Raw genomic sequence first — 55716 nt, 5'->3', positions numbered from 1 at the left:
TCTGCAACGATACGCAGAAGCACGCGCTCAAGTGGAGCAAGAAGTGGCCGACGGGATTCGATCTGAACGTGCTGACCACCGGTAGCAGTAAGGAACTCGGCATCCACTCCGGCACGATCAACGCGACGTGCGAGCAATATGCGAAGTCGCGCAGTCAGCACCGGCGACCTTACTTGCGCTATCGGGGCAAAAAGTCTCTTGGCTGGGTGCCGCTGAAGGGCCGTGACCTGAAGCGCGAGGGTGACGCGTTCCGTTTCGCCGGCAACACGTTTCGCGTGTTCAACAGCCGCCCGCTTCCCGAAGGCAAGATCAAGGACGGGACCAACTTTGCGCAGGATGCACGCGGCAACTGGTTTCTCAACATCGTGATCGAGATGCCCGATATGCAGGCCCGCCCGTTCCGTTCCGGTGTTGGCATCGATCTCGGCCTGAAAGACTTCGCCACACTTTCGACCGGCGAGAAGCTGCCCAATGACCGATTCGGCCGACGCGCGGCGGAGAAACTGGCGAAAGCGCAACGGGCGCGCAAGCACAAGCGACATATCGCGAAGTTGCACGCCAAGGTGACGAATGCCCGCGCCGACTTCCAGCACAAGCTCGCCCTCGATCTGGTGCGGCGTTTCGATTACATCGCGGTTGGCAACGTGTCTGCCGTCAAACTTGCCAGAACCAAGATGGCGAAGAGCGTCTACGACGCGTCCTGGTCGTCCTTCCGAAACAAGCTCCGTTACAAAGCGATGGCGCACGGGGCCACGTTCGAGGAAGTGGACGAAAGCGGTTCTACCCAGTCCTGTTCGGCGTGCGGGTCGAAAGACAGCACGACGCGGCCGAAAGGTATCGCGGGACTGCGAATGAGAGAGTGGGCCTGCGATGGCTGTGGTGTCGTGCATGATCGAGATACCAACGCTGCGCTGAACATTCTCCGATGCGGACGTGCATCGCCAGGTGTGGGAATCACCTGCCTTTAGGCGGGTGAGGACGTCAATGCGGGTTCCTTGCAGGTTGGAGCGCCTTCTGCCGATCGATGCGCAACCGGTACTGGAAGGCATCGCCGCGGAAGTACAGGTGTTCGTAGTCGATCGGCGTGCCCGCCGCGTCGTGCGTCAGGCGCTCGATCCGCAGCACCGGGCTGCTTTCCTCGACACGCAGCGCATCGACGATTTCATCGTCGGCGAGGATCGCGTCGATCGACACGTCGGCGTGGCCGAGCGGCACGCCGCAGTCGTTCTCGAGGATCAGGAAGATGTCGCGGGTCGCGAGATCCGCGCCCGCGAGTCGCTTGCCGAGCGCCTCGGGCACCCACGTCTGCTCGAGCGACACGGGCTCGCGGTTGAGCAGCCGCACGCGGTGGATCTCGACGAGCGCCGCGCCTTCCGGCACGTTCAGCTTCGTTGCGAGATGGCGGTCGGCCTTCATGGTGCGAACGCTGCGCAGCTGGTTGACGATCTCGTAGCCCATCGACGACATCGCCTCGGCGAAGCCCTGCAGCGACGTCACGTTCTGGAACGCCTTCGGCTTCGACACGAAGGTGCCCTTGCCGTGCAACTTGAACAGCAGGCCTTCCTTCTGCAGGTCGCCGAGCGCCTGGCGCACGGTGATGCGGCTCACGTCGAACATCGCGCACAGTTCGTGCTCGGACGGCATCCGGCTGTGCGGCGCATGGGTGCCGTCGAGGATCCGTGCGCGCAGCGTGTCCTTGATCTGCACGTAGAGCGGGGCCGCCGACAGCGGCACGACGTTGGGTGGGGTCATCGGTCAACTTGTTATGACAAGATGGCTCGAGTGTAGTGAGCGCGCTCGCGCGTCCAAACCAACGATTTCTGATTTCGACTTTCCGATTCCGGAAAAGCGGGCGCGGCGGCGCGGCCGATGTGCGTCGGGATCTGCCCGTTGTCGGTCGCTCGAATTCGAATATCGGCCGACGATCGGACATTCGCGCTGGCCGGTGTCGTGCGTGTCGATTTTCCGGCACGCCGTTCGTCGTATTGATATCGACGGGGCTAGTAGGGCGGCCGCGGGCCGGTTCCTGATCGATGCCTGTACGACGGAGAGAAAGGAGTAACCAGATGCCTGATTCCCGCTATCGCTGGGTGATCGTCGCCGCGGGCGGCCTGATGGGCTGCATCGCGATCGGCGCGATGTTCTCGCTGCCCGTGTTCCTGCGGGCCATTGCACGCGACACCGGCTGGTCGATGACCGGCATTTCCGCCGCGATGACGCTCGGCTTCATCGCGATGGCGTTCGCGAGCATCGGTTGGGGCAGCCTGTCGGACCGGATCGGCACGCGCGCGGTGGTCGTGACGGGCGCCGTGCTGCTGTCGGCGAGCCTCGCGCTCGCGAGCCGTGCACCGTCGCTGCTCGCGTTCCAGCTGATTTTCGGGCTGGCCGTCGGCAGTGCGACGGCCGCGGTGTTCGCGCCGATGATGGCTTGCGTGACCGGCTGGTTCGATACGCACCGCAGCCTCGCGGTATCGCTGGTGTCGGCCGGCATGGGCATGGCGCCGATGACGATGTCGCCGCTCGCGGCCTGGCTCGTGTCGGGGCACGGCTGGCGCACGTCGATGCTGGCGATCGCCGCGCTGGCCGCCGTCGTGATGATTCCGGCGTCGCTGCTCGTGCGCCGTGCGCCCGCGCTCGATGTGCCGCACGCCGCGCCGACGCCGGCAGGCGCTCCCGCGACCGCGCCGCTGTCGGTCGGCGGCGCGCTGCGCTCGCCGCAGTTCATCGTGCTGCTGCTGACCAACTTCTTCTGCTGCGCGACGCACTCCGGCCCGATCTTCCATACGGTCAGCTACGCGGTGACCTGCGGGATCCCGCTGATCGCCGCGGTGTCGATCTACAGCGTCGAGGGGCTCGCCGGCATGGGCGGACGCATCGCGTTCGGGCTGCTGGGCGACCGCCTCGGCGCGAAGCGCATGCTGGTAGCGGGGCTGCTCGCGCAGGCGCTGGGCGCGCTCGGCTATTACTTCGTGCGCACGCTGGACGGGTTCTACGTGGTCGCGACGCTGTTCGGCTTCATCTATGCGGGCGTGATGCCGCTCTATGCGGTGCTCGCGCGCGAGAATTTCCCGCTGCGGATGATGGGCACCGTGATCGGCGGCTGCGCGATGGCCGGCAGCCTCGGGATGGCGGCGGGGCCGGTCGCCGGCGGCCTGATCGTCGATGCGCTGGGTGGCTACGGCTGGCTGTACCTCGGATCGTTCGCGATCGGCATCGGTGCGTTCCTCGTTGCGATGATGTTCCGGCCGTTTCCGAAGGAGCGCTCGCAGCCGGTCGTCGCATGACCCGGCTGCCCCGAAATGACGATTTCGGCGAGATGACGACTGCTGGTTCGCGCCGACGAAAATAAAAAAAACGGGGCCGGCGTCGCATGCACAAATCAGGCCAGACTCGCGCCAAATCCCCGCAGAGCATGCTGCGGCGCAGCACAGCGGCAAGTCGCGGCGATCGGCACGCATGCGCGTCGATTCGGCCCCTAAAAACTCAATATCGAGCATACGTTCGAATGGCCTGTCATACGCGCGTCACCCTGCTAGAATTCGGCTGCCGCATTGTTCCGATTGACTAATGAGACTGCTTGACGCACTGGTCGAACAACGAATCGCCGCCGCCGCGCGGGGCGAGTTCGACGATTTGCCGGGTACCGGCGCGCCGCAGGCGCTGGATGACGACCTGCTCGTACCCGAGGAGGTGCGGGTGGCCAACCGTATCCTGAAGAACGCGGGCTTCGTGCCGCCGGCCGTCGAGCAACTGCGCGCGCTGCGCAACCTGCAGGACGAACTGCAGGCGGTCAGCGACCGCGCCGCGCGCTGCCGGCTGCAGGCGAAGATCCTCGCGCTCGACATGGCGCTCGAATCGCTGCGCGGCGGCCCGATGGTGATGCCGCGCGACTATTGCCGGCGCATCGCGGAGCGTCTGTGCGAGCGCGGGCTCGACGACATGCCCGCCGAAGCGGGGCCGATGTGAGCGTCGACGCGCTGCACGACGCGGCAGCCGGATCCGCTGCCTCTACCGATTCTCCCGTTCCCGAAGCCGCGCCCGTGTCGGCGCGCGACCTGCATTTCATGCGTCTCGCGCAGGCCGCGGCCGACGAGGCGCGCGCGGCCGGTGAAGTGCCGGTCGGCGCGGTGCTGGTGTGCGGCGACGAGGTGATCGCACGCGGCTTCAACCATCCGATCTGCGGGCACGACCCGTCGGCCCATGCGGAAATGGCCGCGCTGCGCATGGCCGCGCAGCATCTGCAGAATTACCGGATGCCCGGCTGCGAGCTGTACGTGACGCTCGAGCCATGCTTGATGTGCGCGGGCGCGATCATGCACGCCCGCATCGCACGGGTCGTCTATGGCGCCGCCGATCCGAAGACGGGGGCGTGCGGCAGCGTGATCGACGCGTTCGCGAATCCGCAACTCAACCACCATACCGAGGTGACCGGCGGCGTGCTCGCCGACGAGTGCGGCGCCGCGCTGAAGTCGTTCTTCGCGGAACGCCGCCGCGCGCTGCGTGAAGCGCGGCTCGCCCGCGACGCCGAAGCCGGCGCGTCATAAGCGCCCTTGAACGCGCCCGCCGAAGCGCGGCGGCCTGCCACGGTTCCGTGAACCCGAGCCGGTTCGGACCCTCTAAGCAGGTTTGACGACCCTGAATCCTTTCGCCATGTCCTTCCAGCCCGCCGCGTCCTACACCATCCGCCTGCTGGCGCCGTCCGGTTATCCGCATGATCCCGACGCGATCAATCGCGCGCTCGAACGCCTGAGCGGCGCGCAGCAGCGCATCGAGAACATCGAGGCGACGCAGCGCCGCTTTCAGCGTTTCGGCGGGACCGACGGCGAGCGGGCAGGCGACCTGAATCGCCTGGCGGATCCGGAGCGCGCGCTGCCGGACATCGGGCTCGCAGTGCGCGGCGGCTACGGTGCCGCGCGCATCCTGCACGGGCTCGACTATCGCGGGCTCGAGCGCCGACTGCGCGACCAGCCGATCGCGCTGGTGGGCCACAGCGACTTCACCGCGATTCAGCTCGCGCTGTACGCGAAGGCGCGCATCAAGACCTTCGGCGGCCCGATGCTGTCGGCCGACTTCGGCGCGGAAACGCCGAGCGACTTCACGATGCAGCACTTCTGGCAGACGCTGTCGCAGCCGACCACGACGATCATCGCCGAAGCGCCACAGGTGCAGACCGTGAACGTGACGGGCACGCTGTGGGGCGGCAACCTCGCGATCCTGACGTCGCTCGTCGGTACGCCGTACATGCCCGATATCGAAGGCGGCATCCTGTTCATCGAGGACGTCAACGAACAGCCGTTCCGGATCGAACGGATGATCTACCAACTGCATCTGTCGGGGCTGCTCGCGCGCCAGCAGGCGCTCGTGCTCGGGCAATTCACGGGCGCGCGGACGTTCGACTACGACAACGGCTACGACATGCAGGCGATGATCGACCAGGTGCGCTCGGTGATCGGCATCCCGGTCGTCACGGGGCTGCAGTTCGGTCACGTGCCCGACCTGCTGACGTTGCCGTTCGGCGCGCAGGCGCAGCTCGTCGCGAATGCGCACGGTTTCCGGCTTACGCTGTCGGACTATCCGCATCTCGGCTGAGCCGAGCAGGCGCCATCGAAAGGCGGGGGTTCCCCGCCTTTTCTTCAAGTATATGTGCAACTAACGGTCATGAATTTTCCTCGCCGCCGAGGGGGCTTGTCTCGTGGCATGCACCATTTTTGTCAACAAAATCGCCGGAAGAGTATACACCGTGAGCCGCCTTCAATAGGCCTGACACGCTTGATGTGCCTGGATATCGTGCGCCGCGCACGGATCTGGCGCGACGGGGTGCACACGGATTGTGCGTATTTCAAGAAAAGAATTGTTGACAATCTTTATGTCCATCCTAGGATGAGGACCATCACACGATGCAGATCATGAACGAGCCCGATTCCCATCCGTCCGGTACGGCCGGCCCCGAAGCGATCGCCGAGCGGATCCGCACCGCGATCCTCGAGCATCGGCTCGCGCCCGGCGCGAAGCTGACGGAGGCGCAGCTCTGCGACGTGTTCAGCGTGAAGCGCGGGACGATCCGGCAGGCGCTCGCGCTGCTCGCGGCCGACAAGCTGGTCGATCTCGAGCCGAACCGCGGTGCGTTCGTCGCGAGTCCGACGCTGCAGGACGTGCACGAGGTGTTCGAGATGCGCCGGATCATCGAGCTGGCCGTCGTCGAGCGGCTCGCGACGGGGCCGGGCGCGAAGCGGCTGAAGGGCGTCGCCGCGCTGATCGACAAGGAGCGCAAGGCGTTCGAGCGGCACGATTTCGCGGCGTGGATCCGCCTGTCGGGCGAATTCCATACGGCGCTCGCGGCGCTGACGGGCAACGCGACGCTCTGCGAGTGCCTCGACGGGCTCGTCGCACGTTCGACGCTGATGTCGGCGCTGTACGAATCGCACGGGCGCAGCCCGTGCTCGTGCGATGACCACGACGAGATCCTGAGCGCGCTGGAAGCGGGGGATCCGAAGCGGGCGGTGACGCTGATGGCGCACCACCTGCAGCATGTCGAACTGAAGATGCTGGACCGGCCCGCGCAAGGGCAGGTCGATTTGCGCGAAGTGTTCGGCGGCGCCTGAGCGGCGACGCGAACCGGCCCGCGCGCCACACGACGAGAGCAATGCAGGCCGGCGGTTTGCGCCGCCGGCCGCCAGTCCGACTCCGGGCGACGATTCGGAGCGGTATCGATGACGGTGGAGCGGCCGGGCGGCCGCATCAAGGAGAAGTCATGGCTCAGTTCAGTGTGGCGCACGACAGCGCGTATCCGGCGGAAGATGGCGGCGAGGGCGGCGGTTCCGCGTTGCCGGACGGTTACAGTCAACGTTTGTATAACGAAGATTTGGCACCCCTAAAGAATCAGACATGGGGTTCGTACAACATCTTCGCGTTCTGGATGTCGGACGTGCACAGCGTCGGCGGCTACGTGTTCGCGGGCAGCCTGTTCGCGCTCGGGCTGACGAGCTGGCAGGTGCTGATCGCGCTGATCGTCGGCATCACGATCGTGAACCGGCTGTGCAACCTGATCGCACGCCCGAGCCAGCAGATCGGCGTGCCGTATCCGGTCGCGTGCCGCGCGACGTTCGGCGTGCTCGGCGCTAACGTGCCGGCCGTGATCCGCGGGTTGATCGCGATCGCGTGGTACGGCATCCAGACCTATCTCGCGTCCAGCGCACTCGTGATCGTCGTGCTGAAGTTTTTCCCGCAATGGCTGCCGTACGCGGACGTCCATCGCTACGGCTTCCTCGGGCTGTCCGCGGTCGGCTGGGCCGGCTTCATGCTGCTGTGGGTGCTGCAGGCGTTCGTGTTCTGGAACGGGATGGAGACGATCAAGAAGTTCATCGACTTCGCGGGCCCGGCCGTCTACGTCGTGATGTTCATCCTGGCCGGCTACATGGTGTGGCGCGCGGGCTGGCGCAACATCGGCCTGAACCTCGGCGGCGTGAAGTATCACGGCGCGGAAGTGATTCCGGTGATGATCACGGCCGTGTCGCTCGTCGTGTCGTACTTCTCCGGGCCGATGCTGAACTTCGGCGACTTCTCGCGCTACTGCCGCTCGTTCGGCGACGTGAAGCGCGGCAACTTCTGGGGGCTGCCGGTCAACTTCCTCGCGTTCTCGCTCGTCACGGTGATCACGACGGCCGCGACGCTGCCGGTGTTCGGCGAACTCATCACCGACCCCGTCGCGACGGTCGGCCGCATCGATCATCCGACCGCGGTGATCCTCGGCGCGCTGACCTTCACGATCGCGACGATCGGCATCAACATCGTCGCGAACTTCGTGTCGCCCGCGTTCGACTTCTCGAACGTCGCGCCGCGCCTGATCAGCTGGCGCGCGGGCGGGATGCTCGCCGCCGTCGCGTCGATCTTCATCACGCCCTGGAACCTGTTCAACAACCCGGCCGTGATCCACTACACGCTCGACGTGCTCGGCGCATTCATTGGCCCGCTCTACGGCGTGCTGATCGCCGACTTCTACCTCGTCAAGCGCGGCCGCCTCGTGCGCGACGACCTCTACACGATGTCGGAGAGCGGCACCTACTGGTACACGGGCGGCGTGAACCGCCGCGCGCTCGCCGCGCTGCTCCCGGCCGCGGTGATCGCGGTCGTCTGCGTGATGGCGCCGGGCTGGCAGGGCGCCGCGAACTTCTCGTGGTTCATCGGCGCGGGGCTCGGCTTCGTGTTCTACCGGCTGCTCGTGAGCACGAAGGCCTGAGGAGCGCGCGATGAAGATCAAGCTGATCAATCCGAATACGACGCAGCGGATGACGGATGCGATGGGTCGCTGCGCACGTGAAGTCGCGGCCGCGGGCACCGCGATCGTCGCGGTGAGCCCGCCGATGGGGCCGCCGTCGATCGAAGGCTATTACGACGAGGCGCTCGCGACGCCCGGGCTCCTCGCCGAGATCGCGCAGGGCGAGCGCGACGGCTGCGACGCATATGTGATCGCGTGTTTCGGCGATCCGGGGCTGTATGCGGCGCGCGAGGTCGCGCGCGGGCCGGTAATCGGGATCGCCGAGGCGGCGATGCACGCGGCGAGCGTGCTCGCGCCGGGCTTCTCCGTCGTCACCACGCTCGCGCGCACCTGTGGGATGGCATGGCATCTCGCCGAGCGCTACGGGATGAAGCGGTTCTGCCGCAACGTGCGCGCGACCGACGTCGCGGTGCTCGAGCTCGACCGGCCAGGTTCGGCCGCGCGGCGGATCATCGTCGACGAATGCCGGCGCGCGCTCGACGAGGACGGCGCCGACGCGATCGTGCTCGGCTGTGCGGGGATGGCCGAATTCGCACACGAGATCGAGCGGCAGATCGGCGCGCCGGTCGTGGAAGGCGTGACGGCGGCCGTCAAGTGGGCCGAGGCGCTTGTCGCGCTGCGCCTCGGGACCGCAAAGCGCGGCGACTATGCGCGGCCGCTGCCGAAGCGCTATGACGGCGAATTCGCGCGCTTCAGCCCGGCGGAGGACTCGTCGCCGGCCGCGCCGGCCGCCGCCACGGCGCGCAGCGGGATCGCCGAGCCGGAACGGGCGCCGGATTTGCCGCCCCCGCACATACACACCGTCTGACCTGCACTATCTGCGCCGCTGTATGGGCGCGTCCGCACCTTTTCGCTACACTGGGCCGTCATCGCATCGGCCCGCGCGGCCGGCCTCCGGCACACGCGCGGGTCGATGCGAACCCATTATTCCGGCAAGCTTTCGTCGCACTTCGAACCCATGTCACTCGATCCCAACTATCCTCGCAACCTGATCGGCTACGGCCGCCATCCCGTGCAGGCGAACTGGCCCGGGCGCGCCCGCGTCGCCGTGCAATTCGTGCTGAACTACGAGGAGGGCGGCGAGAACTGCGTGCTGCACGGCGATCCGGGCTCCGAGCAGTTCCTGTCCGAAATCGTCGGCGCGGCCGCGTATCCGGACCGCCACATGAGCATGGAGTCGATCTACGAATACGGTTCGCGTGCCGGCGTATGGCGCATCCTGCGCGAATTCGAGAAGCGCGGGCTGCCGCTGACGGTGTTCGGCGTCGGCATGGCGATCGAGCGCCATCCGGAACTTGCGCGCGCCTTCGTCGAGCTCGGTCATGAGATCGCGTGCCACGGCTGGCGCTGGATCCACTACCAGAGCATGACGCCCGAGCTCGAGGCCGAGCACATGCGCCTCGGGATGGAAGCGATCGAGCGCGTGACGGGCGAGCGTCCGCTCGGCTGGTATACCGGCCGCGACAGCCCGAACACGCACCGTCTCGTCGCGGAATACGGCGGCTTCCTGTACGACTCCGACAACTATGGCGACGACCTGCCGTTCTGGATGGACGTCGCCGTGTCGGGCGGCGCTACGTCGCCGCAGCTGATCGTCCCGTACACGCTCGATACCAACGACATGCGTTTCGCGACGCCGCAGGGCTTCAACACCGGCGAGCACTTCTTCGACTACCTGCGCGACGCATTCGACGTGCTGTACGCCGAGGGCGACGAAGCGCCGAAGATGCTGTCGATCGGCATGCACTGCCGGCTGCTGGGCCGGCCGGGGCGTTTTCGCGGGCTGCAGCGTTTCCTCGATCACATCGAGAAGCATGACCGCGTATGGGTGACGCGCCGTGTCGATATCGCGCGTCATTGGCGTGAACATCATCCGTATCAGCCCAATCATCGAAACGAAGGGAAAGCATGAAGGCGATGCGTTACACGTTGGATCAACTGAACACGATGGCGCCGAGCGCATTCGTCGCGGCGCTGTCAGGGATCTTCGAACATTCGCCGTGGGTGGCCGAGGTCGCCGCGGCCGAGCGGCCGTTCGCGAGCATCGACGCGCTGCACAAGACGATGTCGGTTGCGGTCGAGACGGGCGGCGAAGCGCGCCAGCTCGCCCTGATCAACGCTCACCCGGAACTGGCCGGCAAGGCCGCCGTGCGCGGCGAGCTGACGGCCGAGTCGACGCGCGAGCAGAGCGGCGCGGGTCTCGACCAGTGCACGCAGGAAGAGTTCGACAAGCTGCTGACGCTGAACCGCACGTATCGCGAGAAGTTCGGCTTTCCGTTCATCCTCGCGGTGCGCGGCTATGATCGGCACGGCATCATCGCGAACTTCGAGTCGCGCGTGAATCATTCGCGCGCCGAGGAACTGCGCGCGAGCCTCGACCAGATCTACCGGATCGCGCGCTTTCGCCTCGACGACCTGATCGACGCCTGACACCGCAACACGGCCTGCTGCATCGCAGTGGCCTGATCGCCTCACTGAAACAAGGAAACATCATGGCTGTTCCGCTTCTCGATCCCAACGCACCCGATTTCACGCGGCGCTACGTGAACCTTGCCGACCCGCGTCTCGGTGCGCAGGCGCTCGAGGCCAGCGACGACTTCTTCGCGCCGAAGGAGCGGATGCTGAATCCGGAGCCGGCGGTGTTCATCCCCGGCAAGTACGACGATCACGGCAAGTGGATGGACGGCTGGGAGACGCGCCGCAAGCGCACGACGGGCTATGACTGGTGCATCGTCAAGCTCGCGCGGCCGGGCGTGATCAAGGGTTTCGACATCGACACGAGCCACTTCACCGGCAACTTTCCGCCGGCCGCATCGATCGAGGCCGCGTTCGTGGCCGATGGCGCGCCGACGCATGCGACCGAATGGGTCGAGGTCGTGTCGTCGACGACGCTGCAGGGCAACAGCCATCACTACGTCGAAGCGCGCGACGCCCGTGCGTTCACGCACCTGCGCGTGAACATCTATCCGGACGGCGGCATCGCGCGCCTGCGCGTATACGGCCAGCCGCAGCTCGACTGGGCCGGCGCGAGCGCCACCGAGCAGTTCGATCTCGTGGCGATGGAAAACGGCGGCTACGTGGTCGCCGCGAACAACCAGCACTTCGGCGTCGCGTCGAACCTGCTGCTGCCGGGCCGCGGCGTGAACATGGGCGACGGCTGGGAAACCCGGCGCCGCCGCGAGCCGGGCAACGACTGGGCGATCATCGCGCTCGCGCAGCCGGGCGTGATCCGCAAGATCGAAGTCGATACCGCGTTCTTCAAGGGCAACTACCCGGACCGCTGCTCGATCCAGGCCGCGTACGTGTCGGGCGGCACCGACAGCTCGCTGATCACTCAGTCGATGTTCTGGCCGGTGCTGCTCGGCGAACAGAAGCTGCAGATGGACAAGCAGCACTACTTCGAACACGAAATCGCGTCGCTGGGCCCGGTGACCCACGTCCGCCTGAACATCATTCCGGACGGTGGCGTGTCGCGCGTGCGTCTGTGGGGGACGCTCGACAAATGAAGACGCTTGCCATCGAACCGCTGACCAAGGAAGCGTTCGCGCCGTTCGGCGACGTGATCGAAACGGACGGCGCGAAGCAGATTCCGATCAACCTCGGCACGACGATCCGCTTTCACGATCTCGCGACAGTCGACGTGGCGGACGAAGACGGGCGCACCCTCATCAACCTGTTCCGCGGTCAGCCGCGCACGCTGCCGTTCGAGGTGAAGATGCTGGAGCGCCATCCGCTCGGCAGCCAGGCGTTCGTGCCGCTGAACGATCGGCCGTATCTCGTCGTCGTCGCGCCGGCGGGCGATCTCGATGCGTCGAAGATCCGCGCGTTCGTGACGAGCGGGTGGCAGGGCGTCAACTATGCGAAGGGCGTGTGGCATCACCCGCTGATCGCGCTCGGCGGCGTCAGCGACTTCATCGTCGTCGATCGCGGCGGTGAAGGCCTGAACCTGAACGAGCAGGACCTGCGGGAGTCGCTGTGGCTCACCGAGGACGCGCTCGATGCGCTGACGGCCTGAGCCGGATTGCTGCCGTTGCCGTTCGAAGGAACAAAGACACCCGCGCGATTCGCGCGGGTTTTTTTATGCGTGCCGCGTGCTATCGTGCCCGCATCGCCACCGCCCGAAGTCCGGTTCCGGCCCCGTCCCCGATGCGTCAACCTGAAAACGACCTTGCCGTCCTGCTGCGCACGATGCAGCCCGAGCTGCATCGCGGCGCCTTCGCATTCGTCACGCTGCCGGCCGATGCCGACATATCGTTACCCGAAGCGATCGCGACGTTCCGCGAAGCGGAAGGCATGACGGTCGTGGTCGACGAGCAGACTGCGGCACGTCGCGGCTGGCCCGTGCTGTTTCGCGCCGCATGGATCACGCTGACCGTGCATTCGGATCTCGCGGCGGTCGGCCTGACGGCCGCGTTCGCGCGGGCTTTGGGCGCCGCCGGCATCAGCTGCAACGTGATGGCCGCTGCGTATCATGACCACATCTTCGTGCCGTTCGACGACGGCCCGCGCGCGCTCGATGCGCTGGTCGCGCTGCAGCGCGACGCGATACGCGGCTAGCGGGCGACGCATTTCACACACGCAAAAAAACGGGCCCGTTTCCGGGCCCGCGAACGGAGAGGATGCGCCGGCAACCGACCGCCGGCGCCCGGCGGCTTACCTGACCGCGCCGCCCTCGAACCAGGCGGCGAGCTTCACGCGCTCGTCGTCGGTCATGTGCGTGACGTTGCCGATCGGCATCGCCTTCAGGCGCACGGCCTGTTCGTAGATACGCTGCGCGTTCTTCGACACTTCGTCCGGCGTGTCGAACATCACGCCGGCGGGCGCGCTGCCCATCAGCGTCGGCTTGGCCGAGTGGCACTCGACGCAGCGCTGCTGCAGGATCGGCATGATGTCGTTGATCACGACCTTCGGTGCGTTCGCGGCCTGCGCTTCCGGTGCGACCGGCTTCGGCATCGTCCACACGAGCGCGCCCGACAGCAGGGCGACGCCGCCGATCGGCAGGTACCACAGCTGCTTGCCGCGGTGACGCATCACGAAGAACTGACGGATCAGCGCGCCGGCCAGCATGATCAGCACGAGCACGACCCAGTTGAACTTGTTCGTGTACGTCATCGCATAGTGGTTCGACAGCATCGCGAACACGACCGGCAGCGTGAAATACGTGTTGTGCACCGAGCGCTGTTTGCCGCGCTTGCCGTAGATCGGGTTCGGCTCTTCGCCCTTGAGCATCTTGTCGACCATCTTGCGCTGGCCCGGGATGATCACGAAGAACACGTTCGCCGACATGATCGTCGCGAGCATCGCGCCGACGATCAGGTACGCCGCACGGCCCGCGAAGATATGGCACGCGAGGTACGCGGCGGCGACGACGTAGATACCGACGCAAATGCCGAGTACGCGATCGTTGGTGCCGAGGATGCGGCACAGCGAGTCGTAGACGATCCAGCCGGCCGCGAGGAAGCCGAGCGCGGATGCGACGGCGACCACCGGGCCCATGTCGAGCACGCTCTTGTCGATCAGGTACGTGTTCGGTGCGAGCAGGTACAGCACGAAGAACAGCGAGAAGCCCGACAGCCAGGTCGTGTACGACGGCCACTTCGACCAGTGCAGGTCATCCGGCATTTCCGGCGGGGCGACCGTGTACTTCTGCATGTTGTAGAAACCGCCGCCGTGGACGTGCCACAGCTCGCCGAACACGCCGCGCTTGCGCTGGTTCGCGTCGGTCGGCGGTTTCAGGCTGTTGTCCAGCGCGACGAAATAGAACGACTCGCCGATCCACGCAATGGCGACGATGACGTGCAGCCATCGCAGCGCGAGGTTCAGCCAGTCGGTGATGAAGCCTTCCATGAAACTCCTCCAGACTCAGATCGTTATCGTTGATGCGGGCGCCGCTGCGTCGGGTGCCGATGCGCTGTCAGCTGCCGCGATAGGTGCTGTACGACCACGGCGACACGAGCAGCGGCACGTGGTAGTGCGATGCGGTGTCGGCGATGCCGAAGCGCAGCACGACGCGGTCGACGAAACGGGGTTCGGGCACCTTCACGCCGAGCGACGCGAAGTAGTCGCCGGCATGGAATACGAGTTCGTATTCGCCGGCGGCGAGCGCGGCGCCTTCGAGCAGTGGTTCGTCGCAGCGGCCGTCGCTATTGGTCAGCACGGTCTTGATCGCGCGGCGCGCGTCGCCGTCCAGCGCGTAGAGGTCGACCTTGATGGCAGCGCCGGGACGACCGTGCGCCGTATCGAGTACGTGGGTAGTGAGCTTTCCCATTCGTTGTGTCCTTGTGTGAATGCGAGGTTCGGCGGCGACTCGATCCATTGACTGTGCGGCGGATCGAGGCTCCACGTCACGTGGCTACATACCCGTCGGCGAAATTGAAGCGAGCGCCGTGCAGGCATTGTAAAAAGGTTCCCCGCGCAAATACGGGCGCGATATCGAAGATAATGCGCCGCGCATGAACCGCTGTCGACGGCCCGCCGGGAGCGGCCCGCGGCCCGCGATTCCGGGGCTTGGGGGCCCGCACGCGACCTACCATATCGAAACCGTGAAGCGCGGTATTCGGGTTCGCGCATTGTGCGCCGCGCGCGCTTGGGCGATGCTGCCGCCGTGCGCGTCGGGCCGTGAGTTCGCGCGCACCCCGAAGACGGCGTGCACGCCGGGTAACCGGGCCAGCGCGTTCGAACGGACGCAGGCACCGGGGCGTGCCGCGCATCAGCGTTCGAACGGCTTTGTGAACGTCTCCGGGAACGGCTCCCGGCGGCAGAACGACGCGGAGAACGCATGAACCTCGAGCAGCACGCCGGCGCACGCGCGCCACAGCCATCCTCATCCCGCCCGAAGACCCTGCTGGTCAAGCACGCCGACGTGCTCGTGACCATGGACGACACGCGCCGCGAACTGCGCGACGCGGGGCTCTATATCGAAGACAACCGGATCGTCGCGGTCGGCCCGAGCGCCGAGCTGCCCGATAGCGCCGACGAAGTGCTCAACCTGCGTGGCCACCTGGTGATCCCGGGGCTCGTGAACACGCACCATCACATGTACCAGAGCCTCACGCGCGCGGTGCCGGCCGCGCAGAACGCCGAGCTGTTCGGGTGGCTCACGAACCTGTACCGGATCTGGGCGCACCTGACACCCGAGATGATCGAGGTGTCGACGCTGACCGCGATGGCCGAGCTGCTGCAGTCGGGCTGCACGACGTCGAGCGACCATCTGTACATCTACCCGAACGGCAGCCGGCTCGACGACAGCATCGGCGCCGCGCAGCGGATCGGCATGCGGTTTCACGCGAGCCGCGGCGCGATGAGCGTCGGCCAGCGCGACGGCGGGCTGCCGCCCGACTCGGTCGTCGAGCGCGAGCCCGACATCCTGCGCGACGCGCAGCGCCTGATCGAGACCTATCACGACGAAGGCCGCTACGCGATGCTGCGCGTGGTCGTCGCACCGTGCTCGCCGTTCTCGGTGAGCCGCGGCCTGATGCGCGACGCCGCCGTGCTGGCCCGCGACTACGGCGTGTCGCTGCACACGCACCTGGCCGAGAACGTCAACGACATCGCGTACAGCCGCGAGAAGTTCGGGATGACGCCGGCCGAATACGCGGAAGATCTCGGCTGGGTCGGCCACGACGTGTGGCACGCGCACTGCGTGCAGCTCGACGATGCCGGCATCGGCCTGTTCGCGCGCACCGGCACCGGCGTCGCGCACTGTCCGTGTTCGAACATGCGGCTCGCGTCGGGCATCGCGCCGGTGAAGAAGATGCGTCTCGCGGGCGTGCCGGTCGGGATCGGGGTCGACGGTTCCGCGTCGAACGACGGCGCGCAGATGGTCGCGGAAGTGCGGCAGGCGCTGCTGCTGCAGCGGGTCGGCTTCGGGCCCGACGCGATGACCGCGCGAGAAGCGCTCGAGATCGCGACGCTGGGTGGCGCGAAGGTGCTGAACCGTGACGATATCGGCGCGTTGAAGCCCGGCATGGCCGCGGACTTCGCCGCGTTCGACCTGCGCCAGCCGCTGTTCGCGGGCGCGCTGCACGATCCGGTCGCGGCGCTCGTATTCTGCGCGCCGTCGCAGACGGCGTACACGGTGGTGAACGGGAAAGTGGTGGTGCGGGAAGGGCGGCTCGCGACGCTCGATCTGCCGCCCGTCATCGAGCGCCACAACGCCCTTGCGCACGCCCTCGTGGAGGCGTCGCGCTGACGCACGGGCGAGGTGGTCGCTGCGCGCGGCGGTAGTTGCGGCCGGCAGGCCGTACCGCAACGGCCTGGCCGGCGCACGCCGTGCGCGATCAAGCCTCGATCAGCGTGCGGGTCGCTTCGGCGACGAGGCTGCGCAGCCAGCGCACTTCGTCGGAATAGTGGCAGCGTTCGTGCCACAGCTGGTAGTACTGCATCGGCGGGAAGTCGAGCGGCGCCGGCACGACCGACAGCGGCAGGAACTTCGCGTAATGATCGGCGAACAGGCGCGTCGTCGTGAAGATCAGGTCGGACTTCACAAGCACGTACGGCGCGAGGTTGAAGTACGGCAGCGTGACGACCACGTGGCGCTTGAGCCGCTCGCGCGCGAGGTGCACGTCGATCGCGCCGCGCTGGCCGACCGAGTACGGCGTCGGCGCGAGATGCGGCGCGTTCAGGTACTGGTCGAGCGTGAGCCCGCCGCGCTTCGCGAACGGGTGCGTGTTGCTCATCAGGCAGACGATTTCGTCGACGAACAGGTTCGACAGGTGCAGCTGTTCGGGCGGCTCGGGCCAGTTGCCGACGACGATGTCGAGCTTGCCGTCTTCCAGCGCGAGCTCATAGTCGAACGCGGGGCCGAGAGAGTGGAACTCGAGCGTCGCATTCGGCGCGGCCTGGCGGAAGCGTTCGACGACGGTCGGCACGAACAGCACGTTCAGGTAGTCGGGGCAGCCGATCCGGTAGCAGCGGATCGACGTGGCCGGGTCGAAATTGTGCTGCTGGAACTTGATGCGCTCGATTTCACGCAATGCGTTCTGCACCGGTTCGAGCAGGCGCAGCCCGTATTCGGTCGGGACCATGCCGGACTTGCCGCGCACGAGGAGCGGGTCGCCGGTGATGTCGCGCAGGCGCCGCAGCGCGGCGCTGATCGCCGGTTGCGACTGGTTCAGTTTGACGGCCGCGCGCGTGACGCTGCGCTCCATCAACAAGGTGTGCAAGACGCGCAAGAGGTACGTGTCGATCGCCTCGCGTTGCTGACTCATGATATCTCCGTTTATATGTCTGGGCTGATCGAGGGGGCGGGGAGGTATATGGTTTTTAATATGAACGAAAACCAGCGTCAAGAGCTGGATACCCGCAGACGCCCGCCGGCCGGGCCTCGACACGGGGCCGAACGGGGCGTAATGCAGGCGGGCGCGGTGCGGCGCGGATGCGCATTGCACGCATCCGGTAGTCAGGGCACCGCGCGCGACGCGTCAGTCGTCGATGCGCATGCCGACTTTCAGCGTGACCTGCCAGTGGATGACCTGGTCGCCTTCGATGTGGCCGCGTGTTTCGGTCACCTGGAACCAGTGCAGGTTGCGCAGCGTCTTGCCGGCTTTCGAGATCGCGTTGCGGATGGCGTCGTCGCACGATTGCTGCGACGAGCCGGTCAGTTCGATCAGCTTGTAGACGTGGTCGCTCATGATGCGCTCCCTGGGTTGTCGGTACGTGGTCGGTATGGGCGGCCGGCGCGAGCGGCGGGCCCGAAGCGGCGCCGCGCGTGTCCGGCTTCTTGAGTGATAGGTATGATGGGCGGCAAGTGCAACCTCAATTGGAGACGGGGAACATCGTGGAAGTCGGATTTTGCGGACCGGGATTGATGGGCGCGCCGATGATTCGGCATTTGCTGGCGGCGGGCCGCCGGGTCAGCGTATGGAACCGCACGCGCGGCAAGGCCGAGGCGCTTGAACAAGACGGCGCGCAGGTGGTCGACACGCCGCGCGAACTGGCCGAGCGCGTCGACACGGTGTTCGTGTGCGTGCTCGACGGGCGTGCGGTCGGCGACGTCGCGTTCGGCGAGCACGGGCTCCTTGCCGGCGATGCGAACGCACGCCGCTTGAAGCGCATCGTCGATCATTCGAGCATTTCGCCCGCCGCGACGCGCGACTACGCGGCGCGCGCGGCCGCGCTTGGCGTCGGCTGGATCGACGCGCCGGTATCGGGCGGCGTGCCCGGCGCGCAGGCCGGTACGCTCGCGGTGATGGCGGGCGGCGGCGCGGCCGACCTCGACGCGGTGCGGCCGCTGATCGACGCCTACGCGTCGCGCATCACGCACATGGGCGACGCCGGCGCGGGCCAGACCGCGAAGCTGTGCAACCAGGCGATCGTCACCGCGACGGTGACCGCGATCGCGGAAGCCGTCGGCCTGGCGCAGGCGAGCGGCATCGACGCCGCGCGTCTGGCCGACGCGCTGGCGGGCGGGTGGGCCGACTCGGTGCTGCTGCAGACCTTCGTGCCGCGCATGACGTCAAGCGGCCATCCATCGATCGGTGCACTGAGCACATTCCAGAAAGACGTTGATGCGATCGCCGACGCCGCGCGCGACACGGGCGCGGTGATGCCCGTATCGGCCACGGTGCAGCAGGTGCTGCGGCTGGGCGCCGCGCAGGGGCTCGCCGGCGCCGATTTCGCCGCGTTCATCGACATCGTCCGGCCCGGCAACGGGCGCGGGACGGCATAGTGATCGCGCGGTGGCGGTGAAGGGGGAAGCCTGAATGGCCGATGGGCCGCCCGGAGGCGGCCCATCGTGTCGGTGTCGGTTCAGCCGAGGGAGCGCGGTGTCGTGTCGCCGGCGTTCTGGCGTCCGAGGCCGCCGCGCAGGCTCGCCTTCGTGCCCGCACCAAATTCGGGCAGGATGCGCGCGCGGGCGCGGCTCGCGAACACGAGGAAGCCGAAGCCGTTCGCCTCGTACCAATATCCGCCGTTCTCGAGGCCGTCGAGCGGCTGTTCGAGCGCGTTGGCGATCGATTCGATGCAGCGCTTGCGCAGTTCGGCGATGGCCGGATAGGGCGGCTGCGCGCCGCGCACGCTGCACAGGAGCACGTCGAGGCCGGGCAGCACATGCGCGTAGAGGACGGGTTCGTCCTGCGCACGGGCGCGGGCAATCTTGGTGTCGAGCTGCGCGAACGGTTTCGAATGGCGCAATACCGCGAGGAATGACTCCTGGCCATCCTGTTGCGCCCGCCGACGTTTTTTCGGGAAGGACATAAACACTCGCCTCAAAAACAATTGCAAGAAATGCGGCACTTTCATGCGACCCACTCCCGGCTATGTACGCCGCATGTCGATCCTTTATAGCACACGAAAATGCTGCACTCGTGCGGTACGACGATCAATGTCTCCCGTCGACCCGCTTGCCACGATGATCGACACAGCCAGCGTCTCGGCGCCCGTACTGTCGTTTAGTCTCCATCATAGACCTGCTTTTCCCGCGCGTGCATTCGTGCGTCACAAAAAAATGAGATGAGCCTCGCGCGGCGGCGCGCGGCGCACGCATGAAAAAGGCCCGCATTGTGCGGGCCCGGCAGACGCAGCGTGGCGCGGTGCTCAGCGTTGCTTGAGCGAATCGCGGATCTCGCGCAGCAGCACGATGTCTTCCGGCGTCGCGGCCGGCGCGGCTTCTTCCGGCTTGCGCAGCTTGTTGATGAATTTCACCATCAGGAAAATGATGAAAGCGAGGATCACGAAGTTGATCGCCACGGTGATGAACGAGCCGTAGCCGAATGCGGCGACGCCCGCGGCCTGCAGGTCCTTGAACGAATCGGGATTACCCTTGAACGTCGGGGGGATGGTGCCGAGCAGAACGAACTTGTTCGAGAAATCCAGACCGCCGGTCAGCACGCCGATGACCGGCATGATGAGGTCTTTCACGACCGAGTCGACGATCTTCGAGAATGCGCCGCCGATGATCACGCCGACGGCGAGATCCATCACATTGCCTTTGACGGCGAACTCCTTGAATTCCTTGATTATGCTCATGAGCGGCTTTCTCCTGGTTGAGGCGACGGGAAGGCGTGCCGCGACGCGCAGGGCTGCGAAACGTCGGATGGGATCGGAGGCACGCCGATGGCCGCATGATAGCGAACGCGCCCCATTGCCGGTAGCCCATCTTGAAATGATTGACAAATCTGGCTGCCGGCGGCCGGCGCGAGTGGCGATGAAAGGACGCGCGGCGTGAGAGGCGGGCGTCGCGCGATGCGTCGACGCCCGCGTGCGAATGCTCAGGTGTTGTCGTCGGTCCAGCCGTCGTCGTTGCTGCCGAGATCGACGCCACCGCCGCCGCCGTTGCCGTCGCTCCAGTTCGAATTGTCGCCGCGACCGAAGTCGAAGCCAGGATCGTTGTTCTCCTGGCGCCGGCGCTGGTCGTCGACGATCACGTCGCGTTCGACCACGCGCTCGCGGCCGCCCGACATCGCTTCGCCGAGCAGCACGCCGGTCAGCAGCCCGCCCATCCCGCCGCCGAAACCACCGCCTTGCTGGACCACGACGGGCGGCGGCTGTTGCGGATACGGTTGCGGGGGATACGGCTGTTGCGGGTATGGCTGTTGCTGATACGGCTGCCCTTGCGTGCCGGTCATGCGATCGGCTTCCTGCGCATACACGGAGCCGCTGCCGTTCGCCGGCGCCGCGGGCTGCGCGCGCGGATCGGGGCGGCCTTCGACGCGCGCCTTCACGCTCGCATGCCGCTGCTCGAGCTCGTCGATGCGATAGGGCGGCACCGGGTTCTTGCCGTTCGACAGCGCTTCGACCAGCGTGCGCGCATCGGTCTCGATGCCTTCGAGCTCGCCGGTGAGCGCGGCGGCGCCGGGCGCCGTCGACAGCTTCGCGTCGAGTTTCAGCGGACGAATGTCGTTCAGCACGTCGGTCGCGCGCTTCAATTGCGTGCGGCGTTCGTCGTCGGCGCGGCCGTCGTCGGCCGAGCGAGCGCGCCGCAGCGTCCAGCGCAGCACCAGCGCGATGATCGCGACGAGCAGCGCGATGCCGATCCACATGCCGGTCGACGGACCGTGTTTCGCGACCGGCGCGGCCGGCGCGAGCGACGACTGCAACGAGCCGGCCTGCGTGGCCGACGGTGTGTTGCCGCTCACGCGCGCGGCGTCCGCGCGGATCCGCGATTCGGTCTGCGCGAAGTGCGACGCATCCGTGAAACGCAGTTGCGGATCGAGCGACTTCGCCTGCTGCAGTTGCGCGAGCGCGTCCGACGCGCGGCCTTCGCGGTCCAGCACCTGTGCGTACAGGTAGCGCGCATGCGCGTTGTTCGGGTGGGCGTCGATGACTTGCGACAGCTGTGAGTCGGCGCGCTGCCAGTCGCGTTGTGCGATCGACTGCTCGACTTGCTGCAGCGACGGGACGGCAAATGCGGCGGACGACAGCAGCATCAGCGAGAAGCCGAGTGCGGCGAGAGATTTCTTCATGGTCGAACCGGGCGCGAACGCCCGTCTCCTGACGATCGATGCGCGCCGCGAGCCGGGCGGCCGCGGCGCGGTTGCCGTTACTGCGCGGGCGTGTCGAGCTGCTTCTTCAGCGCGGCGAGGCGGTCTTCCACCGACGGGCCCTTGTTCAACGCGGCCAGCTTGTCCTCGAGCGCCTTGCCGCTCGACGTGTCGGCCGAGTTCAGGCGCGCATCCGAGCGCGCGTTCTGCAGCGCGACCTTGTCCTCGAGCTTCTGGAAGTCCTCGGACAGATTCTTGCCACCGATGCCGCCGAGCGCGCTTGCCGCGACGTCCTTCGCCTGCGCGATTTCGTGCTTCGCCTGCAGGATGTTCGAGCGCGAGTTCAGATCGTTGCGGCGCTGGCGCATGTCGGCGATCTGCCCCTTCAGCTTGTCGACCGACGGTTCGAGCGTCGTCAGCTCGGCCGCGAGTGCATCGCGCTCGGCTTCCGCGTTCGACTGCGCGGCGAGGGCCTCGCGTGCAAGTGCTTCGTCGCCGGCCTGCAGCGCGCGCTTCGCGCCGTCTTCGTACTTCTTCACCTTGTCGTCGGCCGCATCGCGCTTGCTGCGCTGGGTCGCGACTTGTGCCTCGATCTCGATCAGCGAATTCTCGGCACGGCCGATGCTGTCGTCGAGCTCCCGCACGATCTGCCGTGCGTCGCGCGACGGATCCTGTACCGAGTCGGCCGCATCGTTCAGCAGGCCTTTGATCGTGCGCGAAATAGAGTCGAAAAGCGACATGAAATCCTCCGTGGTTGAAAGGTGCCGCATGAGCGGCAGTACCCGTCGCGAATCGGTTCCGACCCGCGTGAGCCGGCGGATATTACACCGCCGCCTCCTTAAATACGGCTTAAGCGCCGGCGTTCAAGCGCCATGCGTGTGCCGTATTCGAACCTTTCGCGTCTGAAAGCAACGCTGCGGCACGCGCCGGGCTGCGTGTCCATGATAGGCGGAGCATGCGGCCAATACGTTCCGCAAATCACGGCCGTGCGGGAATTTTTACAAAAAATCGCGAAGTCAATCGGTCGATTTCATTAAAATGCGCTGTCACGTCGCGGGAACGGATCGCCGCGCGGCGGGGTCTGTCGACGTGACAGTTGCCACGATGCACCCACTCTGATTCATCCGCTTGCATTTCCGCATGCGTCCGAGGGCGCCACGCCGCCTGCCATTCCGACATGCCAATTATCAAACGACCGTCTTCTCCTTCCGACCGGAACGAACCCCACTACACATTGCGCCGTTCGCCGTCGGGAGCCTATTACCCCGATGACGACAACGGCGACGACGACCGCCGCACGCAGCGCCGTGGAGGCGGGGGCGGCGGCCGCCGCTCGTTCGGCTCGCGCGTCGCGCTGTGGTTCGTCGGGCTGTTCGCGACGCTCGCGATCGTCGGCGCGCTGATCGTCGGCTACGCACTCGTCGTGATGGCGCCGCAACTGCCGTCGCTCGATGCGCTGACCAACTACCAGCCGAAGGTGCCGTTGCGCGTGTTCACCGCCGATCACGTGCTGATCGGCGAGTTCGGCGAGGAGCGCCGCAGCCTCGTGCGCTTCCAGGACATTCCCGACGTGATGAAGAAGGCCGTGCTCGCGATCGAGGACTACCGCTTCTACGAACACGGCGGCGTCGACTTCCTCGGCATCCTGCGCGCGGGCGTGGCCGACCTGATGCACGGCGGCGCGCGCCAGGGCGCGAGCACGATCACGATGCAGGTCGCGCGCAACTTCTTCCTGTCGAGCGAGAAGACCTACACGCGCAAGATCTACGAGATGCTGCTCGCGTACAAGATCGAGAAGGCGCTGACGAAGGACCAGATCCTCGAGCTGTACATGAACCAGATCTACCTGGGCCAGCGCTCGTACGGCTTCGCGGCCGCCGCGCGCGTGTATTTCGGCAAGGACCTGAAGGACATCACGCTCGCGGAAGCGGCGATGCTCGCGGGGCTGCCGAAGGCGCCGTCCGCGTACAACCCGGTCGTCAACCCGAAGCGCGCGAAGGTGCGTCAGGAATACATCCTGAAGCGCATGCTCGAGATCGGCTACATCACGCAGCCGCAGTACGACCAGGCGGTGAAGGAGGACATCCGCGTGCGCACGCCGGGCAACCAGTATGCGGTGCACGGCGAATACGTGTCCGAGATGGTGCGGCAGATGATGTACCAGCAGTACAAGGACGAAACCTATACGCGCGGGCTGACCGTCACGACGACGATCAACTCGGCCGACCAGGAAGCGGCGTACCAGGCCGTGCGCCGCGGCATTCTCGATTACGAGCGCCGCCACGGCTATCGCGGGCCGGAAGGCTCGATCAACCTGCCGGCGGCCGGCGACGAGCGCGACGAGGCGATCGACGATGCGCTCGCCGATCATCCGGACAACGGAGATTTGCAATCGGCGGTGGTGCTGGCGGCGTCGCCGAATGCGGTCGAGGTGCAGTTCGTCGGCGGCGCGACGACGACGATCGGCCCGGCCGGGCTGCGCTTCGTGTCGGCCGCGCTGAATCAGCGCGCGAACGCCACGCTGCGGATCAAGCCCGGTTCGATCGTGCGCGTGCTGAAGGACGGCAAGACGGGCTGGCAGGTCGTGCAGCTGCCGCAGGTCGAAGGCGCGCTCGTCGCGATCGCGCCGCAGGACGGTGCGATCCGTTCGCTGGTCGGCGGCTTCGACTTCAACAAGAGCAAGTTCAACCACGTGACGCAGGCGTGGCGCCAGCCGGGTTCGTCGTTCAAGCCGTTCATTTATTCGGCTTCGCTCGACAAGGGCCTCGGACCGGCGACGATCATCAACGATGCACCGCTGTACTTCCCGCCGAGCGTGCCGGGCGGCACCGCGTGGGAGCCGAAGGACGACGACCAGCCGGACGGCCCGATGTCGATGCGTACCGGCCTGCAGCGTTCGAAGAACCTCGTGTCGATCCGGATCCTCGCGTCGATCGGCACGCAGTACGCGCAGCAGTACGTGACGCAGCGCTTCGGCTTCGATCCGGCGAAGACGCCGCCGTACCTGCCGATGGCGCTCGGTGCGGGTCTCGTGACGCCGCTGCAGCTCGCGACCGGCTATGCGGTGTTCGCGAACGGCGGCTACAAGGTCGATCCGTACCTGATCGCCGAAGTCGATGACGCGCACGGGCAGGCGCTGCAGAAGGCACAGCCGGTGGTGGCCGGCGGCACGGCGCCGCGCACGATCGAAGGTCGCAACGCGTACGTGATGAACAGCCTGCTGCACACGGTCGCGACGGCCGGCACGGGCGCGGGCACCAACGCGCTCGGCCGCGGCGACCTGCAGGGCAAGACCGGTACGACGAACGAGGCGAAGGACGGCTGGTTCGCCGGCTACCAGCAGTCGCTCGTCGCGGTCGCGTGGATGGGCTTCGACCAGCCGAAGAGCCTTGGCAGCCGCGAATTCGGCGCGCAGCTCGCGCTGCCGATCTGGGTGAACTACATGCGCACCGCGCTGAACGGCGTGCCCGAGCAGCAGATGCCGATGCCGGACGGCCTGACGACGGTCGACGGCGAGCTGTACTACGCCGACCGCACGCCGGGCAACGGCTTCGTCGGGAGCGTGGACATCAACCCGGCCGAGAACGCGATCAGCGCGAACGACGCACTCGGCTCGGCCGGCGCGGCCGGGCTTGCGCCGCCGCCCGTCACGCAGCAGGAGAAGCAGCAGATCATGGACATGTTCGAGAACAAGTAAGCGATACGCGGATGTTTCGCATGCGACGGGCGCCTTCGGGCGCCCGTTTTGTTGCGTGTCGTCGTGCGTCAGCCCACGTGCGTGGTCGGCGTCATCTGCCTATTTCGCGTCCGGCACGCTTCGCGCTTGTAAAACGCTGCGCGCTCAACCACTTGCGTGTTTGCCCGGCGGGTTATCAACAGGGCTGTCAACATAAACTGGGGATAACCCGCGGCGCCATGCGCAGGTTCAGTGCTGCCGTTTCGCGTGCGCGAGATGCATGCCGAGTGTCGCGGGGTCGGTATTCGTGCCCGACAGCAGCACGCCGACCCGCTTGCCCTGCAAGGTCTCGCGCAACGGGCCGAGCAGCGCCGCGAGCGCCGCCGCGCACGCCGGCTCGACCGACAGCTTCAGGTGCGAGAACAGGAACAGCATCGCCGCGCGCAGCGCGTCGTCGGACACCGTGACGATGCGGTCGATGTGGCGCCGGCACAGCTGGTAGCTGTATTCCTCGGTGTGCGGCGCCATCAGCGAATCGGCGATCGTCTGCATCGCGCTCATCTTGATCGTGTGATTCGCCGCGAAGCTGCGGCACATCGCGTCGGCGCCTTCCGGCTCGACGCCGTACACGTGCACGCGCGGATTCGCGAGCCGCAGCGCGGTCGCCATGCCGGCCGCGAGCCCGCCGCCGCCGATCGGCACGATCACCGCGTCGAGATCGGGCGTCTGCGTCGCCCATTCGTAGCCGAGCGTCGCGGTGCCGAGAATCGTGTGATAGCCGTTGAACGGATGGATGAAGAAGCGGCCTTCCTCGGCCTCGATGCGCCGCACGAGGTCGAACGCCTGCGACGCGCTGCCGGCCAGCACGACTTCCGCGCGGTACTGCTTGCACTGCGCGATGCGCGTCGGGCTCGCGGTATGGAACATCACGACCTTCGCACTGCTGCCGAGCCGCATCGCCGCATACGCGACGGCCGCCGCATGATTGCCGGCCGAGACACACGTGACGCCGGCGTTCTTGCGCGCTTCGTCGAGTGCCAGCAGGTGCGTGAACGCACCGCGCGCCTTGAAGCTGCCGCTCGCCTGCAGCAGCTCGAACTTGAAGTTGACGTGCGTGCCCTCGAGGGACGGCAGGTCGGCGCGCTCGAACACCGGCGTGCGCGCGACCCACGGCGACAATGCGAAATGCTGCGCGGCGATTTCGTCGAGCGTCGGAATCGGCTCGCCGTCGATCGTCGTATGGGCGGTGCCCTGTTGTTCAGTCGACATGACGTGGCGGGTGGCGGGAGTGGGGCCGGCCCGCACACGCAGGCCGGCGTGGCGGGGGGCAGTCAGTGTGCGTCGACCGACATGCTGCGGATGAACTTGCGCAGGAACTGCTCGCAGGCGGCGAGCTGCGCGAGCTCGACATATTCGTTCGGCTTGTGCGCCTGCTCGATGTTGCCGGGACCGCACACGACGCTCGGGATGCCGGCGCGTTCGAACAGGCCGGCCTCGGTGCCGTACGCGACCTTGCGCTTGTCCTGATCGGCCGTCAGCGCGCGCACGAGCTGCGTGATCGCGGCCTGTTCCGTCGCGTCGAGGCCGGGTGCCGCCGCGATCTTCGAGAACTCGATCGCCGCGTTCGGATGTTCGCGCAGCATCTGCGGCAGCAGCGTTTCCTGTGCATACGCTTCGATGCGCGTGAAGATCTGCTCGGGGTCGAGCGTCGGCAGGTTGCGGAACTCGAAGTCGAACCGGCATTCGGCCGGCACCGTGTTGATCGCGTTGCCGCCCTGGATCGTGCTCGTCTGCGCGGTCGTGAACGGCACGTCGTACAGCTCGTCGAACGGGCCTTCGGCACGGAAGCGCTCGGCGATGTCGCGGATGTGGCAGATGAGGCGCGCGGCGTATTCGATCGCGTTCAGGCCCTTCGGCGTCAGCGACGAGTGCGCGGCGTGACCGCGCACGCAGCAGCGGTACGCGTTGATGCCCTTGTGCGCGATGATCGGCCGCATGCTGGTCGGCTCGCCGACGATGCAGCCGGACGGCTTCACGCCGCGCTTGACGAGATCGGCGATCAGCAGCGGTGCGCCCGCGCAGCCGATTTCCTCGTCGTAGGACAGCGCGAAATGAATCGGTTTCGCGAGCTTCGTCGCCTGCATCTCGGGCAGCAGCGCGAGCGCCGTGCCGATGAAACCCTTCATGTCGCAGGTGCCGCGGCCGTACAGGCGGCCATCGCGGATTTCCGGCGCGAACGGGTTGCTGTCCCACTGCTGGCCGTCGACCGGCACGACGTCGGTGTGCCCCGACAGCACGATGCCGCCGTCGGTCGAGCCGTCGTGCGCGGGCACGGTCGCGAACAGGTTGGCCCAGCCTTCGCGCGGATCGTGCGTGAGCGTCGACACGATGCCCTTCGCGGCAAGCGCGTCGCGCACCGCTTCGATCAGGCCGAGGTTCGGCACGCGGCTCGTCGTGTCCATCGACACCAGCTGCTTGATCCAGGGCAGGCTGACGAGCGAAGCGTCGCCTTGGTCGGCGGCGGACGGCGCCGTCGCGTCGAGAGTGGACATGGCAAAACTCCGTCTGAGGAATGGGAAAATCATACTCAAAAACGCGTCGGCCCGCCTTCGCCGGCCGCGATGCGGTGCAGCATCGCGGCCGCGCCGTCAGCGTGCCGCGCTCGCGGCGCCGGCGCGCGGCGCGAGCGCGCGCAGCGTTTCCTTGATCGTCGACACGCGGATCGCGAGATCGGGCGAGCGCGTCTCGATGCGCAGCTTGTCCTGGCCCGCGAGCTTGATGTGCCGGTGCTTCTGCACCATTTCGATGATACGCATCGGATCGATCGGCGGGTTCGGCTCGAACTGCAGCCCGATCGCGGCCTCGCTCGCGTCGATCTTGATGATGCCGAGCGGTTTCGCGGCCAGCCGCAGCCGGTGCGTCTCGACGAGCGCGTGCGCCTGCGGCGGCAGCTTGCCGAAGCGGTCGATCAGCTCTTCCTGGATGCCGTCGATCGCGTCGCCGTGCTCGCAGTTCGCGAGACGCTTGTACAGCGACAGCCGCTCCTGCACGTCCGCGCAGTAGTCGGCCGGCAGGATCGCGGGCGCATGCAGGTTGATTTCCGTCGTCGCGGCGAGCGGTGCGGTGAGGTCGGGCTCCTTGCCGTTCTTCAGCGCCTTCACCGCGTCGTTCAGCATGTCGGTATACAGCTGGAAGCCGATCTCGTGGATCTCGCCCGACTGCTTGTCGCCGAGCACCTCGCCGGTGCCGCGGATCTCGAGGTCGTGCATTGCGAGATAGAAGCCCGAACCGAGTTCCTCCATCTGCTGGATCGCCTCGAGCCGGCGCTGTGCCTGCTTGGTCAGCGACTGCGGATCGTGGACCAGCAGGTACGCATACGCCTGGTGGTGCGAACGGCCGACGCGGCCGCGCAGCTGGTGAAGCTGCGCGAGGCCGAACTTGTCCGCGCGGTGCATGATGATCGTGTTCGCGCTCGGCACGTCGATGCCGGTCTCGATGATGGTCGTGCACAGCAGCACGTTCGCGCGCTGCGCGACGAAATCGCGCATCACGCGTTCGAGTTCGCGCTCGTGCATCTGGCCGTGCGCGATCACGATGCGCGCTTCGGGCACGAGCGCCTCGAGCATCGCCCTGCGGTTCTCGATCGTCTCGACCTCGTTGTGCAGGAAGTACACCTGGCCGCCGCGTTTCAGCTCGCGCAGCATCGCCTCGCGCATCACGCTTTCGTCCTCGCGGCGCACGAAGGTCTTGATCGCGAGCCGCTTCTGCGGCGCGGTCGCGATCACCGAGAAGTCGCGCAGCCCCTCGAGGGCCATCCCGAGCGTACGCGGGATCGGCGTGGCGGTCAGCGTCAGCACGTCGACTTCCGCGCGCAGCGCTTTCAGCGCTTCCTTCTGGCGCACGCCGAAGCGGTGTTCCTCGTCGATGATCACGAGGCCGAGGCGCTTGAACTGCACGTCCGACGACAGCAGCTTGTGCGTGCCGATCACGATGTCGACCGTGCCTTCGTTGATCTGAGCGATCGCCGCATTCACTTCCTTCGTGGTCTTGAAGCGCGACAGCTCGACGATGCGCACCGGCCAGTCCGCGAAGCGGTCGACGAAGGTCTGCGTGTGCTGCTCGGCGAGCAGCGTGGTCGGCGACAGCAGCGCGACCTGCTTGCCGCCCATCACCGCGATGAACGCGGCGCGCAGCGCGACCTCGGTCTTGCCGAAGCCGACATCGCCGCACACGAGGCGGTCCATCGGTTTGCCGCTCGTCATGTCGCCGATCACGGCCGCGATGGCCGCGGCCTGGTCGGGCGTTTCCTCGAAGCCGAAGCTCTCCGCGAACTTCACGTAGTCGCGCGGGTCGAGCGCGAACGCATGACCCTCGCGGGCCGCGCGGCGCGCGTACAGGTTCAGCAGCTCGGCCGCCGTGTCGCGAATCTGCTGCGCGGCCTTGCGCTTCGCCCGCTCCCACTGGCCCGAGCCGAGCGCGTGCAGCGGTGCGCTGTCGGGATCGGCGCCGCTGTAGCGCGAGATCACGTGCAATTGCGCGACCGGCACGTAGAGCTTGCTGTCGCCCGCGTATTCGAGGTGCAGGAATTCGGTCTCGCCTTCGCCGAGATCCATCGACACGAGGCCCATGTAGCGGCCGATGCCGTGCTGCGCATGGACGACCGGGTCGCCGACCTTCAGCTCCGACAGGTCGCGCACCATCGCGTCGACGTTGCTCGCCTGTTCCTGGCGGCGCCGGCCCGCGCGCCGGCCGAGCGCGCCGTACAGCTCGGTTTCGGTGACGATTGCGTAGCCTTCGCTCGGCACCGCGAAGCCGCTCGCGAGCGGCGCGACACCGAGCGCGAACGGCGCATCGCTTTCGAGCCAGCCCGCGAAGTGGTCGTTCGACGCGGGGCGCAGGTGATGCTCCGCGAGCAGTTGCAGGATCGTTTCGCGGCGGCCGGCCGATTCGACCGTCAGCAGCACGCGCTTGCCCGACGATTCGACGAACGTGCGCAGCGCGGCGAGCGGATCGTCGGCATGGCGATCGACCGTGAGCTCGGGCAGGCCCGTCGCCCAGCCGCCGGCCGGCTGCGCGGGCAGCACGACGCGCGCGAACGGCTTCGCGAACGCGAAGAAATCCTCATCGGACAGGAACAGGCGCTGCGGCTCGAGGATCGGCCGTTCCCGGTCGTGCGCGAGGAACGCGTGGCGCTGCTTCGTATCGGCCGTGAAGCGGCGGATCGACGCCTCGAGATCGCCGGTGAACACGAGGTGCGCGTCCTGTGGCAGGTAGTGGAACAGCGTGGCCGTCTCGTCGAAGAACAGCGGCAGGTAGTACTCGATGCCGGCCGACGGCACGCCGTTGCCGATGTCCTTGTAGATGGGCGCGCGGCTCGGGTCGCCTTCGAAGGTCTCGCGCCAGCGGCTGCGAAAGGCCGTGCGCGCGGCTTCGTCGAACGGAAACTCGCGGCCGGGCAACAGGCGCACGTCGCGAACCGGGTAGAGGCTGCGCTGCGTATCGGGATCGAACGCGCGGATCGAGTCGACCTGGTCGTCGAACAGGTCGATCCGGTACGGCAGCGGCGAGCCCATTGGATACAGGTCGATCAGCGAGCCGCGCACGCAGTATTCGCCGGGCCGCACGACCTGGCTCACGTGTTCGTAGCCGGCCAGCGTGAGCTGCGCCTTCAGCTTCGCCTCGTCGAGCCGCTCGCCCTGCGCGAACGCGAAGGTGTACGCGGCCATGAACGACGCGGGCGGCATCCGGTACAGCGCGGTGGTCGCGGGCACCAGCAGGATGTCGCAGCGGCCCTCGCCGAGGTCGTGCAGCGTCGCGAGGCGCTCGGAGACGAGATCCTGGTGCGGCGAGAACGTGTCGTACGGCAGCGTTTCCCAGTCCGGCAGCAGGCGCACGCGCGCGTCGGGCGAGAAGTAGCGGAGTTCCTGCGACAGCCGCTGCGCGTCGACTGCGTTCGCGCAGATCACCGCAAGGAGCGGGACCGCGGCGCGGTTCTCGGCGAGATAGCGGGCGATGGCGAGTGCGTCGGCGGAGCCGTGCGTGCCGTCGAAGGCGAACCGCTGGCCCGGTTTGACGCGGGCGACGGGCGAGGCGAACGGGATGGAAGCGTTGTCTGGCATAGGGACGGCAGGGGTGGCGGGCACGGCGCGGCGCGGTGCGCCGGTCGAGACGAAAGACCTATTATAAAATCCGCTTCTCGATTTCATCTTTCCGGCGTTTCCACTTCGTGACTCCCCGACTTTTCGCCCTGATTCCTTGCGCCGGCACGGGCAGCCGCTCCGGTTCGGCCGTGCCGAAGCAATACCGCACGCTGGCCGGCCGCGCGCTCCTGCATTACACGCTCGCCGCGTTCGACGCGTGCAGCGAATTCGCGCAGACGCTCGTCGTCCTCGCGCCCGACGACACGCACTTCGACGCGCGCCGCTTCGCGGGCCTGCGCTTCGCGGTGCGCCGCTGCGGCGGCGGCTCGCGGCAGGCGTCGGTGCTCAACGGGCTGCTGGAGCTGGGCGAATTCGGCGCGACCGACCAGGACTGGGTGCTCGTGCACGACGCCGCGCGCCCCGGCATCACGCCGGAGCTGATCCGCACGCTGGTCGCGGCGCTGAAGGACGATCCGGTCGGCGGGATCGTCGCGCTGCCGGTGGCCGATACGCTCAAGCGCGTGCCGGCCGGCGGCGACGCGATCGCCCGCACCGAGTCGCGCGACGCGCTGTGGCAGGCGCAGACGCCGCAGATGTTCCGCATCGGCATGCTGCGCGACGCGATCCTGCGCGCGCAGCGGGAAGGGCACGACCTGACCGACGAGGCCAGCGCGATCGAATGGGCCGGTCATACCCCGCGCGTCGTGCAGGGCAGCCTGCGCAACTTCAAGGTCACGTACCCGGAAGATTTCGCGCTCGCCGAAGCGATCCTCGCGCGTTCCACGAACGCTTCCTGACTTTCACCTCATCTCAAACCGGAATACGCATGGATTTCAGAATCGGACAAGGCTACGACGTGCACCAGCTCGTCCCGGGGCGCCCGCTCATCATCGGCGGCGTGACGATTCCGTACGAGCGCGGCCTGCTCGGCCATTCGGACGCGGACGTGCTGCTGCACGCGATCACCGACGCGCTGTTCGGCGCGGCGGCGCTCGGCGACATCGGCCGCCATTTCTCCGACACCGACGCCGCGTTCAAGGGGGCGGACAGCCGCGTGCTGCTGCGCGAGTGCGTCGCCCGCGTGAAGGCCGCCGGCTTCACGATCCAGAACGTCGACAGCACCGTGATCGCGCAGGCGCCGAAGCTCGCGCCGCATATCGACGGGATGCGCGCGAACCTCGCGGCCGATCTCGGGCTGCCGCTCGAGCGTGTGAACGTGAAGGCGAAGACCAACGAGAAGCTCGGCTACCTCGGCCGCGGCGAGGGCATCGAGGCGCAGGCCGCCGCGTTGCTGGTGAAGGGCGCGTGAGCGCCTGATGCCGGTTTGACGCCGGCCCGAAGCGGCGCGCAGGTTGCGCCGCCGCAATGAAAAATGCCACGCGCTTGCGTGGCATTTTCGTTTCCGGCCCGGTGCGGCGGACGCGGCGTCGGATGGCCGCCGCGCCGCGCTGTCGGCCGCGCGGTGCGCTTACGCGCCTTCGGCGGCGATCACCTGCGCGGCGGCGTTGATCACCGACGCGATGCGGCCGACGTCACGCAGCTGCGTCGTCGTCATCCCTTGCTCGTTCTTCAGCAGCGCATAGTGCGACTTCACGCAGAAGTGGCACTTGCCGACGATCGACGCGGCGAGCGCGTACATCTCGAACCGGCGCTTGTCGACGCCGCCGTGCGACGCATACGCGCCCATCCGCAGCTCGGCGCGCTGCGTCTTCAGGTCGGCGTCGTCGGCCATCTCGACATACGGATACCAGGTGTTGTTCATCCCCATCAGCGCGGCCGCCGTCAGCACGGCGTTCGTTTCTTCGGGCGACAGCACGCCGGCTTCGCGGATCGTCTTCACGAGCACGGTGCTCTTCGCCGCGACCGCCGCCGCCAGCGCAACGCCGACTGCATCGTTGCCTTCGAGCGACGAGCGCGAGATCGTGCCGTCAAGGTTCAGGCGAATGTCCTTCGCGTAGTCGGGGATACGCGCCTTAATCGAGTCGATGAATTCCATTGATATCTCCTATGGGTTGGCCGTTAAAAAAGCCCGCAGGCAGGACGTGCGCCGCGGGCTTCGTGCATCGATGCGCTTACAGCGTTGCGCCGCCGACCGCACGGTTGCACGGGCACAGTTCGTCCGTTTGCAGGCCGTCCAGAATGCGCAGGACTTCTTCCGGGCTACGGCCGACGTTCAGGTTGTTCACCGAAACGTGCTGGATCGTGTTGTCCGGATCGACGATGAACGTCGCGCGCAGGGCCACGCCGGCTTCCTTGTCGCGCACGCCGAGCTGGTCGATCAGCTCGCCCTTGACGTCGCCGAACGAGTAGTGGTTCAGCTTGTCGAGGTCCTTGTGTTCACGGCGCCATGCGAGTTTCACGAATTCGTTGTCCGAGCTGCCGCCGAGCAGGACGGCGTCGCGCTCTTCGAACTGCTTCGTCAGCTTCGCGAACTCGACGATTTCCGTCGGGCACACGAACGTGAAGTCCTTCGGATAGAAGTAGATGATCTTCCACTTGCCCGGGAACGACGCTTCGGTGACGGTCTCGAACGCCGACTGGCCGTTTTCCTCATGATTGTTGAAGCCCGGCTTCGCGGCTACGACGGTGAATGCTTCGAGTTTATCGCCCACGGTTTTCATGCGGATACTCCTGTGTGAGTTGGGAAGAAGACTGAGTCAAGCTACCTCGGTGCTGCAACGATGATGTGACAGCATGGGGAAGACTATAACACTATTAGCAAGACGCTTCAATAGATTTTAACTAACAACCTTCATAGCTTTTGTCAACCGCGTCGATAGTGTGACGCGCAAGCGGCGTGCGCGTGCGTGTCACGCGGTCGCACGCGCCTTGCCGGCGCCGGGGAATTCGAGCGTGACTTCGAGGCCCGCGTCGGGGTTGCGGTTGCGCAGGCGCAGCGCGCCGCGATAACGGCTGACGAGCCGCAGCACGATCGCCATTCCGAGCCCCGTGCCGTCCGCCTTGGTGCGCGCGGTGTCGACGCGGTAGAACGGCCGCATCACGAGCGGCAGCTGGTCCTCGGGGATGCCGGGGCCTTCATCGCTCACCGACAGCTCGACCCGTGCGTGCGTCACGCGCGTCTCGAGCGTGATGCGCGACACGCCGTCCTGCCGGCTCTGGCCGTATTTGCGCGCGTTTTCGACGAGGTTGCCGATCACGCGGCGCATGTCGGTCTCGTCGGCTTCGATCACGGCGCTCGGCGCGAGCCGCGTGCGGATCTCGACGCCGTCCTCGCCCGACACGCGCGCGGCGACTTCGTGCGCGATCGACGACAGGTCGACCGGCTCCGGCTTGCGCTGGGACGGACGCGCGTAGTCGATGAAGGCCGCGATGATGCGGTCCATCTGCTCGATGTCGTCGACCATCGCATCCTTGGTCGCCTGGTCGGACGGACTCATCTCGGTCTCGAGCCGCAGCCGCGCGAGCGGCGTGCGCAGGTCGTGCGAGATGCCCGCGAGCATCAGCGCGCGATCGGCCTCGAGCTGTTCGAGGTCGCGCACCATCTGGTTGAAGCTGCGGTTGGTCTCGGCCGCGACGCCCATCCCGCGCTCGGGCAGCAGCTCGGGTGTCTGGCCGGAGCCGATCTGGCGCGCGGCGAGCGCGAGCCGAGAGAACGGCCGGTTCACGAGGCTCGTGATGAACGCGGAGCCGAACAGCGACAGCGCGAGCGCGAACAGGCCCCAGCCCGCCCACTGCAGGCCCGTGACGCTGTCGAGCTGATCGCGGTCGAGCGCGACCCAGTAGTCGTCGTCGTCGATCTTGAAGCTGATCCACACGCCGGGAATGTCGTTGACCGACTGCGCGATCACGGTCTCGTCGCCGAGCCGGCTGCGGATATCGTGTTCGATCAGGCGGTTCAGCGATTCGTCGGGCTGCAGCTTGAACTTGTCGGTTTTTTCACGCGGGTAGACCCGCACGCCCTCGTTGCTCTCGAGATCCTGCAGCAGCGCGCGCCGCAAATCGGGATCGGAATAGAGCAGGGCGGTGCGCGTGAGCTTTACGATTGCGACGAGCTGCAGCGCGACGCGCTGCGCGCGCGGCTCCCGCTCGATCACGCGAAAGCTCTGGAACCACGCGGCGAGACTGACCGAGATCAGCAGCGCGATCAGCAGGAAGGTGCGCCAGAACAGCCCGCCGAACGCGAGCTGCAGGAGGCGCCGGTCGATACGCATGGGACGGGCCGAGGACAGGCGAAACCGGAAAGGAAAAAGATCAGGCGGCGCCGTCCGGAATGAACACGTAGCCGAGGCCCCAGACGGTCTGGATGAAACGCGGGCTGCCCGGATCCGGTTCGATCAGTTTGCGCAGGCGCGAGATCTGGACGTCGAGGCTGCGGTCGAACACTTCGTATTCACGGCCGCGCGCGAGCTCCATCAGCTTCTCGCGCGACAGCGGCTGGCGCGGATGGCGCGCGAACACCTTCAGCACCGAGAATTCGCCGGTCGTCAGCGGAATTTCCTGGCCCGACTTGGTCAGCGTGCGCGTCGCGAGGTTCAGCGAGAACTCGCCGAACTCGAACACCTCGGTGGTTTCAGACGGCGCGCCCGGCAGTTCGGCCGGCGCCTGGCGGCGCAGCACCGCATGAATGCGCGCGACCAGTTCGCGCGGGTTGAACGGCTTCGGCAGGTAGTCGTCGGCGCCCATCTCGAGGCCGACGATGCGATCGACATCCTCGCCCTTCGCGGTGAGCATGATGATCGGCGTGCGATCGTTGCTGCCGCGCAGGCGGCGGCAGATCGACAGGCCGTCCTCGCCCGGCAGCATCAGGTCGAGCACGAGCAGGTCGAAGCGCTCGCGCACCCAGAGCTTGTTCATCGCAGTCGCGTTCTCCGCGACGTATACGTTGAAACCTTGCTCGCCGAGATATCGGCGCAGCAGATCGCGCAGGCGCGGGTCGTCGTCGACGACGAGAATCTTGGAGGGGTTTTTCGTTTCCATGAGCGGCATCTTATCGCGAATGGGAAATCTCGCACGGTCGCGTATTTTCGCGCGTTACAGTCCGTTACAAAATTTACCCGTAGTGTCGCGCGGAGTAAAGGCAGGCTATAGAGATTCCTTTACTCGAAGCCGAAATTCGGTAGATACTCCCCTGCACTCCATCTTTCATCTTTGTACACCCGAATTTCGCAGGGTTTTTCAAGTACCAGAGGTAACCGGTTGCCGCGTGACGAAGCGAACAAATCGACCAGAGAAGCGAGGACGGTCATGCGATCTGCGCGGATTGCACTGATGCTGACGATCGCACTTGCCGGTCCATATGCGTCGAACTTCGCGTATGCGCAGCGCCCCGAGCCGGGCGCATCGTCGCGCAAGCTGCAGCGCGGCAAGGCGCCGCAGTCCGACCGCGCCGCCGACACGGCGGTCCGGTCCGCCGTGCCTCCCGATCTCGAACAGCACCGCCGCGACGGGCACATGACGCCCGAGGAGCGCCACCTGCTGCGCCAGCACATCGAAGATGCCGTTCGCGAGCTGTACAAGCGCTGACACGCACGCGTCGTCGCACGACGGCGAAAGATTCCGTAGCAATTTTCCCGTCAACTTTCGCATGCGTGCTGCCGTTGAACCTGCATCCGCACCGCCGGTGCGTTCCGGGAGTCCACGACGATGAAAGCGCACGCTGCCGCCCCGGCATCGCCCGCGATGCAGGCGCCGCTCGACGCCGACGAGGCGCTGTTCTTCCTGAGCCGTACCGGCTTTTCTCCCGCACCGGCCGAGGTCGCCCGCATCGTCGGCATGACGCGCGCGCAGGTCGTCGCCGATACGCTCGGCAACGTGCGCCGCGACCCCGTGACGCCCCGGCCCGACTGGGTCGCCGAGTTGCCGCCGACCCGCGCGCAGCGCCAGGCGCTGACCCCCGACATGCGGCGCGACGAGCAGCGCGAACGCAATCGCCGCTACGATGCGTTGCGCGCGGCGTGGGTCAACGAGATGATCGCGACGCCGTCGCCGCTCACCGAGCGCATGACGCTGTTCTGGCACGGGCACTTCACGTCCGGGCAGGACAAGGTCCCGTACCCGCAGACGATGGCCGCGCAGCATGCGCTGTTTCGCCGCGAGGCGCTCGGCAGCTTCGACACGCTGCTGCATGCGGTCGCGAAGGATCCGGCGATGCTCCAGTATCTCGACGGCGCGAGCAACCGCAAGGGACGCCCGAACGAGAATTTCGCGCGCGAGGTGATGGAGCTGTTCACGCTCGGCGAAGGGCATTACACGCAGCACGACGTGACCGAAGCCGCGCGCGCGATGACCGGCTGGAGCGTCGATCCCGATACGTTGTGCTTCGTGGCGCGGCCCGAGTGGCACGACACGGGCGACAAGACGATACTCGGCGAGACCGGCGCGTTCGACGGCGACGGATTTCTCGACATCCTGCTGAAGCGGCCCGACACCGCACGCTTCATCGCGGGCAAGCTGTGGCGCGAGTTCGTGTCCGATACGCCGGATGCCGGCGCGCTCGAGGTCGTGGCCGAACGGTTTCGCGCGAGCGGCTACGACATACGCGCGGCGCTCGCCGCGCTATGGTCGACCGACGCGTTCTGGGACCCGGGCAATCGCGGCGTGCTCGTGAAGTCGCCGGCCGAGTTCGTCGTCGGGTCGGTGCGGCTGTTCGACGTCGCGTACGGCGATCCGCAGATGCTCGCGAACACCGTGCGCACGCTCGGGCAGAACCTGTTCTATCCGCCCAACGTGAAGGGCTGGCCGGGCGGCGCGATGTGGATCAACAGCACCACGCTGCTCGCGCGCAAGCAGTTCGTCGAACAGCTGTTCCGTGCGACCGAGGCGGCCGGCATGCGGGCACCCGCGCACGCGACGGCGCAGCCGTTGCCGAATGCGCGTGCGCATGCGATGGCGGTTGCGGACACCGCCTCCGGTGCGATCATGCCCGGAGCCGGTATGCCCGGTGCCGGCATGCCCGCTGCCGGCATGCGCGGCGCGCCGGTCAAGCCGGCACGCGGCGGCCTGCGGTTCGACCTCGAACGTTGGCTCGCGCAGTATCGGGTGCGGCCGCAGGCGCGCGCCGGCTTGTCCACCGAGCTTCAGCTGCAGCACGCGGTGCTGCCGGTGTCGCCGGTCGCGGCGATCGATACGGACTCGACCGGCAGCGCGTATCTCGAGGCATTGCTGATGGATCCGGCTTATCAACTGAAATGACCGAAACGACGACGAACAGGCGCGCCGCAGCGGTGGCCATACCGCACGGCGAACCGAAGGATGCACGATGAACCGACGTGATTTTCTGACGCTCACGGGCGCCGCGGCCGCGGCGGGCGTGTCGTTGTGGCAGCCGGCCGCGCAGGCGGCTTCGATGGCCGCGGCGGGGCGGGCCGGCTATGCGAACGTGCTGATCCTCGTCGAGCTGAAGGGCGGCAACGACGGCCTCAACACGGTCGTGCCGTATGCGGATCCGCTCTACTACCAGTTCCGCCGCGGCATCGGCATCAAGCGCGACCAGGTGCTGCAGCTCGATGCGCATACGGGGCTGCACCCGGCGCTCGCGCCGCTGATGCCACTGTGGCGCGACGGGCAGGTCGCGATCGTGCAGGGCGTCGGCTATCCGCAGCCGAACCTGTCGCATTTCCGTTCGATCGAGATCTGGGATACCGCGTCGCGCTGGGACCAGTACCTGCACGAAGGCTGGCTCACGCGCACGTTCGCGCAGGCGCCGGTGCCGCCGGGCTTCGCGGCGGACGGCGTCGTGCTCGGCAGCGCCGAGATGGGACCGCTCGCGAACGGCGCGCGCGCGATCGCGCTCGTCAATCCCGCGCAGTTCATCCGCGCGGCGCGGCTCGCGGAGCCGTCGTCGCTGCGCGAACGGAACCCGGCGCTCGCACACATCATCGACGTCGAGAACGACATCGTGAAGGCGGCGGACCGGCTGCGCCCGCGCGGCGGGATGCGCGAGTTCAGGACGGCCTTTCCGGCCGGTACGTTCGGGACCTCGGTGAAGACCGCCATGCAGGTGCTCGCGGCATGCGAAGCGTCGGGCCCCGGCGCGCAGGACGGCGTCGCGGTGCTGCGGCTCACGCTCAACGGGTTCGACACGCACCAGAACCAGCCGGGACAGCACGCCGCGCTGCTCAAGCAGTTCGCTGAAGGGATGAGTGCGATGCGCGACGCGCTGATCGAGCTCGGGCGCTGGAACCAGACGCTCGTGATGACGTATGCGGAATTCGGGCGGCGCGTGCGCGAGAACCAGAGCAACGGCACCGATCACGGTACCGCCGCGCCGCATTTCGTGATGGGCGGCCGCGTGGCCGGCGGGCTGTACGGTGCGGCGCCCGCGCTCGGGCACCTCGACGGCAACGGCAATCTGCCGGTCGCGGTCGATTTCCGCCAGCTGTATGCGACCGTGCTCGGGCCGTGGTGGGGGCTCGATGCGACGCGCGTGCTGCAGCAGCGCTTCGACACGCTGCCGCTGCTGAAGGTGTGATGGGCGACGTGCGTTGCGGCGCGGGTCAGCGGCGGCGCGCGGCGCGCCATGCGATCCACAGCTTGCGGATCGGCGTCAGCGCGATGCGTTGATGCAGCACCTGGTAGCCGTCGCGCTCGATTTCGTCGAGCAGCGCGCCGGCCAGTGCGATCTGCGCACGCAGCGTGCGTTGCGCGCGGCGTTCGGACGCGGGGATCGCTGCTTCGGCGGCGGCGAGCGCTTCGCGCGCGCGGCCCGTCTGAAACTGCAGCAGCTCGGTGAAGGCCGGGCTGTAGCGGCGGTTGAGCAGGTCGGCCGCGGTGACGTTGTAGCGTTGCAGTTCGTCGATCGGCAGATAGATGCGGCCATGGCGCGCATCGTTGCCGAGCTCCTGCACGAATTGCGCGAGCATCAGCGCGCGACCGACATCCGCGGCCCACGGCTGCGGGTCGGCCGGATTCGCGGCGCTTGCGCGCGCGACGAGCGACGCGAAGGTGCCGCCGACCTGCGCGATGTAGCGCTGCAGGTTCGCGAAATCCAGGTAGCGCGCCTGTTCGAGGTCCATCCCGTAACCGTTGACCAGCGTGCGCAGCGCATCGGCTTCGGCCGCGATCGCCGGATGATGCTGCGCGAGCGCCTTCGTGACCGGGTGCGACGGTTCGCCGGCGGCGAGCGCCGCGAGTTCCTTGTGCCACCACGCGAGCTTCGTGTGTCCGACGGTCGGGTCGCTGGTTTCCTTGACGGTTTCCTCGAGTTCGCGGCGCAGCGCGAACAGGGCGGTCAGGCGCGGTTCGGCGGCGAGCGGCGCCTGGCGCAGCGCGTAGTAGACGCTGGAGCCCGCGGGGGCGGCCTTTTGCTGACAGTAGTCGTCGAAGTTCACGGGTGGGATCGAGGCGGAGGCGGGTTCGGGGGCGCGCGCCGGCGCGTGGCCGGCACGTCGAGCGCGGCATTCTAGCACCGCTGTCCGGCGGGCGCCGGCGGGGCGAGACAATGCCGCACAGATCGGGTAGAATCTCGCGCTCGCCTGATCGGGCGTGCCGGTTTTCGGGCCGGCAGGTAGCCCCGGGCGCGCGGAGAACGCATCTTGCGTGCCGCGCGGTCAGGTGACGGTCAATACGCGTGAGTGGCGAAATTGGTAGACGCACCAGGTTTAGGTCCTGACGCCCGCAAGGGTGTGCCGGTTCGAGTCCGGCCTCACGCACCAACAGCTATAAACATGACTCGACCCCCAATGTCGATTCACGGTAAATCAAGGGGTTAGCGGTCATAAGCTGTACGGATGTACAGCACAAAAGTCCACCGATGGGCGATAATTGTCGTGTTGAGTACGCAAATTCTCCCCACGACACTCCCCACGATGGCTTCAATCACTCCCTACAAAGACGGTTGGCGGGCGCAAATTTCGGTTAAGCCCGATCCGGCCAGCAAACCCGTCCGCGATTCACAGACGTTTCGAACGCAGCGCGAAGCTAAGGCGTGGGCGTCGGCGCGCGAACATGAAATTCGCAAGCAGGCGGCGCAACAACCGGCCGAGCGCTACACCTTGCGTGCCATGTTGGAGCGCTACGACGCGGAGATAATCCCGTCGAAGCGCGGCGCGCGTCCCGAGTCGATGCGGCTGCGGGCGTTTCTGCGCAACTTCCCGGCATTGGCGGATAAGTCGCTGGCTGAGGTCACGACGCCCGATCTTGCGGAATGGCGTGATGCGCGATTGCGCGGATTCGTGGGGAGTGATGGGGAGCCGGTTCCGGCCGTGGGTGTGGCGTCAGTCCTGCGCGATATTAGTTGGCTGCGAAACGCATTCTCGGTCGCGCGTAAGGAATGGCGGTGGATGGACGCCAACCCGTTTGAGGGGTTCCGATTACCCGCCGACGCCCCGCCGCGTGACAGGCGCGTATCCCCGCATGAAGTGAAGTTGCTTTGTCGGCAATTGGGCTATCGCACTGGCGTTCCGCCGCAATCGTTGCAGCAGGAAACGGCGCTCGCGTTTTTGATCGCGCTGCGCTCGGCTATGCGCGCGGGCGAGATATTGGCACTCGGGGAAAGCACGCTCGACCTCGATAAGCGGGTGGCCCGCGTGCCGCACAAGACACAGCACTTGACGGGTAGGCCGCGTGAGGTGCCGTTGACCCGGCAGGCGGTGAGGCTGCTGCGGGTAGTGGCGAATAGGGAGCGGTGCTTTGCGATTTCGAGTCAAAGCCTCGACGCCCTGTTCCGAAAGGCGCGGGAGCGGCTGGCCGTCGCTTACCCGTCGATCGCGAGTGTGCATTTTCACGATAGCCGGGCCGAAGCACTGACCCGGCTATCGCGAAAGGTCGACGTGATGACGTTGGCGCGGGTGAGCGGCCATGCCGACCTAAAGATATTGCAGCGGACGTATTACCGCGAATCCGCCGCTGATATTGCGGCTCGGTTAGCCGCCCTGTAGTGCAACGTCAACTTGGCCGATGGGGATGCGCCCGCACTTGTTGAGCCGGAACGTCCCCATGCCGACCATCTTGCTCACGGTGTGGCGGCTCAACCCCATCATTTCGGCCGCTTGCTGGATCGTGACGTGCGACGGCCGAGGATGCGTCTCTGCATAGAGTTGCACTGCGCGTCGTGCGAGGTTCAGTACTTCGCCTGCCTCAATCATTGTGCCCTCGCTTTCGTGCTGTGTCTGTCTGCATGACAAGTGCCGCATCGGCCGTAAAGGTCAAGTTGGCGCGTCGTGACTTGTTTGCCACAAGCGCATCGCTTGCGCGCGAAGTTGTAGACCGTTCGCTTTGCTGTCTCTCTGCGGTAGTCGGCAAGGGTGTTCGGGTTGGTGGAGTGCATCGTTAAGCGGGTTGCTTGAGTTGTTTTGCGACGGCTGCTGCGCGACTCTGCGAGCAGCCAAGAAATTTTCGAATCTCGATGACGGTTGCCCGTAACTGGTTCGCCTCTACGGCGGCGCGGGTGCGCACAAGATCAGCATCCGGCGTGGATGGCGGCGCGGGCTTGCTCGCTTTTGCCGTCTCTGTCGGCGTCACCGCTACATCGATGCCCGGCGCGACAGTCGTTGCCGGCGTTGGCTGCGTGACCGGCTCGATACGGCGTTCCATTTCCGGGGCCGTCATGGGCTCAACAGTCACGCGATCAACCGGGTATAGGGCAAGCGTCCAACAGAGGCAGGCGACGCCCTCAAGCACGGCGGCGAACAGCATCCCAATCACGACAGACGAAAGGCCGAGTGCGACGGTCATCGGGTCACGCGCCATAGAGTCACGTTCGACGGTCACGCGGTCACGAGCCGCTGAGTCACGCCCTGCCATATCGCGCTCAACGTCGAGCGCTTCTATCTCGCCTGTCAGCCTTGCCCGGCGAGCCTGCAACTCGGGGCAGGTGCGGCGGCATCGCTCGGCCTGCGCTTGGGCGAGCTTGCCCGCTACGGCGGCGCGGTCACGCGCGATAGTCACGGGGTCACGTGACGTAGTAACGAGGGTGGCGGTAACGTGACTAGCCCTCTCGTCGCCCGCGTGACTTGATGCGAACACGAAAAACGTCGCGTGGCCGTAGCACGTCGTCACCATCGCCGTCGCCCAAATTGCAAAGCCGATCGCTCGGGCCGGCGCAGACTTTCCGCGCGTCAATGCGGGGAGTAGGTGGGCCGCTACGACGAGCACAACGCCCATTGCGATCAACAAGGCGCGCTCGCTTTCCCATCCGCCGCGCTGGATACCGGCAACTGCCGATAGTCCGATGGCGGTAGCCGTGGCAGTCACGGCGAGGGCGCCGGAAATGATTCGGTTGGTCATGGTCGGTATGGCCCGCAGTAGCGGGCACGGTTATTACGACGTGACGCGCTCGGCGCGCTCGAAGTACCAGTAGCCAGTAGCGCCTACCTTTTCAGACGCCGCGCTGATCGCCTCTGCGCGGCTCTCACTGCCAACGCGCACGGTCTTTCTCTCGCCGGTAGAGTTCTCGTAGTAGGTCACGTCCCACTGCGGTTGAATGTACGGTTCCATCGTCGTTCTCTCAGTGATTGCCCGTCGTGGCGGGCGTGGTCGTTCAGACTTCTTTCAGCACCGTGGCGCTGCTGCTTTCCGGGTCGGCGCGGCACATACGCAGATACGCCGCGCCCATGTCGCGAGCCTGTTTCGCGGTTTTGAATCTGGCCGCTTCTGCAAGTGCGATGGTGCCGCCGTAGCCGCGCGGATCGTCCCCTTCGCCGTACAGGAAGCCTGCGTTGTGTTTGATGCGGTAGAACACGAGGAACGCGGATTTCTTCGGTTCAGTGGCGGGCGCATCGGGTGCCAACAATGGGTCGCCCGCAACGGCGGTCACGCGGCCGACGTTGATTGCTTGGTAGCGCTTCATGGTCTTTATCTGGCAGTGGAGGGGGCGATTGCTATCGGGCGACGCCGAGTCGGTCGAGGTCGTACAGGCGTCCTGCGAGCGCATGAGCGAGTCCGAATTGATCGCGGGTGCCGACAGTTGCGCCCTGCGCGCCGTCAGTCACGCAGTAATCGTTCTTGCCTGCGTGCCATACCGTGAACCGACCGGCTGCGCCCGCGAAGCGCCAGCCCTCCGCGCGCTGCGGAATTGCATTCGCCTTCGTTGCGCGCCGCTTTGCTCGCTGCGCGTAAGCCAGCGTTACGTCTCGGTAGCCAATTGCCGCGATCAGGCCTGAATCCGCCGGAAGCGCTCGACTCATTTGCGCGGCGTTCCAGCCTTTCGCGTATTCCTTGATTCGATCCTGTTCCATCACTGTTACCTGTCGGTTCGTTAGGATGGAATAGATGTTACCTAGGGGAAGTCGTCTGGTCAATACCCGAGGGAAAGTTTTGGGTAAAAAAAGAGCCCCGGCGGCGCGGGGCTCTTTGTGGAAGTGTCAGTAGCGCACTACTTTGGAGCTTATGACGCCGATCACGCGGGCGTCGTCGCTAAGGCGGGTGATACCTTCCGGCCAGTCCGGGTTAAGGGCTCGCAAGTAGCGCTCGCGCCCCTCGACGTAAAGCTGGCGGAACAGCGGTTCCGGCTCGCCCGGCATCTCGACCAACACGAGCGCGCCCCCGTCCGCCGCCTGCGCGGGCTCCACAAGGATCAGGTCGCCGTCACGAAACGACGGTTCGGCGGCCGGGTTGTGCATTGATAGCCCTCGCACTCGCAGGTAATACGACGCGTCCGCTACCTGAAACGGCGCGTTTATCCATTCTTCTACTACAGCATTCAATCTCTCGGTCTCCAAGGCACTCGCCCACGAAATGAGCGGGACTCGCTGCGCCGCGCCAAACTGCGGCACGGCTTCAACGTTCGGAGGATTGATATTACCTTTGGTATTGGTTATTTGAACAGTCTTGACATTCTGTAATAATTTGCGAATAGGGTCCGTTCCGTCAAGGGAGCCGCGAGGGATGCCGATAGCGTCCTCGACCTGCGACACTACTTCCCCGCCCATGCGTTTCCGGCCGTCTTTGCCTTCCGGCCAAAGCATGCGGGCTACGTATGAGTCTGTCTTACCAATCTTTCGGGCTAATTCCGCGGCCTTGCCATTGCACAGGTCGTCGCGAATTTCGATGAGGCGAAGGCGGCGGTGTTCGTACTTGTCCATGCGTGTAGGGAATGAAGCCCTGTTAGTTGTTCATTACCTCCCATCCTACAGTGACCGCGATATTTTCTCAAAGGTAAGAACCTTGGGTGTTGTGCGTAAACAATAGGGGCAGATCAGCAGATGATCCCCGAGAGAAAGAATCTGTTGCGCTAAAATGTTACCCCGGGTAAAGTGTGCAACATGGTTCAACGGAGCCTTTATGGAAAAACTCAAGGTCTTTCTCAACTCGCTCACCACCGCGAAACAGCGCGAGTTCGCGCAGCGCGTCGGAACGAGCGTCAACTATCTGCGCAAGGCGATTTGTCGGAAACAGCAGCTCGGCGCAGGGTTCTGTATCGCTATCGAACGGGAGTCGGGCGGCGCGGTGCGGTGTGAGGATTTGCAGCCGTCTGTCGATTGGGCGTTTCTGCGTAAGGGGGTGTAGTGGCGATTCAGCGCGCGGCAAGACCCCAAAGCAACTTTTACATACTCGACAAGGCCATCAGTGAGGATCGGCGCTTGTCGTGGGCGGCGCGGGGGATGCTGGTCTACCTACTCGGCAAGCCTGACGGCTGGCGGGTCAGCAGGACAGCACTGGTAAACGAAACGGAGGGGACGCGGGCGCATACGCGGCGCGACGGAGTACTGGCGATCCTTTCTGAACTGATAGAGGCCGGATACATCACGCGGCACGCGGCGCGAGGCGATGCCGGGAAGCTGGCGGGCTACGACTATCTGGTGTCGGAAATCCCCGTTTTACCGGGTACGGCTCAACCGGATACGGATCAGCCGGATACGGCCAATCCGACACTAGTAAGTACTGATGTTAAGCAAGGATTGAACAGAACCAAGGATCAAGCTAAGGCGGCTGCGCCGCCAAAGCGCGTTTCGAAGCGCGAGCAGTCGATTGTGTTCCTCGTAAGTCAGGGCGTTGATGCGCAGCACGCGGCCGACTGGATGACGGCTCGCAACGGCAAGGAGGTCACGGCAACGGTTTGGGAGACGGTGCAGCGGGAGGCGGAAAAGGTGGGAATGACGCCCGCGCAGGCAGTGCAATACGCGGCCGGTGCATCGTGGCAGGGGTTCAAGGCGGATTGGTTCCGCAACACCGTGGGCGCGAAGCAGCAAGCGCCGACCCGACGCGATGAGCAGCGCTCCGGATCGTATGCCGCGTTGTTTCCGAACGGGATGCCGGGTCAGGCCGGTTACGGCGAAGCGCCGCGCGATGACCAAACGATTGATGGCGATGTGCGATGGATAGACGGGGGTGCGGATTGACGGAGGTTGCAGCGGGCGGCGCGCAGCAGTCGCGCATTGATGCCGCAATGGATTACGTCTTTGCCGAGTTGCTGGGGCTGTTTGGTCGGCCCTTCGTGGCGAAGTTCGAGAGCGGGGTAATGGTCGGCGGGGAGGATTCGGGGATTGCGAACATGCGTCGAGCATGGGGCCAGCGGATCGTAGACGCGAAGTTGACGCCCGGCGATCTGCGGCGCGGTATCCGGGGCTGCGAGCGGATGAAGTACGCGCCGGGATGGGGGGAATTCATCGAAGCATGTAAGCCGGCAATCGATGTTGACGCAGCGCTGCACGAAGCGGTCGAGCAGATGCGACGTAGGCAGCACGGCAAAGACGTTTGGTCGGACCCGGCGATTTTTTGGGCAGCGGCAAGGATCGGTGAGTGGGACATGCTGCAACAGACGCATACGCAGCTACTGCCCCGGTTCCGGGCGGCGCTTACGCAGGTGCAGCAGTCGGGCAGCGTGCAGCCGGTTCCCGAGCGAGTGGCGATGCTTGCGGCTCCGGGGGAGTCGGAAACGAGCCGTGCGGAAGGGCAGCAGCAGATTGAGCGGATCGCAAGGCAGGCCGCGCCGTTCAACAAGTCGAAGGGCGGCAACATGAAGTGGGCGGAAAGGATCGCGCGCGAAGAGCGTGAGCGGCCCGGAACCCATGACCTCAACAAGCTCCGACATGCGCATGAGGCGTTGCGCCTGCCGATGACCGAAGGGTAACGGGATGGGAGAAACACGGGGGAAACACGCTTACCAAGAGGTAAGTAATCCTAATGTGTGTCGGGGGTGCAAAAACGCGACAGAGCGGCCCGGCCATACGCGAATGTACAGGCTTGGGTTTCGGAACTGCGCGCATCAGCCCGATTGGGTTTTCGTGGTTGGCGGCGGCGCGTGTCGGTTGAATCCGGCGAGGTTCGAAGCAAAGCCCGGATAGGCCGCTTACCGGGCGATGGAGGCGGATGGAAGGAAAGGACGAGAGGTTGGCGGCGGCGCGGGCAGCGTTGTCGCAGGCGGTAGGCAGTAGGCGCAAGCCGAAAGGCGGCGCGCGACAGATGGGGTGGGATATCGACGTGCCGGGCGACGCAACGCACATCGGCACGGCCCGGATTAGGTCGGAGCTATCGACAGCGCAGCGGTTGATTGCCCGAAAGACGGGCAACTTGCCAAGTGTCGATGCGGGGTTTGACGAGATTGCGGACGGCGTGGGCGCGCCGTCGCTTGGTGGCACGAAGGCGAAAGCCTCGAAGTACGGAAACCAGAAGTGTGAGGCTGATGGGATCAGGTTTGACAGTGAGCGCGAGCGGTCAAGGTATTTCGACCTCAAGCGCATGCAGGCCGCCGGAATCATCAGTGATTTGCGGTTGCAGGTGAGTTTTGAAATCGCGCCGGCTGTGGTGATGGATGGGAAGCGAAAGCGCGCCCGGACATACGTGGCGGATTTTGTGTATGAGCGCGACGGTAAGCAGGTGGTAGAGGACGTGAAGGGTATGAAAACGCCCGTGTACTCGCTGAAACGACACCTGATGCGCGCTGTACACGGTATCGAGGTTCAAGAAATGTAGTAGCTCCGGCGCGGCTGTAACGGCCGCCCGGTGCGCGCAAAAGCAAGCGCGCATCAATGCAAATCGAAATGTAGAACATGCACAACGGTAAAGACCAAATCATCGTCCCGAAAATGTCGACGGCCGAGCGCGTCGAGGAACTGATGCAAGACGGCACACGCCGCACCGTCGTTCAAATCGCGGAAGCGCTGCGGACGCCCCGCAAAACGGTCGCCTTCATCGTGCGGCAGTTGTCGGTAGAGGACGCGGGGCAGGCGCTTCATGTCGTGGATAAGGATTCGCAGGCGCTGGTGTACGTCTACGGGGCGGGGAAAAACCTGTTCGACGGCAAGCACAACCGACGGATGGTGAAGCGGAAGCCGGATAGCGAGCTTGGGGGCCGCTGGCCGCGCAATTCGTGGCTGCGTAACCTCGACCCGGAACTGTACAAGGCATTTCACGGCATGGCGTCGGTCGGCCAGCAGCAGCGGGCGGCGGGGTTCTGCGCTTGAGCGGCTTGAGCCGTGTGCAGCCCCGTGAGGACTGCTCAAAGCGCGAGCGCACGCTCAAGCGAACGCCGTTCAAGGTCAAGGCGAAACCGGGGCAGTGGTCGACGTTCTCGAAGCCCTCGAAGGGTTTCCAGCGCAAGGCCGTTGACTCGGCGGCGCGGGATGAAAAGCCCGCCAAGCGTCGAAAGGCGTCCCGGAAGAAGAGGGCCACGGGAGAGGGCGCGAAGTATCTGGCGGCGTGTAAGCGTGAGCCCTGCTACCTGTTGATTCCCGGCATATGCCCGCGCCGGCCGGCGGATGAAACCGTCGTACCGGCGCACCGCAACGAAGGGAAGGGAATGGGGCTGAAGGTCGCGGACAGGCTCACGGTGCCGGCCTGCTACTGGTGTCACGCTGAATACGATCAGGGCAACAAGTTGACGCGCGATGAGAAGCGCGAGACGTGGAACGAAGCATTCCGGCGATGGGAGCCGGCTCGAAACGAGAAAATGGGAATCAGACTATGAGACTGGCTGTAGACGTTGAGGTAACGATCAAGGGGCGTAAGACGGTTGAGACGGTCGAGGCGCATTGCTTCGCGGCGCGTCGTATCCGAAAAGCGGGCGACGACGCAGCCCGGCCCGACGCGTACCGGCCCGACGTGGTGTCGGTGGACATTTACGTGCCGACCCGTGTGCGCCCGATCCTTCAATCTGCGGAGGGTTGGCGGCCGAATTCGCGCTCTGTTCTCCGGGCGACGGCGCGGGTGAGCCAGAACGCGCGCGAGCTTGCGCCGTTCATGTCGAGCGGGCGCTCGAAATGGTTCTTCGGTACGCGTTGAGGGGGGGGTGATGCAGGCAACACGGCTTTTGGTGCAAATCCCTTCGCAGGATCACTCTTTAGTCAAGGGGCGCACGGGGCACGGTGCGGTCGATGTGCCCGTCGAAACGATGGTGTACGCGGTCAAGCGGATTGTGCATAACGACGAACGCTTGCCCGACGTGGTGCGCGTACTGGCGTGGATTCCCGAGTCGATGCGCGCCTATCTGGTTGAGCGCGCGCGAATGGTCGACACGGAACACGCATGGGTTACGGCCAACGTGAAAGACAACCGGTCGACGCTGACGCCCTTCATGGAATCGGGTGAGTATGAGCTTTCCGTCCCGAATGCGCCGGGCTCGACCGTCAAGCGCGCTCGCGTCATGGTGGGCGAACTGACCGGCGCGGCGCTCGATTACTGGACTGGGAAGGCATTGGGCCTGCCCGTGGAAATCGAGGGCGAGCAATGCCTCGTGACGAGCGTAACGGTCGGCGTTGTCGGGCACATGCTTCCGGTGGATGACGCGCGCCAATGGCGGCTGCGCGGCCCGTTCCGTCCGTCGACGGACTGGAAAGACGGCGGGGCGTTGATTGAACGGCGGCGCGTTGGCGTCTATCCGGATCGCGGCGGATGGGTGGCGCGGGCAGACAGCGAAAGCGCGGCCTACGGCCTAGGTAGGACGCCCCTCGAAGCGGCGGCGCGCGCGTTGGTTGTCGAGCGGTTCGGTGTGTCGGTGGCGGCGGAATGACGGCGCTTGCGTTCATCCTGAAAGACGACGTGCCCGAAGCGCTGGAGGAACGCGCGCAGCGTGCAATCGTTGACGGCGTGCCGTTCGTGACCTATCCCGGCGCGCCGTCCGCCGGAGAAATAAGCGAGCGGCCCGACGCTATTATCGAAATCGTGTATCAGTGGCCGAAGGCGGCAGAGCCAAGACACGCGCTAGGCGACTGGCTCACGGCCAACGGAATCACATTCACGGTCATTCACTGAGAGGGAAAGGAAGAAATGAACAACATGGTTATCTACGGGGTTGCAGCAGCCGCGGTCGTGGTCATTCTCGGCGCGATGGTGCGCAATGTGTTCCTGCGCAATCAAAAGGTTGAGGTCATTCCGCAATACGACCCGAACGGCCCGAACACGGGTACGTATGACCCGAACAACCCGGACGGCGAACTGGTGAAGGGTAAGTAATGCGCCGGACGCTGTTAGACGCTGCGGTGTTCGCCCTTATTCTGACCGCACTATGCGGCGTATATGACGAACGCAGCGAGCCGCCGGAATCGGCTCATGTTCAGGCTCACTAAGGGTTCGGGATAATCGAAACGCGCTGTCAGCTATCAAGGTTGGCGGCGCGTTTTCTTTTACCAACCAAAAGCGAGAATGAGCGAAAAACGAGCAGCGGGGATTTTCCGGACGGCACATGAGGCGGTGTCGTTCGCACTGAACTACGGCGAATCGCAGGCGGCGCGCGATCAGGTCGACACGGACAAGGCGCTCGACGGCGCAGCGACTGTCGGCATCATCAAGCGGCACGTGGAAGCCCTGCCGCCGTATCAGCCTCTCGCAATTCTGGCGGGCCGCGTTGCGCGCGAAGATCGATGCGACTGCGGGTCGCATTGCTGTCAAGGCTGGAAGCTGACGCCCGAATTCGCGGCGCTCACGGCGGTACTAGCGCATGCCGTAGCGAAGGAGATTCCCGGCTTGCCCGTGCAGGAATATCGCGTTGCAGTTGTTCGCAGGCACTTCGGGGCACGCATCGACCTGGACATGGCCGCACGCCGTCACGGTATCGGTTCCGCTTCGGCCGCTGCGCATGGATCGACCATTCAGAAGTGGATCGGCGCGCAGGAGGCTGCGGGATATACGGCCCTGTCTGCATCGCTCGACGCCGCTGGATTGATCGAACAACGCTCCGCCTATCTGTATCTCTAAGGCGCGTGAGCGCATGGTGCTGAACTGCACCGACGCCGCCCCATAGAATTGGGGCTCTCCCGCAAGGGCAGACAATTCAACCCAAAGCCCGCGCCGGGAAACTGGTCGCGGGCTTTTCTATTTGGCGGATAGATGAGTGACACGAGCAAGCAACCCATTCCGACGATGTCCCTGTATGCGACGTTCGGCGGCGCGGATATGGACGTGATTGTGCTGATGCGCCGCAAGGGCGATCCGGGCCTGTACGCGGCGAACGTGACCATCGACGGCAGCATGGCCGGAGGCACGCGGCTTCGTTGGCGCGAGGTGAAGGTCGAGGACGAGCAGGACGCCGAGCTGGTCGACGCGGTATTGCCGCATCGGACGGCGCGGTAATGGCGGCGCGTCTACAGACGTTGCGCCCACGGCTCAAGGTACAGGAAGCGCGCCACAAGACTGTCACGGCCGGCTCGTGGCGGACCGGCAAGACGACGGCGGCGGCGCGAGGCTACGGCGCGGACTGGCAGCGCGTCAGGGCAAAGCACCTTGCCGAGCATCCGCACTGCGTCTACTGCCTGCGCGACCTTGGCATGGCGCACCTGTCGCCCGTCGACGTGGTGTTGCAGTGCGGGGAGCGCGGCATTGCGGAGCCGGTCGGCACGATTGGCGATCACATCACGCCGCACCAAGGCGACGACAGATTGAGGCTCGACCCGGCGAACGTGCAGACGCTTTGCAAGCCGCACCACGACGGAGAGAAGGCGCGAGCCGAGCGGCGCGCCGGCTATCGCGCCTAGCACGTCATGCGGTACGGAGTCCGAAAAATATTTTTTCGAAAGGTCGAGCAAAGGGCTTGACGATCATCCGGAAATGTGGGGTGGGGGTGTCGAAACTTTTCGACCCCAACCCGCCAAGACCGACCGCTCCCGCACGCGGGGAAAAAATCCCCTTTTGAGAGTTTTGTTAATGGCACTTACAGCAAAGAAACGGAAATTCGCTGATGCCCTCATGGCGGGGCGGTCCAATAAGGCAGCGGCAATCGCGGCAGGTTACAGCGCGGCGACAGCATCGCAGGCCGGGTCGCGTCTTGTTAAAGACAAAGACGTTAAAGCCTACCTGTTAAAACAGGGTTACGACGGCGTTAAACCGGCCGCCGAACCAGTCGACATTCCAGACACGCCGGAAGCGCGCCGAGCCGCTGACGACGCGAAAAAGGCGGCTGCTGCGGCAACCCGTGCGGCGAATTCCGCGCGGGCCGCCGGGTTCGACCTCGACAAGCTGATGACGTTTAAAGACCCGATGGATTTTCTACTCGCGGTCATGAACGATCAGGAAAGCGAGCAGAAGGTACGGGTGCAGGCTGCAATCTCGCTCATGCCATTTAAACACGCTAAGAAGGGCGAGCAGGGCAAGAAGGAACAGCAGGCCGACGCGGCGAAGGCAGCGGCGTCGAAGTTTGGCGGGCCGCCGCCGTCGCCGAAGCTGGCGGCGTCGGGAGGTAAGCGCGTATGACGTTGAAGTGGTCGACGGCGTGCAAGGATTGGGGCGAGCGCCTGAAGGCCGGCAAGACGATTATTCCGCCACCCATCTTCCCGGAAGAGGCCGAGTATGCGCTCGCCATTTTCAAGGAACTGAAGATCGTTGACGCGCCCGGATCGCCCACGTTTGGCGAGGCGTCGGCGGAATGGGTGTTCGACCTTGTGCGGTCGATCTTTGGTGCATATGACCGGCATGGGGAGTATGGCCCGCCGGGGCGGCGGCTCATTACGGAATGGTTCGTCTGCCTGCCGAAGAAGAACAGCAAATCTACGCTGGCGGCCGGAATCATGATGACCGCCATGCTCGTGAATCAGCGCCTGTCGGCCGAGTACGCAATCCTTGCGCCGACGATGGAGGTCGCGAACAACAGCTACGCGCCGTCGCGTGACATGGTGAAGCACGAGCCCGAGCTAGATCCTCTGTTCCAAGTACAGACGCATATCAAGACGATTACGCATCGGACGACGGGCGCGACGCTCAAAGTTATTGCGGCCGATGCCAACACGGTATCGGGGAAAAAGAGCGTCGGTACGCTGATTGACGAACTATGGCTGTTCGGAAAGATGCCGAACGCGGAGGACATGCTACGGGAAGCAACGGGCGGCCTTGCCAGTCGCCCGGAGGGCTTCGTTATCTACCTTACGACGCAATCGAACGAGCCGCCGGCCGGCGTGTTCGCCCAGAAGCTCCGATATGCGCGGGATGTGCGTGACGGGAAAATCGATGACCCGTGCTTTGTGCCGATCATTTACGAGCATCCCGACGACCTGCGCGCCCGGAAGGAACACCTGTTGGTCGAGAATCTGGCGATGGTCAACCCGAATTTCGGCTACTCGGTCGATCAAGCGTTCCTCGAGCGCGAGTTTCGCAAGAGCAAAGAGGCGGGCGAAGAATCGTTTCGCGGATTCCTCGCGAAGCACGCGAACGTCGAGATTGGTCTATCTCTGCGGTCAGATCGATGGGCCGGCGCGGAGTTTTGGGAAGGGGCGGCGCTACAGCAGGCGCTCACGCTCGAAAGCCTGTTGGAACAGTGCGAGGTGGTCGACGTAGGCATCGACGGCGGTGGGCTCGATGACCTGTTGGGCTTCGCAGTAGTCGGCCGCATTCGCGACACGCGGAACTGGTTGGTGTGGTTTCACGCGTGGGCGCACAAAACCGTATTCGAGCGCCGCAAGGACATTGCATCGACCCTGCGCGACTTCGAACGCGACGGAGACCTGACCGTGTGTGAGCAGATCGGGGACGATGTGTTGGAGGTCGCGGCGCGGGTCAGGCAGATTCACGACGCGGGGTTACTCGACAAGGTAGGCGCTGACCCGGCCGGCATCGGCGGGATTCTCGACGCGCTGGTCGAGGTAGGCATCCCGGAGGATTCGATTGTCGGTATCTCGCAAGGGTGGAAGCTGGCCGGCGCGATCAAGACGGCAGAGCGACGCATCGCGGCGGCGTCCGGGCGCAAGGCCGACGCAGAGCCGGTCGAAGGCGCATTGATCCACGGCGGGACACGCATGATGAATTGGTGCGTGGGCAACGCCCGCGTAGTGCCGGTGGGTAATGCAATCAACATCACGAAGCAGGTGAGCGGATCGGCCAAGATCGACCCGCTGATGGCACTATTCGACGCAGTTTCGCTCATGATGACCAACCCGGCGGCGCGCGGGAAATCGGTCTACGAGAAGCGCGGAATCCGTCGACTCTGAGGGGGGATATGGCAATTTGGAGCTTGTTTAAACATAGCACTACTAAACAGGAGGTACGACACGAGCCAGTCGTCCGCGCGGCAGTGAGCGCACCGTCGGGCGGCGGCGAAACTTTCAATGGGCTGGACGACCCGCGCTTTCTGCAATACGTCCGGCGCGGCGAGGTCGACGGGCAAGACGGTGAGCGCCGCTTGCGCAATATGGCGCTGCTGCGGTGCGCGACGCTCATCAGCGAGTCGGTAGGCATGCTCCCCATCAATCTGTTGGCGAGCGACAGCACCAAGGCCATGCAGTCCGACAACCCGGCGCATCGCCTCATCAAACTCAAGCCGAACGGCTGGCAGACCCCGCATGAGTTCAAGAGCCTGATTCAGCTACACGCGTTGCTTGACGGAAACGGGTACGGTCGCATTATCCGTTCGCAGCTCGGCAATCGACCGGTAGCAATCGTGCCGTGCCGGCGATTCTCGACTCGCCCGCGCCTGACCGAATCGTTCGAGGTTGTCTACGATCACGTCGACCCGTTCGGCAACGAAATCGAACTGACGTCGAGCGAGGTATTGCACCTGCGTGACGTGTCGCTCGACGGAATCCACGGAATTTCCCGGTTGCGTCTCGGACGTAACGCGCTCGACCTCGCGGAAGAGGCAGAGAAATCGACACAAACGCTGTTTCGCACCGGCGTAATGGCGGGCGGCGCGTTGGAAGCCGAAGAAGCACTATCCGATCAGGCATACGGTCGCTTGAAAGAGTCGTTGCACGAGGATCACGGCGGCGCAGAAAACGCGGGGAATTGGATGATTCTCGAAGAAGGGCTCAAGGCCAAGCAGTTCGGCACTACGGCGCAGTCGTCGCAGCAGATCGAAAACCGGAACCATCAGATTGAGGAAGTGGCCCGCATGTACGGCGTGCCTCGCCCGTTGCTGATGATGGATGACACGTCGTGGGGATCGGG

At 65.7% G+C, this 55716-nt stretch carries 61 protein-coding genes and 1 tRNA gene (2 of these 62 running past the window's edge); 39 read left to right on the top strand and 23 right to left on the bottom strand.

Annotated elements, in window-relative coordinates:
* Positions 1-968, top strand: partial view of an RNA-guided endonuclease InsQ/TnpB family protein gene (locus SB786_RS07105; RefSeq protein ID WP_410726898.1) — the 3' portion only. The gene continues 85 nt to the left of window position 1, outside the view; only the last 968 of its 1053 coding nucleotides appear in the window; its start codon lies off the left edge, out of view; it ends in the stop codon at positions 966-968.
* A gap of 13 nt (positions 969-981) precedes the next feature.
* On the opposite strand, the gene SB786_RS07100 is transcribed toward SB786_RS07105, so the two are convergent.
* Entirely contained in the window at positions 982-1752 is a 771-nt protein-coding gene (locus tag SB786_RS07100) for a GntR family transcriptional regulator (protein ID WP_410726897.1), read from the bottom strand.
* A 314-nt stretch (positions 1753-2066) separates the two neighbouring features.
* Between SB786_RS07100 and SB786_RS07095 the strand changes: the two genes are divergently transcribed.
* The 12 genes from SB786_RS07095 (at position 2067) to SB786_RS07040 (ending at position 12832) form a co-directional block, all read left to right on the top strand.
* On the top strand, positions 2067-3284 hold the full coding sequence (locus SB786_RS07095) for an MFS transporter (RefSeq protein WP_410726896.1): 1218 nt from the start codon (positions 2067-2069) through the stop codon (positions 3282-3284).
* A 283-nt stretch (positions 3285-3567) separates the two neighbouring features.
* Positions 3568-3966, top strand: coding sequence for a DnaJ family domain-containing protein (locus tag SB786_RS07090; protein ID WP_175737619.1), 399 nt, complete (start codon positions 3568-3570; stop codon positions 3964-3966).
* A complete protein-coding gene (tadA, locus tag SB786_RS07085) occupies positions 3963-4544 on the top strand; it encodes a tRNA adenosine(34) deaminase TadA (protein WP_410726895.1) in 582 nt (193 codons plus the stop codon). Before SB786_RS07090 ends, tadA begins: the two co-directional genes overlap by 4 nt.
* A 106-nt stretch (positions 4545-4650) precedes the next feature.
* Positions 4651-5589 (top strand): muramoyltetrapeptide carboxypeptidase, encoded by a 939-nt coding sequence (ldcA, locus tag SB786_RS07080; RefSeq protein WP_410726894.1) that lies wholly within the window; start codon positions 4651-4653, stop codon positions 5587-5589.
* Positions 5590-5897: 308 nt separating this feature from the next.
* Complete coding sequence (locus SB786_RS07075) at positions 5898-6602, top strand: GntR family transcriptional regulator (RefSeq protein WP_284889943.1); 705 nt, start codon at positions 5898-5900, stop codon at positions 6600-6602.
* Between the two features lie 149 nt (positions 6603-6751).
* Entirely contained in the window at positions 6752-8236 is a 1485-nt protein-coding gene (locus SB786_RS07070; protein WP_410726893.1) for an NCS1 family nucleobase:cation symporter-1, read from the top strand.
* 10 nt (positions 8237-8246) lie between these two features.
* Positions 8247-9083: an aspartate/glutamate racemase family protein gene (locus SB786_RS07065; protein WP_410726892.1), complete on the top strand. Its 837-nt coding sequence runs from the start codon at positions 8247-8249 to the stop codon at positions 9081-9083.
* 150 nt (positions 9084-9233) lie between these two features.
* On the top strand, positions 9234-10187 hold the full coding sequence (gene puuE, locus SB786_RS07060) for an allantoinase PuuE (protein WP_410726891.1): 954 nt from the start codon (positions 9234-9236) through the stop codon (positions 10185-10187).
* Positions 10184-10705 carry a 2-oxo-4-hydroxy-4-carboxy-5-ureidoimidazoline decarboxylase gene (gene uraD, locus SB786_RS07055; RefSeq protein WP_410726890.1) on the top strand — a complete coding sequence of 174 codons (522 nt, stop codon included), beginning with the start codon at positions 10184-10186 and terminating at the stop codon, positions 10703-10705. The genes puuE and uraD overlap by 4 nt, the downstream gene beginning before the upstream one ends.
* Positions 10706-10767: 62 nt before the next feature.
* Positions 10768-11781, top strand: a complete 1014-nt coding sequence (gene alc, locus SB786_RS07050; RefSeq protein ID WP_410726889.1) for an allantoicase — start codon at positions 10768-10770, stop codon at positions 11779-11781.
* Complete coding sequence (locus SB786_RS07045) at positions 11778-12290, top strand: ureidoglycolate lyase (protein WP_410726888.1); 513 nt, start codon at positions 11778-11780, stop codon at positions 12288-12290. Before alc ends, SB786_RS07045 begins: the two co-directional genes overlap by 4 nt.
* A 131-nt stretch (positions 12291-12421) precedes the next feature.
* Positions 12422-12832, top strand: coding sequence for an ACT domain-containing protein (locus tag SB786_RS07040; RefSeq protein WP_410726887.1), 411 nt, complete (start codon positions 12422-12424; stop codon positions 12830-12832).
* Between the two features lie 96 nt (positions 12833-12928).
* On the opposite strand, the gene SB786_RS07035 is transcribed toward SB786_RS07040, so the two are convergent.
* Positions 12929-14122, bottom strand: a complete 1194-nt coding sequence (locus SB786_RS07035; protein WP_410726886.1) for a urate hydroxylase PuuD — start codon at positions 14120-14122, stop codon at positions 12929-12931.
* 67 nt (positions 14123-14189) lie between these two features.
* Entirely contained in the window at positions 14190-14543 is a 354-nt protein-coding gene (gene uraH, locus SB786_RS07030) for a hydroxyisourate hydrolase (RefSeq protein WP_410726885.1), read from the bottom strand.
* 510 nt (positions 14544-15053) lie between these two features.
* Here uraH and SB786_RS07025 point away from each other — a divergent pair.
* Positions 15054-16466 carry an 8-oxoguanine deaminase gene (locus SB786_RS07025; RefSeq protein WP_410726884.1) on the top strand — a complete coding sequence of 471 codons (1413 nt, stop codon included), beginning with the start codon at positions 15054-15056 and terminating at the stop codon, positions 16464-16466.
* An 88-nt stretch (positions 16467-16554) separates the two neighbouring features.
* Here the strand turns inward: SB786_RS07025 and SB786_RS07020 are convergent, their stop codons facing one another.
* Positions 16555-17484 carry a LysR substrate-binding domain-containing protein gene (locus SB786_RS07020; RefSeq protein ID WP_006762467.1) on the bottom strand — a complete coding sequence of 310 codons (930 nt, stop codon included), beginning with the start codon at positions 17482-17484 and terminating at the stop codon, positions 16555-16557.
* A gap of 213 nt (positions 17485-17697) precedes the next feature.
* Positions 17698-17907, bottom strand: coding sequence for a dodecin (locus SB786_RS07015; protein ID WP_006762466.1), 210 nt, complete (start codon positions 17905-17907; stop codon positions 17698-17700).
* A 146-nt stretch (positions 17908-18053) separates the two neighbouring features.
* Between SB786_RS07015 and SB786_RS07010 the strand changes: the two genes are divergently transcribed.
* Entirely contained in the window at positions 18054-18944 is an 891-nt protein-coding gene (locus SB786_RS07010; RefSeq protein WP_410727010.1) for an NAD(P)-dependent oxidoreductase, read from the top strand.
* Positions 18945-19024: 80 nt separating this feature from the next.
* Here SB786_RS07010 and SB786_RS07005 read toward each other — a convergent pair whose 3' ends face one another.
* The 4 genes from SB786_RS07005 to SB786_RS06990 form a co-directional block, all read right to left on the bottom strand.
* A complete protein-coding gene (locus SB786_RS07005; RefSeq protein WP_027784713.1) occupies positions 19025-19471 on the bottom strand; it encodes a hypothetical protein in 447 nt (148 codons plus the stop codon).
* A 339-nt stretch (positions 19472-19810) separates the two neighbouring features.
* Positions 19811-20242: a large conductance mechanosensitive channel protein MscL gene (gene mscL, locus SB786_RS07000; protein WP_006760677.1), complete on the bottom strand. Its 432-nt coding sequence runs from the start codon at positions 20240-20242 to the stop codon at positions 19811-19813.
* Between the two features lie 242 nt (positions 20243-20484).
* Positions 20485-21678, bottom strand: a complete 1194-nt coding sequence (locus tag SB786_RS06995) for a tetratricopeptide repeat protein (protein ID WP_410726883.1) — start codon at positions 21676-21678, stop codon at positions 20485-20487.
* 77 nt (positions 21679-21755) lie between these two features.
* Positions 21756-22436, bottom strand: coding sequence for a PspA/IM30 family protein (locus SB786_RS06990; RefSeq protein ID WP_006752024.1), 681 nt, complete (start codon positions 22434-22436; stop codon positions 21756-21758).
* Between the two features lie 437 nt (positions 22437-22873).
* Here SB786_RS06990 and SB786_RS06985 point away from each other — a divergent pair, with 437 nt between their 5' ends.
* Positions 22874-25393, top strand: a complete 2520-nt coding sequence (locus SB786_RS06985; protein ID WP_410726882.1) for a penicillin-binding protein 1A — start codon at positions 22874-22876, stop codon at positions 25391-25393.
* Between the two features lie 228 nt (positions 25394-25621).
* Here the strand turns inward: SB786_RS06985 and SB786_RS06980 are convergent, their stop codons facing one another.
* From SB786_RS06980 to mfd, 3 genes are all read right to left on the bottom strand, one after another.
* Positions 25622-26641: a threonine/serine dehydratase gene (locus SB786_RS06980; protein ID WP_006760681.1), complete on the bottom strand. Its 1020-nt coding sequence runs from the start codon at positions 26639-26641 to the stop codon at positions 25622-25624.
* A gap of 62 nt (positions 26642-26703) precedes the next feature.
* Positions 26704-27924 (bottom strand): acetylornithine deacetylase, encoded by a 1221-nt coding sequence (gene argE / locus SB786_RS06975; protein WP_105834009.1) that lies wholly within the window; start codon positions 27922-27924, stop codon positions 26704-26706.
* 96 nt (positions 27925-28020) lie between these two features.
* Positions 28021-31578 (bottom strand): transcription-repair coupling factor, encoded by a 3558-nt coding sequence (gene mfd, locus SB786_RS06970; RefSeq protein WP_410726881.1) that lies wholly within the window; start codon positions 31576-31578, stop codon positions 28021-28023.
* 20 nt (positions 31579-31598) lie between these two features.
* On the opposite strand from mfd, the gene ispD reads away from it, so the two are divergent.
* Positions 31599-32309, top strand: coding sequence for a 2-C-methyl-D-erythritol 4-phosphate cytidylyltransferase (ispD, locus tag SB786_RS06965; RefSeq protein WP_410726880.1), 711 nt, complete (start codon positions 31599-31601; stop codon positions 32307-32309).
* A 29-nt stretch (positions 32310-32338) separates the two neighbouring features.
* Positions 32339-32821: a 2-C-methyl-D-erythritol 2,4-cyclodiphosphate synthase gene (gene ispF / locus SB786_RS06960; protein WP_034177682.1), complete on the top strand. Its 483-nt coding sequence runs from the start codon at positions 32339-32341 to the stop codon at positions 32819-32821.
* Between the two features lie 159 nt (positions 32822-32980).
* Here ispF and SB786_RS06955 read toward each other — a convergent pair whose 3' ends face one another.
* From SB786_RS06955 to ompR, 4 genes are all read right to left on the bottom strand, one after another.
* Positions 32981-33508, bottom strand: coding sequence for a carboxymuconolactone decarboxylase family protein (locus tag SB786_RS06955; RefSeq protein ID WP_006760961.1), 528 nt, complete (start codon positions 33506-33508; stop codon positions 32981-32983).
* A gap of 76 nt (positions 33509-33584) precedes the next feature.
* Positions 33585-34133, bottom strand: a complete 549-nt coding sequence (locus tag SB786_RS06950; protein WP_006478563.1) for a peroxiredoxin — start codon at positions 34131-34133, stop codon at positions 33585-33587.
* A gap of 189 nt (positions 34134-34322) precedes the next feature.
* The gene (locus tag SB786_RS06945) at positions 34323-35684 is read right to left on the bottom strand and encodes an ATP-binding protein (RefSeq protein WP_410726879.1); all 1362 of its coding nucleotides are present in this window, start codon (positions 35682-35684) and stop codon (positions 34323-34325) included.
* 40 nt (positions 35685-35724) lie between these two features.
* Entirely contained in the window at positions 35725-36459 is a 735-nt protein-coding gene (ompR, locus tag SB786_RS06940) for a two-component system response regulator OmpR (protein WP_004192636.1), read from the bottom strand.
* 258 nt (positions 36460-36717) lie between these two features.
* Between ompR and SB786_RS06935 the strand changes: the two genes are divergently transcribed.
* From SB786_RS06935 to SB786_RS06925, 3 genes are all read left to right on the top strand, one after another.
* Complete coding sequence (locus SB786_RS06935) at positions 36718-36996, top strand: hypothetical protein (RefSeq protein ID WP_006752033.1); 279 nt, start codon at positions 36718-36720, stop codon at positions 36994-36996.
* Between the two features lie 120 nt (positions 36997-37116).
* Positions 37117-38664: a DUF1800 family protein gene (locus SB786_RS06930; protein WP_410726878.1), complete on the top strand. Its 1548-nt coding sequence runs from the start codon at positions 37117-37119 to the stop codon at positions 38662-38664.
* A 67-nt stretch (positions 38665-38731) separates the two neighbouring features.
* Positions 38732-39943 carry a DUF1501 domain-containing protein gene (locus SB786_RS06925; protein ID WP_410726877.1) on the top strand — a complete coding sequence of 404 codons (1212 nt, stop codon included), beginning with the start codon at positions 38732-38734 and terminating at the stop codon, positions 39941-39943.
* Between the two features lie 25 nt (positions 39944-39968).
* Here SB786_RS06925 and hpnD read toward each other — a convergent pair whose 3' ends face one another.
* Positions 39969-40802 (bottom strand): presqualene diphosphate synthase HpnD, encoded by an 834-nt coding sequence (hpnD, locus tag SB786_RS06920; RefSeq protein WP_410726876.1) that lies wholly within the window; start codon positions 40800-40802, stop codon positions 39969-39971.
* Between the two features lie 237 nt (positions 40803-41039).
* On the opposite strand from hpnD, the gene SB786_RS06915 reads away from it, so the two are divergent.
* Together SB786_RS06915 and SB786_RS06910 are read left to right on the top strand one after the other, a co-directional pair.
* Positions 41040-41126, top strand: a tRNA-Leu gene (locus SB786_RS06915).
* A 153-nt stretch (positions 41127-41279) separates the two neighbouring features.
* The gene (locus SB786_RS06910; protein WP_410726875.1) at positions 41280-42350 is read left to right on the top strand and encodes a tyrosine-type recombinase/integrase; all 1071 of its coding nucleotides are present in this window, start codon (positions 41280-41282) and stop codon (positions 42348-42350) included.
* Here the strand turns inward: SB786_RS06910 and SB786_RS06905 are convergent.
* The 6 genes from SB786_RS06905 to SB786_RS06880 form a co-directional block, all read right to left on the bottom strand.
* Positions 42336-42515: a DNA-binding protein gene (locus tag SB786_RS06905; RefSeq protein ID WP_410726874.1), complete on the bottom strand. Its 180-nt coding sequence runs from the start codon at positions 42513-42515 to the stop codon at positions 42336-42338. The two genes, SB786_RS06910 and SB786_RS06905, sit on opposite strands and share 15 nt — an antisense overlap.
* Positions 42516-42741: 226 nt before the next feature.
* A complete protein-coding gene (locus SB786_RS06900) occupies positions 42742-43698 on the bottom strand; it encodes a hypothetical protein (protein WP_410726873.1) in 957 nt (318 codons plus the stop codon).
* Between the two features lie 33 nt (positions 43699-43731).
* The gene (locus tag SB786_RS06895) at positions 43732-43908 is read right to left on the bottom strand and encodes a hypothetical protein (protein WP_410726872.1); all 177 of its coding nucleotides are present in this window, start codon (positions 43906-43908) and stop codon (positions 43732-43734) included.
* Between the two features lie 43 nt (positions 43909-43951).
* A complete protein-coding gene (locus SB786_RS06890) occupies positions 43952-44260 on the bottom strand; it encodes a hypothetical protein (protein ID WP_410726871.1) in 309 nt (102 codons plus the stop codon).
* A gap of 31 nt (positions 44261-44291) precedes the next feature.
* Positions 44292-44651: a hypothetical protein gene (locus SB786_RS06885; protein ID WP_410726870.1), complete on the bottom strand. Its 360-nt coding sequence runs from the start codon at positions 44649-44651 to the stop codon at positions 44292-44294.
* Between the two features lie 123 nt (positions 44652-44774).
* On the bottom strand, positions 44775-45494 hold the full coding sequence (locus SB786_RS06880) for a LexA family protein (protein WP_410726869.1): 720 nt from the start codon (positions 45492-45494) through the stop codon (positions 44775-44777).
* Between the two features lie 199 nt (positions 45495-45693).
* Here SB786_RS06880 and SB786_RS06875 point away from each other — a divergent pair, with 199 nt between their 5' ends.
* The 16 genes from SB786_RS06875 to SB786_RS06800 all read left to right on the top strand — a co-directional run.
* Positions 45694-45918 carry a transcriptional regulator gene (locus SB786_RS06875; protein ID WP_059711145.1) on the top strand — a complete coding sequence of 75 codons (225 nt, stop codon included), beginning with the start codon at positions 45694-45696 and terminating at the stop codon, positions 45916-45918.
* A 95-nt stretch (positions 45919-46013) separates the two neighbouring features.
* The gene (locus tag SB786_RS06870; protein ID WP_410726868.1) at positions 46014-46751 is read left to right on the top strand and encodes a hypothetical protein; all 738 of its coding nucleotides are present in this window, start codon (positions 46014-46016) and stop codon (positions 46749-46751) included.
* A complete protein-coding gene (locus SB786_RS06865) occupies positions 46748-47482 on the top strand; it encodes a hypothetical protein (RefSeq protein ID WP_410726867.1) in 735 nt (244 codons plus the stop codon). The genes SB786_RS06870 and SB786_RS06865 overlap by 4 nt, the downstream gene beginning before the upstream one ends.
* Before the next feature lie 239 nt (positions 47483-47721).
* Entirely contained in the window at positions 47722-48324 is a 603-nt protein-coding gene (locus tag SB786_RS06860) for a DUF1064 domain-containing protein (RefSeq protein WP_410726866.1), read from the top strand.
* Between the two features lie 77 nt (positions 48325-48401).
* Positions 48402-48815, top strand: a complete 414-nt coding sequence (locus SB786_RS06855; RefSeq protein ID WP_410726865.1) for a hypothetical protein — start codon at positions 48402-48404, stop codon at positions 48813-48815.
* Positions 48812-49318, top strand: a complete 507-nt coding sequence (locus SB786_RS06850; protein ID WP_410726864.1) for a nuclease domain-containing protein — start codon at positions 48812-48814, stop codon at positions 49316-49318. The genes SB786_RS06855 and SB786_RS06850 overlap by 4 nt, the downstream gene beginning before the upstream one ends.
* Entirely contained in the window at positions 49315-49632 is a 318-nt protein-coding gene (locus SB786_RS06845; RefSeq protein WP_410726863.1) for a hypothetical protein, read from the top strand. The genes SB786_RS06850 and SB786_RS06845 overlap by 4 nt, the downstream gene beginning before the upstream one ends.
* Positions 49633-49642: 10 nt before the next feature.
* The gene (locus SB786_RS06840) at positions 49643-50359 is read left to right on the top strand and encodes a phage protein NinX family protein (RefSeq protein WP_410727009.1); all 717 of its coding nucleotides are present in this window, start codon (positions 49643-49645) and stop codon (positions 50357-50359) included.
* Positions 50356-50601 (top strand): phage portal protein, encoded by a 246-nt coding sequence (locus tag SB786_RS06835; protein ID WP_410726862.1) that lies wholly within the window; start codon positions 50356-50358, stop codon positions 50599-50601. The genes SB786_RS06840 and SB786_RS06835 overlap by 4 nt, the downstream gene beginning before the upstream one ends.
* A gap of 15 nt (positions 50602-50616) precedes the next feature.
* The gene (locus SB786_RS06830) at positions 50617-50802 is read left to right on the top strand and encodes a hypothetical protein (RefSeq protein ID WP_410726861.1); all 186 of its coding nucleotides are present in this window, start codon (positions 50617-50619) and stop codon (positions 50800-50802) included.
* 189 nt (positions 50803-50991) lie between these two features.
* Complete coding sequence (locus SB786_RS06825; RefSeq protein ID WP_410726860.1) at positions 50992-51543, top strand: hypothetical protein; 552 nt, start codon at positions 50992-50994, stop codon at positions 51541-51543.
* Positions 51544-51675: 132 nt separating this feature from the next.
* On the top strand, positions 51676-51918 hold the full coding sequence (locus tag SB786_RS06820; RefSeq protein WP_410726859.1) for a hypothetical protein: 243 nt from the start codon (positions 51676-51678) through the stop codon (positions 51916-51918).
* On the top strand, positions 51918-52319 hold the full coding sequence (locus SB786_RS06815; RefSeq protein WP_410726858.1) for an HNH endonuclease: 402 nt from the start codon (positions 51918-51920) through the stop codon (positions 52317-52319). The genes SB786_RS06820 and SB786_RS06815 overlap by 1 nt, the downstream gene beginning before the upstream one ends.
* Positions 52320-52488: 169 nt before the next feature.
* Positions 52489-53034, top strand: a complete 546-nt coding sequence (locus SB786_RS06810) for a terminase small subunit (protein WP_410726857.1) — start codon at positions 52489-52491, stop codon at positions 53032-53034.
* A gap of 2 nt (positions 53035-53036) precedes the next feature.
* The gene (locus tag SB786_RS06805) at positions 53037-54761 is read left to right on the top strand and encodes a terminase large subunit (protein ID WP_410727008.1); all 1725 of its coding nucleotides are present in this window, start codon (positions 53037-53039) and stop codon (positions 54759-54761) included.
* Positions 54762-54844: 83 nt separating this feature from the next.
* Positions 54845-55716 carry the 5' portion of a phage portal protein gene (locus SB786_RS06800; RefSeq protein WP_410726856.1) on the top strand. 325 nt of this gene lie beyond the right edge of the window, so only the first 872 of its 1197 coding nucleotides appear in the window; it begins with the start codon at positions 54845-54847; its stop codon lies off the right edge, out of view.

The organism is Burkholderia sp. SIMBA_062 (assembly GCF_046534765.1).
Lineage (GTDB): Bacteria > Pseudomonadota > Gammaproteobacteria > Burkholderiales > Burkholderiaceae > Burkholderia > Burkholderia ambifaria.
The sequence above is the reverse complement of the archived record's forward strand: the minus strand, read 5'-3'. Positions and strand labels throughout refer to the sequence as shown.

Coding starts and splice junctions, on each gene's coding strand:
- SB786_RS07100 (WP_410726897.1), bottom strand. CDS start 1,752: ATGACCCCACCCAACGTCGTGCCGCTGTCGGCGGCCCCGCTCTACGTG.
- SB786_RS07095 (WP_410726896.1), top strand. CDS start 2,067: ATGCCTGATTCCCGCTATCGCTGGGTGATCGTCGCCGCGGGCGGCCTG.
- SB786_RS07090 (WP_175737619.1), top strand. CDS start 3,568: ATGAGACTGCTTGACGCACTGGTCGAACAACGAATCGCCGCCGCCGCG.
- ldcA (WP_410726894.1), top strand. CDS start 4,651: ATGTCCTTCCAGCCCGCCGCGTCCTACACCATCCGCCTGCTGGCGCCG.
- SB786_RS07075 (WP_284889943.1), top strand. CDS start 5,898: ATGCAGATCATGAACGAGCCCGATTCCCATCCGTCCGGTACGGCCGGC.
- SB786_RS07070 (WP_410726893.1), top strand. CDS start 6,752: ATGGCTCAGTTCAGTGTGGCGCACGACAGCGCGTATCCGGCGGAAGAT.
- SB786_RS07065 (WP_410726892.1), top strand. CDS start 8,247: ATGAAGATCAAGCTGATCAATCCGAATACGACGCAGCGGATGACGGAT.
- puuE (WP_410726891.1), top strand. CDS start 9,234: ATGTCACTCGATCCCAACTATCCTCGCAACCTGATCGGCTACGGCCGC.
- uraD (WP_410726890.1), top strand. CDS start 10,184: ATGAAGGCGATGCGTTACACGTTGGATCAACTGAACACGATGGCGCCG.
- alc (WP_410726889.1), top strand. CDS start 10,768: ATGGCTGTTCCGCTTCTCGATCCCAACGCACCCGATTTCACGCGGCGC.
- SB786_RS07045 (WP_410726888.1), top strand. CDS start 11,778: ATGAAGACGCTTGCCATCGAACCGCTGACCAAGGAAGCGTTCGCGCCG.
- SB786_RS07040 (WP_410726887.1), top strand. CDS start 12,422: ATGCGTCAACCTGAAAACGACCTTGCCGTCCTGCTGCGCACGATGCAG.
- SB786_RS07035 (WP_410726886.1), bottom strand. CDS start 14,122: ATGGAAGGCTTCATCACCGACTGGCTGAACCTCGCGCTGCGATGGCTG.
- uraH (WP_410726885.1), bottom strand. CDS start 14,543: ATGGGAAAGCTCACTACCCACGTACTCGATACGGCGCACGGTCGTCCC.
- SB786_RS07025 (WP_410726884.1), top strand. CDS start 15,054: ATGAACCTCGAGCAGCACGCCGGCGCACGCGCGCCACAGCCATCCTCA.
- SB786_RS07020 (WP_006762467.1), bottom strand. CDS start 17,484: ATGAGTCAGCAACGCGAGGCGATCGACACGTACCTCTTGCGCGTCTTG.
- SB786_RS07015 (WP_006762466.1), bottom strand. CDS start 17,907: ATGAGCGACCACGTCTACAAGCTGATCGAACTGACCGGCTCGTCGCAG.
- SB786_RS07005 (WP_027784713.1), bottom strand. CDS start 19,471: ATGTCCTTCCCGAAAAAACGTCGGCGGGCGCAACAGGATGGCCAGGAG.
- mscL (WP_006760677.1), bottom strand. CDS start 20,242: ATGAGCATAATCAAGGAATTCAAGGAGTTCGCCGTCAAAGGCAATGTG.
- SB786_RS06995 (WP_410726883.1), bottom strand. CDS start 21,678: ATGAAGAAATCTCTCGCCGCACTCGGCTTCTCGCTGATGCTGCTGTCG.
- SB786_RS06990 (WP_006752024.1), bottom strand. CDS start 22,436: ATGTCGCTTTTCGACTCTATTTCGCGCACGATCAAAGGCCTGCTGAAC.
- SB786_RS06985 (WP_410726882.1), top strand. CDS start 22,874: ATGCCAATTATCAAACGACCGTCTTCTCCTTCCGACCGGAACGAACCC.
- SB786_RS06980 (WP_006760681.1), bottom strand. CDS start 26,641: ATGTCGACTGAACAACAGGGCACCGCCCATACGACGATCGACGGCGAG.
- argE (WP_105834009.1), bottom strand. CDS start 27,924: ATGTCCACTCTCGACGCGACGGCGCCGTCCGCCGCCGACCAAGGCGAC.
- mfd (WP_410726881.1), bottom strand. CDS start 31,578: ATGAAATCGAGAAGCGGATTTTATAATAGGTCTTTCGTCTCGACCGGC.
- ispF (WP_034177682.1), top strand. CDS start 32,339: ATGGATTTCAGAATCGGACAAGGCTACGACGTGCACCAGCTCGTCCCG.
- SB786_RS06955 (WP_006760961.1), bottom strand. CDS start 33,508: ATGGAATTCATCGACTCGATTAAGGCGCGTATCCCCGACTACGCGAAG.
- SB786_RS06950 (WP_006478563.1), bottom strand. CDS start 34,133: ATGAAAACCGTGGGCGATAAACTCGAAGCATTCACCGTCGTAGCCGCG.
- SB786_RS06945 (WP_410726879.1), bottom strand. CDS start 35,684: ATGCGTATCGACCGGCGCCTCCTGCAGCTCGCGTTCGGCGGGCTGTTC.
- ompR (WP_004192636.1), bottom strand. CDS start 36,459: ATGCCGCTCATGGAAACGAAAAACCCCTCCAAGATTCTCGTCGTCGAC.
- SB786_RS06935 (WP_006752033.1), top strand. CDS start 36,718: ATGCGATCTGCGCGGATTGCACTGATGCTGACGATCGCACTTGCCGGT.
- SB786_RS06930 (WP_410726878.1), top strand. CDS start 37,117: ATGAAAGCGCACGCTGCCGCCCCGGCATCGCCCGCGATGCAGGCGCCG.
- SB786_RS06925 (WP_410726877.1), top strand. CDS start 38,732: ATGAACCGACGTGATTTTCTGACGCTCACGGGCGCCGCGGCCGCGGCG.
- SB786_RS06910 (WP_410726875.1), top strand. CDS start 41,280: ATGGCTTCAATCACTCCCTACAAAGACGGTTGGCGGGCGCAAATTTCG.
- SB786_RS06900 (WP_410726873.1), bottom strand. CDS start 43,698: ATGACCAACCGAATCATTTCCGGCGCCCTCGCCGTGACTGCCACGGCT.
- SB786_RS06895 (WP_410726872.1), bottom strand. CDS start 43,908: ATGGAACCGTACATTCAACCGCAGTGGGACGTGACCTACTACGAGAAC.
- SB786_RS06890 (WP_410726871.1), bottom strand. CDS start 44,260: ATGAAGCGCTACCAAGCAATCAACGTCGGCCGCGTGACCGCCGTTGCG.
- SB786_RS06880 (WP_410726869.1), bottom strand. CDS start 45,494: ATGGACAAGTACGAACACCGCCGCCTTCGCCTCATCGAAATTCGCGAC.
- SB786_RS06875 (WP_059711145.1), top strand. CDS start 45,694: ATGGAAAAACTCAAGGTCTTTCTCAACTCGCTCACCACCGCGAAACAG.
- SB786_RS06870 (WP_410726868.1), top strand. CDS start 46,014: ATGCTGGTCTACCTACTCGGCAAGCCTGACGGCTGGCGGGTCAGCAGG.
- SB786_RS06860 (WP_410726866.1), top strand. CDS start 47,722: ATGGAAGGAAAGGACGAGAGGTTGGCGGCGGCGCGGGCAGCGTTGTCG.
- SB786_RS06855 (WP_410726865.1), top strand. CDS start 48,402: ATGCACAACGGTAAAGACCAAATCATCGTCCCGAAAATGTCGACGGCC.
- SB786_RS06845 (WP_410726863.1), top strand. CDS start 49,315: ATGAGACTGGCTGTAGACGTTGAGGTAACGATCAAGGGGCGTAAGACG.
- SB786_RS06840 (WP_410727009.1), top strand. CDS start 49,643: ATGCAGGCAACACGGCTTTTGGTGCAAATCCCTTCGCAGGATCACTCT.
- SB786_RS06835 (WP_410726862.1), top strand. CDS start 50,356: ATGACGGCGCTTGCGTTCATCCTGAAAGACGACGTGCCCGAAGCGCTG.
- SB786_RS06830 (WP_410726861.1), top strand. CDS start 50,617: ATGAACAACATGGTTATCTACGGGGTTGCAGCAGCCGCGGTCGTGGTC.
- SB786_RS06825 (WP_410726860.1), top strand. CDS start 50,992: ATGAGCGAAAAACGAGCAGCGGGGATTTTCCGGACGGCACATGAGGCG.
- SB786_RS06820 (WP_410726859.1), top strand. CDS start 51,676: ATGAGTGACACGAGCAAGCAACCCATTCCGACGATGTCCCTGTATGCG.
- SB786_RS06815 (WP_410726858.1), top strand. CDS start 51,918: ATGGCGGCGCGTCTACAGACGTTGCGCCCACGGCTCAAGGTACAGGAA.
- SB786_RS06810 (WP_410726857.1), top strand. CDS start 52,489: ATGGCACTTACAGCAAAGAAACGGAAATTCGCTGATGCCCTCATGGCG.